The 44,623-nt window shown below is 67.4% G+C and carries 22 protein-coding genes (1 of these 22 running past the window's edge); 15 read left to right on the forward strand and 7 right to left on the reverse strand.

The genetic code is table 11. The features are described from left to right. Positions 1 to 155, reverse strand: partial view of an adenylyltransferase/cytidyltransferase family protein gene (locus KF833_15150; GenBank protein ID MBX3746644.1) — the 5' portion only. Its footprint begins 355 nt before the window's first position; the window shows 155 of its 510 coding nt (coding positions 1-155); it begins with the start codon at positions 153 to 155; the stop codon falls past the left edge of the window. Positions 156 to 319: 164 nt separating this feature from the next. On the opposite strand from KF833_15150, the gene KF833_15155 reads away from it, so the two are divergent. Further along, on the forward strand, positions 320 to 1,087 hold the full coding sequence (locus tag KF833_15155) for an SDR family oxidoreductase (GenBank protein MBX3746645.1): 768 nt from the start codon (positions 320 to 322) through the stop codon (positions 1,085 to 1,087). Between the two features lie 77 nt (positions 1,088 to 1,164). On the opposite strand, the gene KF833_15160 is transcribed toward KF833_15155, so the two are convergent. Beyond that, positions 1,165 to 1,722, reverse strand: a complete 558-nt coding sequence (locus tag KF833_15160) for a thioredoxin family protein (protein MBX3746646.1) — start codon at positions 1,720 to 1,722, stop codon at positions 1,165 to 1,167. Between the two features lie 325 nt (positions 1,723 to 2,047). Between KF833_15160 and KF833_15165 the strand changes: the two genes are divergently transcribed. The 4 genes from KF833_15165 to KF833_15180 all read left to right on the forward strand — a co-directional run bounded on the left by KF833_15165 (position 2,048) and on the right by KF833_15180 (position 14,941). After that, positions 2,048 to 3,628, forward strand: a complete 1,581-nt coding sequence (locus KF833_15165) for a VCBS repeat-containing protein (protein ID MBX3746647.1) — start codon at positions 2,048 to 2,050, stop codon at positions 3,626 to 3,628. Then, positions 3,625 to 7,302 carry a VCBS repeat-containing protein gene (locus KF833_15170; protein ID MBX3746648.1) on the forward strand — a complete coding sequence of 1,226 codons (3,678 nt, stop codon included), beginning with the start codon at positions 3,625 to 3,627 and terminating at the stop codon, positions 7,300 to 7,302. The genes KF833_15165 and KF833_15170 overlap by 4 nt, the downstream gene beginning before the upstream one ends. Before the next feature lie 533 nt (positions 7,303 to 7,835). Beyond that, positions 7,836 to 10,682: a hypothetical protein gene (locus KF833_15175; protein ID MBX3746649.1), complete on the forward strand. Its 2,847-nt coding sequence runs from the start codon at positions 7,836 to 7,838 to the stop codon at positions 10,680 to 10,682. Between the two features lie 632 nt (positions 10,683 to 11,314). Continuing rightward, positions 11,315 to 14,941, forward strand: coding sequence for a VCBS repeat-containing protein (locus KF833_15180; protein MBX3746650.1), 3,627 nt, complete (start codon positions 11,315 to 11,317; stop codon positions 14,939 to 14,941). 38 nt (positions 14,942 to 14,979) lie between these two features. Here KF833_15180 and KF833_15185 read toward each other — a convergent pair whose 3' ends face one another. After that, entirely contained in the window at positions 14,980 to 18,891 is a 3,912-nt protein-coding gene (locus tag KF833_15185; GenBank protein ID MBX3746651.1) for a HEAT repeat domain-containing protein, read from the reverse strand. Between the two features lie 302 nt (positions 18,892 to 19,193). Then, positions 19,194 to 20,309: an esterase gene (locus KF833_15190; GenBank protein MBX3746652.1), complete on the reverse strand. Its 1,116-nt coding sequence runs from the start codon at positions 20,307 to 20,309 to the stop codon at positions 19,194 to 19,196. A 506-nt stretch (positions 20,310 to 20,815) separates the two neighbouring features. On the opposite strand from KF833_15190, the gene KF833_15195 reads away from it, so the two are divergent. The 7 genes from KF833_15195 to KF833_15225 all read left to right on the forward strand — a co-directional run bounded on the left by KF833_15195 (position 20,816) and on the right by KF833_15225 (position 38,195). Then, on the forward strand, positions 20,816 to 23,347 hold the full coding sequence (locus KF833_15195; GenBank protein ID MBX3746653.1) for a PSD1 domain-containing protein: 2,532 nt from the start codon (positions 20,816 to 20,818) through the stop codon (positions 23,345 to 23,347). Then, entirely contained in the window at positions 23,344 to 24,837 is a 1,494-nt protein-coding gene (locus tag KF833_15200; GenBank protein ID MBX3746654.1) for a DUF1501 domain-containing protein, read from the forward strand. The genes KF833_15195 and KF833_15200 overlap by 4 nt, the downstream gene beginning before the upstream one ends. A gap of 767 nt (positions 24,838 to 25,604) precedes the next feature. Beyond that, positions 25,605 to 29,291 (forward strand): M4 family metallopeptidase, encoded by a 3,687-nt coding sequence (locus tag KF833_15205; protein ID MBX3746655.1) that lies wholly within the window; start codon positions 25,605 to 25,607, stop codon positions 29,289 to 29,291. Positions 29,292 to 29,343: 52 nt separating this feature from the next. Beyond that, positions 29,344 to 29,961: an RNA polymerase subunit sigma gene (locus KF833_15210; protein ID MBX3746656.1), complete on the forward strand. Its 618-nt coding sequence runs from the start codon at positions 29,344 to 29,346 to the stop codon at positions 29,959 to 29,961. 69 nt (positions 29,962 to 30,030) lie between these two features. Continuing rightward, the gene (locus KF833_15215) at positions 30,031 to 33,423 is read left to right on the forward strand and encodes a protein kinase (protein MBX3746657.1); all 3,393 of its coding nucleotides are present in this window, start codon (positions 30,031 to 30,033) and stop codon (positions 33,421 to 33,423) included. A 408-nt stretch (positions 33,424 to 33,831) separates the two neighbouring features. Next, positions 33,832 to 34,692, forward strand: coding sequence for a DUF1559 domain-containing protein (locus KF833_15220; GenBank protein ID MBX3746658.1), 861 nt, complete (start codon positions 33,832 to 33,834; stop codon positions 34,690 to 34,692). 635 nt (positions 34,693 to 35,327) lie between these two features. Further along, on the forward strand, positions 35,328 to 38,195 hold the full coding sequence (locus tag KF833_15225) for a hypothetical protein (protein ID MBX3746659.1): 2,868 nt from the start codon (positions 35,328 to 35,330) through the stop codon (positions 38,193 to 38,195). A 36-nt stretch (positions 38,196 to 38,231) separates the two neighbouring features. On the opposite strand, the gene KF833_15230 is transcribed toward KF833_15225, so the two are convergent. Next, positions 38,232 to 38,861, reverse strand: a complete 630-nt coding sequence (locus KF833_15230) for a hypothetical protein (protein MBX3746660.1) — start codon at positions 38,859 to 38,861, stop codon at positions 38,232 to 38,234. A 154-nt stretch (positions 38,862 to 39,015) separates the two neighbouring features. Next, positions 39,016 to 39,168 (reverse strand): hypothetical protein, encoded by a 153-nt coding sequence (locus KF833_15235; protein MBX3746661.1) that lies wholly within the window; start codon positions 39,166 to 39,168, stop codon positions 39,016 to 39,018. A 286-nt stretch (positions 39,169 to 39,454) separates the two neighbouring features. Between KF833_15235 and KF833_15240 the strand changes: the two genes are divergently transcribed. From KF833_15240 to KF833_15250, 3 genes are all read left to right on the forward strand, one after another. Further along, positions 39,455 to 42,421, forward strand: coding sequence for a serine/threonine protein kinase (locus KF833_15240; protein ID MBX3746662.1), 2,967 nt, complete (start codon positions 39,455 to 39,457; stop codon positions 42,419 to 42,421). Continuing rightward, positions 42,418 to 43,188, forward strand: a complete 771-nt coding sequence (locus KF833_15245) for a sigma-70 family RNA polymerase sigma factor (protein MBX3746663.1) — start codon at positions 42,418 to 42,420, stop codon at positions 43,186 to 43,188. Before KF833_15240 ends, KF833_15245 begins: the two co-directional genes overlap by 4 nt. A 180-nt stretch (positions 43,189 to 43,368) precedes the next feature. Further along, positions 43,369 to 43,911, forward strand: coding sequence for a hypothetical protein (locus tag KF833_15250; protein MBX3746664.1), 543 nt, complete (start codon positions 43,369 to 43,371; stop codon positions 43,909 to 43,911). 1 nt (position 43,912) lies between these two features. On the opposite strand, the gene KF833_15255 is transcribed toward KF833_15250, so the two are convergent. Further along, positions 43,913 to 44,437, reverse strand: coding sequence for a hypothetical protein (locus KF833_15255; protein ID MBX3746665.1), 525 nt, complete (start codon positions 44,435 to 44,437; stop codon positions 43,913 to 43,915). Positions 44,438 to 44,623: the final 186 nt, after the last annotated feature.

Here is a 44,623-nt window from a genome sequence, read left to right on the forward strand (position 1 = left end):
CCGAGGGCGCGGGCCTGTTCCAGGTAGCTCGCGTGACCGACGTGGAGGAGGTCGAAGCAGCCGTTGGTGACGACCACCCGGCGACCATGCCTTGCCTGAAGGGCCCGCCATGCTGGCAGGGCCTCCCAGGTCAGCCGTTTGTCGCGAAATCCCATGGGCATCGATTGCGGAGCAGGGCTCGTGTTTGGCGGGAGGCCGCCATGACGAACGCCTCCGGAAGCCGATTCGAGCAGGTTTCACGACGGGCTCCAAGCCGGGGACGAACCGGGTTGCGGGATTGAGTTTCCCGGGCGAGGGCGGACCGCGCAGAATGCCCTTCATGTTCAGCATGGATGAACGGAATGCCCTGGTGACCGGTGCGGGTTCGGGCATTGGCGCGGCCATCGCCGAGGCGTTGTCGAAGGCCGGGGCACAGGTGTGGGTCACGGATGTGAACGTCGCCGCGGCGGAGGCCGTGACGGACCGGCTCATCGCGAACGGCGGGTGTGCGACGGCGTTGGCCCTCGACGTGTCCGACGAGGCGGCGTGCGAGGCGGCGGCGCGGCGGGTGCACGGCGCGGACACGCGGTTGGACATCCTCGTGAACAACGCGGGAATCGGCCATGTCGGGACGCTGGTTCAGACGACCTCGACGGATCTCGAACGGCTGTGGTCGGTGAACGTGCGGGGGGCGTTTCAGGTCACCCGCGCCTTCCTGCCGGCGATGCGCGAGCGTCGTGCCGGAAACATCATCAATATCGCCTCGATTGCCGGCATTGTCGGTGTCCGGGACCGATTGGCCTACACCACCACCAAGTTCGCCGTCGTGGGCTTCACCAAGGCCCTCGCCCTCGACCACGCGCGGGAGGGCATCCGCTGCAATTGCGTTTGTCCGGGGCGGGTTGAGACCCCCTTCGTCACGGCAATGATCGCGCAGTACCCCGACCCGGCGAAGGCGCGGGCGGAAATGGAATCCACCCAGGCGATCGGACGCATGGCGCGGCCGGACGAAGTGGCGGCCGCGGTGCTTTACCTGGCGAGCGACGCATCCGCGGCGATGACCGGTTCGGCTCTGATTCTCGATGGAGGATGGAGTGCCGGGAAGTGACTTTGAATCCGGGCAGGGGTGAGGCGGGGCTGTGAGGTTTCCGTCGGTTTGCGGACTCGGCCGGAGATTCGGGCCGGTCAGTCTTTCCACTTGATGTTGCAGCCCATGCTGGGTTTTTGGGCGGGATCGGGGGTGCGCCCGTTCAGGACGGCGTCACAGGCGGCCCGCAGATCGGCGCCGGTCACCGGAACGCCATTGCCAGGCCGGCTGGCGTCGAACTGACCGCGGTACACGAGGCGGCGACTGGCATCGAACAGATACCAGTCCGGGGTGCAGGCGGCCCGGTAGGCCCGGGCCACCTCCTGGGAGGCGTCGTAGAGGTAGGGGAAGGTGTAGCCGGCGGCTTCGGCTTCGGCCTTCATTCGATCGGGGGCATCCTCGGGGTAGCCCGTGATGTCATTCGCGCTGATGCCCACCACGCCGACGCCGTGGGCCTGGTATTCGCGGGCGAAATCCGCGAGTCCGGCCCGGACGTGCTTCACGTACGGGCAGTGGTTGCACAGGAACACCACCACCAGGGCGAGGCGGTCGGAGAAGTCGTCGAGGCGGACGGTGCGGCCCGTCACGGTATCCGGCAGGGCGAAGGCGGGAGCCGGGGTGCCGAGGTCGAGCATGCTGGAGGGGGTCAGTGCCATGGTGTGGAATCGGGTCGATGGGTTAGAGGACGTACGAGGATGCCATGTTGGCGCACGGTTGACCACGCGGGGATCATCCGGACGTGCGGAGACCGCGGCCGAGTCACGAGTGGGATGAGGACCTGAGGACCTCATCCGGGGCGGGGGGGCGGCTACCGAGGGGGATGCTCCGGCGACGCCTCGATTTGCCTTCCCCGGTTTGGCGCGGCATCGGCAACCTGTCCGCCATGCCCGACCGCCATCCTTCCCGTTGCCGGCCCCGAACGACATGTCCCCGGTGAGCCTGTCCAGGTCGAAGCTTGGCCCCCGCGGGTGGCGACCTGGGATGGTGCCGCCGCGGGGCAGCACCCTGTCGGTCATCCTCGCGGTCGTCGTCGTGGCGTGCTCGGGTGCGGCCTTGCCGGAGGCGGAGGTTTCTGCGGCGGCGCCTGGCCGCCCATCGGGCGAGACGCTCGCGCGCCTGGTTTGCGCCGGTTGCCATCTGTTTCCCGGGCCCGAACTCCTCGACCGGGCCACCTGGCGGGATCAGGTCCTGCCCCGGATGGAGACGCGGCTGGGGGTGTCGCCGCCGGATTACTCGGTAAGCCCGGAAGGGGAGTTGTTGCGCGCCTTGGGGATCTACCCGGCGGAGCCGATGATTCCGCGCGAGGACTGGGAGGCGATCGTCGCGTACTACCTTGCAGCGGCCCCGGTCGCGCCGCTGCCTCAGGATCCGCGGCCGGAGATCCGGATCGGGCTGCCGCTTTTCGAATTTGAGGCGCCCGGCTTCCGGGTCCGGCCCGCGCTCACCACGCTGGTCCACCTGGGCGTGGAGACCCGGCGGCTTTTCGTTGGGGACGAGGGGGGGCAGCGGCTGCTGGTGTTCGGGGATACCCTGCGGGCGCCGCGGTCGATCCCGCTGGGCAACGTCCCGGTGGCCCTCGCCGAGTCGCCCGGTGGATTGCACGTGACGGCGATCGGAAGCTTCCTGCCCTCCGAACATCAGCGGGGCGCGCTGTTGTTTCTTCCCGAAGGGGAGAACGGGTTTGGAGCGGCGCGGACCCTCATCGGGGGGCTGCCGAGGGCGGTGCATGCCGAGTTCGCCGATTTCAACGGCGACGGACGCATGGATGTCGCGCTGTGTCTGTTTGGAAACCACCGGGGACGCTTCTCCTGGTTCGAGAATCTCGGCGGGGACCGCCATCGCGAACACGTCCTGAGCGAGCGGTCCGGCGCCATCCGGTCGCTGGCCCGCGATTTCGACGGGGATGGGTTCCCGGATCTGCTGGTGCTCACGGCGCAGGAATCCGAGACGGTGCAGGTGCTCTTCAACGACGGTCGGGGCGGGTTCCGGTTCGAGACCATCCTTCAGTTCCCGCCGTCCCACGGCCTCACCCATTTCGAACTGGCCGATTTCGACGGTGACGGGGTGGACGACCTGCTGCTGGTGAACGGGGACAACGGCGAGTTCGCGAGTCCGCCGAAGCGGTATCACGGTCTGCGCCTGTATCGCGGACTGGGGGCCGGGCGCTTCGAGACGGAACCGGCGTGGTTCTTTCCGCTCAACGGCGCCACCAAGGCCGTCGCGCGCGACTTCGATGAGGATGGCGATCTTGACATCGCCGCGATCGCCTACTTCCCGGACTACGAACGGTCCCCTCGGGAGAGCTTCGTGTACCTCGAGAATCGCGGCGGCGGGAACTTCGTTCCGGCGACCTTCGCGCAATGCATTGCCGGGCGGTGGCTGACGCTGGACGCCGGGGACCTCGACGGCGACGGGGACATCGATCTGGTCCTGGGTTCGTATGTGCGCGGGCCGACGCCCGTGCCCGCCTTCCTCCAGCGCACCTGGGATCGGGAGGGTCCGCCGTTCGTCATCCTGCGGAACACCCTTCGCCACCCGGCGCCAGCGCCCGTCCTGCCATGATACCGAACGCCCTGGCAGACGGAGGATTCGCCCGGCTGGCAGTCCTGCTCGCGGCAGGCCTCGCGGCGTGGATGCCGCGGATGAGTGCGGCAGAGCCTGTCACCTCGATCCCCCTGGTTGTTCCGGGCAGCGCGGGACCGGGCTTCACCTTGATGGGGCCGGAGCGGACCGGGGTGGCCTTCACCAACCGGATTTCCATCCGCACCGTCGCCACGAACCGCATCTTCGAGATCGGTTCGGGCGTGGCCCTCGGCGATGTGGATGGGGACGGTCGTTGCGACATCTACCTCTGCCGGCTCGACGGTCCGAACGCGCTCTACCGCAATCTCGGCGGCTGGCGGTTCGAGGAGATCGCCGAAGCCGCCGGCGTGGCCCTGCCGGAGCAGGCCTCCACCGGGGCGGTGTTGGCGGATGTGGACGGCGACGGGGATCTGGACCTCCTGGTCAACGCGCTGGGCGGCGGGACACGACTCTTCCTCAACTACGGACAGGGGCGGTTCACCGAGAAGACCGGTACCCGGCTTGTCCGGCGGTTCGGCAGCACTTCGCTGGCCCTGGCGGACATCGACGGCGACGGGGACCTCGACCTCTACGTGACCAACTACCGCACCGACACGTACCGGGATCGCCCGCCCGGTCTCCAGGTGGAGGCCCGCACCGTGGGGGACCGCATCGTGGTCACGCCCGAGAACCGGTTTCTTCCGATGATGGCGCACGGCGGCCAGGTGGAGGTGATCGAGCTGGGCGAGCGGGACTTCCTCTATATTAACGACGGCGCCGGGAACTTCGCTCCCGTCTCCTGGACCGCCGGATCGTTCCTCGACGAGGACGGACAACCCCTGGCCGGGCCTCCACTCGACTGGGGACTCGCGGTGCTCTTCCGCGATTTGAACCAGGACGGCACCCCGGACCTGTACGTCTGCAACGACTTCTTCCAATCCCCCGACCGGATCTGGATCAACGAGGACGGGCGCCGGTTCCGTGCCGCCGACCGGCTGGCCTTCCGCAACATGAGCCTCTCCTCCATGGCGGTGGACGTGGGGGACATCGACCGGAACGGCTTCGATGACATCCTCGTGGTGGACATGCTCGGACGCCGGCACCGGGACCGCCAGCGCCAGCGTCCCGAGATGATGCAGGGCCGCTACACGCCGCCCCTCGACCGGCCCGAGTTTCGGCCCGAGGTGCCCCGCAACACCCTCTTCCTCAACCGCGGCGACGGCACCTACGCGGAGATCGCCCAGCTCGCCGGACTCGACGCCACCGACTGGTCCTGGAACGTCGCTTTTCTCGACGTGGATCTCGACGGGTACGAAGACGTCCTGGTCGCCACCGGCAACCTTCACGACGTCCAGGACGCCGACGCCATCCGTGCGATCTCCCGCATCCGGGACCGTGAGTCTCCCGAAGCCCGACTGGCCCGCTTCCCGCCCCTTCACACGCCGAATCTTGCGTTCCGCAACCGGGGAGACCTGACCTTCGAGGACGTGAGCGAGCGGTGGGGTTTCGATCTGCGCGGGGTTTCCCAGGGCATGGCCCTGGCGGATCTCGACGGGGACGGCGACCTCGACGTCGTGCTCAACAACCTGAACCAGGGTGTGTCCCTGTACCGGAACGACGCCCCCGGGGCGCGGGTGGCGGTGCGGCTCCACGGCGTTCCTCCCAACACCCGGGCCATCGGCGCCCGCATCGCGGTGCTGGACGGTCCCGTGCCACGCCAGGAACAGGAGGTGGTCGCGGGAGGACGGTACGCTTCGGGCGATGACACCCTCCGGGTGTTCGCGGCGCGGGAGGATCGACCGGTGCGCATCGAGGTCACCTGGCGCAACGGTCGCCGCTCCGTGCTCGGGCCGTTGGCGCCCAACCGGCTTCACCAGATCCACGAAGCGCATGCGCCGTCGGCGCCGCGCCCCGCGCCTGCCAGGCCGGGACCCACCCTGTTCGAGGACGTCACGATCCGGCTCGACGGCCACGCGCATGCGGATCCCGACTTCGACGATCTGGCGCGCCAGCCGCTGCTCTCCCAGGTCTGGAGCCGGCCCGGACCCGGGATCGCGTGGATCGAGGATCCTCCCGGCGCGTCTCCGCACCTGGCCGTCGGCTCGGGGGCCCGCGGATTCCTGACGCTGTTCCGCAACCTCGGGAACGGAACCTTCGCCCGGACCAACCTCGCCTTCACCCTGCGTGATCAGGTCGGGCTCGCCGCCTGGACGGTGTCGCCGACCCGGACCGTCCTGCTGGCGGCCGAATCCAACTACGAGGACAGCGCGCCCCGCCCGTCCTCGGTCCGGGCCGTCGCCCCGTTTCCCGGTTCGGAACCCCTGCCCGAGTTCCCTGCCCTTGACGCCGCCGCAGGTCCGATTGCCCTGGCAGACATTCATGGCGAGGGCCGCCTCGATCTCTTCGTCGGGGGACGCGTTGCCGCGGGACGATATCCGGAACCGGTTGCGTCACGGATTTTCACCCACGGTGCGACCGGCTTTCGCCACGACCTCCGCCATGACGCCGTTCTCGACCGCATCGGCCTGGTTTCAGGAGCGGTGTTTGCGGACCTCGACGGCACGGGCCGGCCGGATCTCATTCTGGCCACCCGTTGGGGCCCCATCCGCGTCCTCCGCAACAAGGCCGGCACCCTCACCGACATCACGGCGGAACTCGGTCTCGATCGTTACCCGGGATGGTGGAACGGCGTGGTGGCCGGCGATTTCGATGGCGACGGACGCCTGGATCTGGCCGCCTCGAACTGGGGCCGCAACACCCGGTACCGCCAGGGTCTGGCCGGAGGGGTCCGCATCCACTACCGCGACCTCGACGGCGACGGGCGCCTTGCGGCGATCGAGTCCTTCGTCGATCCCGACACCGGGCTCCGGGTGCCGTACGCGGACTTCGACACCCTGGCCCGGGCGTTGCCCTACCTCCCCGCGGTCTTCCCGACCATCCGGGCTTTTTCCGAAGCGGGACTCGACGCCGTCCTCGATCCGTCCGGAGAGGTGTGGCCACACCTGGAGGCGCGGCATCTCGATTCCACCGTCTTCCTGCGGCGTGCGGGCGGCTTCGTGGCGGTGCCCCTGCCGGTGGAGGCCCAGTTCGCGCCGGCCTTCGGCATCGCCGTGGCCGACTTCGACGGCGACGGAAACGAGGATCTGTTCCTCGCCCAGAACTTCTTCGGCGTGACCGGCGAACGCTCGCGGTACGACGCCGGGTTGGGAATGGTGCTCCTGGGCCAAGGCGATGGCACGTTCACGGCGCAACCTCCGACCGCAAGCGGCATCCGTATCCCCGGGGAGCAGCGCGGCGCTGCGGTTGCGGACTTCGATGGCGATGGCCGGCCGGATCTCGCGATCGGTCAGAACCGGGGTCCCACCCGGCTGTTTCGAAACACCCAGGGCCGGCCGGGCCTTCGCGTGCGCCTCATCGGGCCGCCGGGCAATCCCGCGGGCATCGGCGCCATTCTGCGACTCGAATTCGCCGATCGGTTGGGGCCCGCACGGACGATTTCCGCGGGAGGGGGCTATGGGTCACAGGATACCCTGTCGCCCATCCTGGCCATGCCGGCGGTGCCGGTGGCGCTGCGTGTGCAGTGGCCAGGCGGGTTGACATCGCGCACGCCGATTCCACCCGGTTCACGCGAGGTCACGGTCCCCATACCCACCGCGGCCCCTTCGGCCCGGTGAAGCATCGGGCCCGGCGACGGAGGGCCGGGGGCGGGTGGCAATCCTCGGTGCATCCCCGAATTGGGGATGAGGAGGCAGCGAATCGGAGGGACGAATTCCGCGAGTCCACGACCCAGAGCACCCACCGTTGCGGTCTCGTGGAACCCGTCTCTCCGATGCCACACGTCGCGAAGCTCGCCCCTCTCCCCACAACTCCGGGATGCCTGGGTCAGGTATCATGGATGAGATTCATGCGTTTGTTGGGATGCAATTGCTTCGGCGGCTCCATCTCGCGTCTTAATCGTTGCCTTTTCGTTCCGAATCGGTCATCGCCTTCGGGTCCCGTGTCGTTCGGCCGTGAGGTCCGTTTTGGGCCTTGGGTCGCGCCTCCCGCATCCGTGGTGGGTCGAGGCCGACACAACGGCATTCGCCACGGGGCGATCGAGACGAGAACACCGACGTACCACTCCATGCACAACATCCATCGCCCTCCTGCGCGCCATCGGTGGCGCACACCCTCCTTACGCGGCCTTGCCGCGCTTCTGGCGACTCAGATGGGAATCTCCGCCCTGGCGACCTCGGGTGCCGTGGTGGTTCCCGCCAGCCTTGCGCTGCCCGCCGGTGCGGTGAACACCGCCCAGCGTGGGTTCACCTGGACGGTTCACCAGTCCGATTCGACCACGGCCCTCGAGGCTTCCAAGGCCCGTGCCAACAACCAGCTCGCCGGCCAGTACGGGCTCAATGTCGCCGACCCCGACGCCATCGGGGGTGCTTCCGGGCCCGCCACGGTTTCGACCTCGCCGGACGCGCCCATCTCCTTCCGGGTCACCGACGTCATCAATTTCAGCCAGTTCGAGGGCACCGAATTTGGAACCTTCGTTCCGGATCTGGGCATGCCGGGCATTCCCGGATTGTTGGGAGGCACGGACAGCATTGCCGTCTCGATCACCACGGCCATCGAGTTTCCCGCAGCCGGGACCTACACGATGATCGTGAACAGCGATGACGGGTTTGAAACCGCGGTGGGTGCCAATCCCAACGACATCCTTGCCCTCCGGCTCGGCGGCTTCGACGGCGGACGCGGGGCGGCAGACACGGAGTTCACGTTCGAGATCCAGGCCCCGGGCTTCTACGCCTTCCGCACCCTCTATTACGAGGGGGGCGGCGATGCCAGCATCGAGTGGTCCTCGGTGCTGCCGGACGGCACCCGGGCACTGATCAACGACACCGCCAATCATCCCAACGCCCTTCGGGCCTTCGTTCTGCCGACCAATCTCCCCGCCTTTGTGCAGCGTCTCGTCCCCGGCCCGGGGCAGGTTTCGATCCTCCAGGGCAGCACCGTCGAGGCAGTCCTCGTCGATGCCGGAACCCAGGTGAGCACCACCGGCATCACGCTCCTCCTCAACGGCAACCCCGTGCCTGTCGATGTCAGCAAGACCGGCGGGGAAACGCGCGTCTTCTACTCGGGCGGTCTGGTGGGCAGCACGGATTACACGGCCGAACTCAGTTTCTCGGACAGTGCGGGTCCCCGCACCGTGTCCTGGACCTTCAACAGCGGCATGGTCAACACCCCGATCTTCGTCATCGAGGCCGAGGACTTCGACTACGACGGGGGCCAGACCAATCCGCAGGCGGGTGTCGAAGGCCTCGATGTGAATGTGATGCCCTACCTGGGCGGCGCCTACGACGGCCTCTCAGCCGTCATCCGGGTGGACTTCGTCAACAATGACGGCCCCGACTCCGACCTGTACCGGGAGGAATACGGCGACGACGGACTGCACAAGGTGAACATTTCCGCCCGCAACAACCTGGCCGGCGGCAACGGCGCCGGCGGCAATCCCGGCATCAATTCGTCGGACCGCCTTACCTACACCACCACGGTCAATTACGGCATCGGCTGGGTGGCCGGAGGCGACTGGCAGAACTACACCCGCACCTTCCCCGCCAACGCCAGTGGCGGCTGGTGGAGGGTCTTCGCCGGCTTGTCCCACGGAGAGAGCAATCCCGGACAGCTCAGCGGCACCCTGGACCGGGTGGCGTCGGGCGTCGGGACCGAGGACCAGACCCTCGAACGGCTCGGCCAGTTCAGCGGCCCGGGCTCCGGCGGGTGGGGCAACAACAATCTCGTCCCCATGCGCACCGCCTCGGGCGATCTCGCCGCCGTGAAACTCACCGGCACCCAGACCGTTCGCTTCAATCTCAACAGCGGCGACTTCGACTTCCTCATCTTCAGCCCGGCGGCCTCCCCGCCCCCGGTCGTGGAGTCGGTTCCCCAGGACAGCGCCACCCGCACCAACGTCGTTCTCGACTGGGTCCTGCGTGACACCGACGCCCAGGTCAATGCGTCCAGTGTCCGCATCCAGTTCAACAGCCAGGATGTCTCCGATCGCGTTGTCGCCACCAAGACGGCAACCGGCGCCACCGTGCGCCTCGATCTCACCGACCGGACCTACGCTGCCGGGGAATACCCGTGGCGGCTCACCTTCACGGACAACAGCGCACCGCCCCAGACCGTCGAGGCGAACGGCATCTTTGTGGTGGTTCCTTATCCGGCCGAGCCCAACAGCATCTTCGTCATCGAGGCGGAGGACTTCAATTACTCCGACGATGGCGTGACCGGCGGCAAGACCAACCCGCAGCGGGGTGTCGAGGGCATGGACGTGGATGTCATGCCCTACCTCGGCGGGGCCTACGACGGACTCAGCGCGGTCATCAACGTGGACTTCGTCAACAATGACGGACCCGACGCCGACAATTACCGCACCGAGGTCGGCGAGGACGGACTCCACAAGGTCAATATCTCGCCCTCCAACGGCAACCGGTTCTCCAACGACCGCGGCTGGTTCGAGACCATCAACAACTACCGCATCGGCTGGGTCGCCAACGGCGAGTGGCAGAACTACACCCGCACCTTCCCCACCGGGGACTTCAACGTCTGGGCCGCCATGTCGTACGATGGGCGGTCTCCCGGACAGCTCAACGGTTCCCTCGACCTCGTCACCTCGAATCCCGCGCTGCCCAATCAAACGGTCGAACGCCTCGGCTCGTTCAGCGCGCCGGGGTCCGGCGGATGGGGCCGCAACGAACTCGTGCCCATGAAGAACACCGCGGGCGCCATCGCCACCGTCGCCATGGGCGGCGTCCAGACCGTCCGCTTCAACCTCGGCAGCGGCGACATCGATTACCTGCTGTTTGTCACGGCAAGCGCGCAGGTCGAACCGCCGCGAATCAGCCGCATTGCCCGCAATGCCGACGGCTCGGTCACGGTCGAGTGGACCGGCGGCGGCACCCTGCAGGCCGCGCCGGCCGTCACCGGTCCGTGGACCAATGTCCCCGAGGCCTCCAGCCCGCACACCGTCACGGCTGCTTCGGGCATGAGTTTCCTCCGCATCGCGCGCTGACCTCGACGCGATCGTCGCTCACGGGCCGGACCGGGAACCTTCCCGGTCCGGCCTTTTCGCTCTCCAGGGCGGTGCATCCCGGGATTGTGGGTGAGGAGGCAACGCATCGGAGGGACGAGCTCTGCGAGTCCTCAACCCAAAGCTCCATACCGTTGCGGCCTCATGGAACTCGGCCCTCCGAAGCGCCGCTTCGAGGAATTCGCACCTCGACCCGCACTTCCGGGATGCACGGTCTCCGGGGGGGCGGCTACCCTCTCTCTTGTCCTGCTCTGAAAATGCACCCCACCATGACCTGTAGGCGCGAACGTCAGGACGCGAGCCTTCCCATGCTCCACGACTCTGCACGCCTCCTCACGCCGGCGCCCGCGAGACAAGGGGAAGGTGAAGCCTCAGCGGACGGCTCGGAGCGCGGACAGCCCTGTCCGCGGGTCTCGCGACCAGGCCGGGGTCCGTGCGGACAAGGCTCCCGGCACTCCGAGCGAAGGGGGGCGCCTGCGGTTGTCCCCCCTGGCGGTGCACGTCGCTCCTGGGAACTCGCACGGGTCGCCCTCCTCCTCGGGATCGTCTTCTCCACCGCGGGCATCGCCGCCGCGAGCGAATGGCGGAATCACCCCGGGTACCGGTCGCGTCCCTTGTCCCCGGCTCCCGGCCCCGACGGTTTCCGACGTCTCGATGCCCTCGAACTCGGCATCGCCTTCACCAACCGCGTCTCCCGTGAGCGCACGGTTCTCAATCGGAATCTTCTCAACGGCTCGGGAGTCGCCGCGGGGGACATCGATGGCGACGGCCTTTGCGATCTCTACTTCTGCGGTCTCGAGTCCGACAACGTCCTCTACCGCAATCTCGGCGACGGACGGTTCGAGGACATCACCGCCTCCGCGGGGGTCGCCTGCGCCGGGCAGGACTCCACCGGCGCGGTTTTCGCCGACGTCAATGGCAACGGGCATCTGGACCTCCTGGTGGCCGCGCTCGACCGGGGCGTGCGCCTTTTTCTCAACGACGGCCGGGGGCGCTTCCGGGAAGCCACCGCCACATCCGGACTGCTCGACCGTCCCGGCGCCACCTCGCTGGCCCTTGCCGACGCCGACGGGGACGGCGACCTCGATCTCTACGTCGCCCACTACCGTCCCGACACCATCGCCGACCAGCCGTCCACCCGGTACCGGCTGCAGATCGTCGAGGGCTGGCCCGAGGTGGTGGAGGTCAACGGGCAGCCCGTCAGCCACCCCCGCTGGGCGGATCGCTTCACGGTCTCGCCCCTCGGGCAGATCATCGAGCACGGCCTGCCCGATGCCTTCTATCTCAACGACGGTACCGGGGTCTTCACCCACGTCCCCTTCACGGAAGGCGCCTTCCTCGACGAGGACGGCGTGCCGCTGCGCGAACCGCCGCGGGATTGGGGGCTTGCGGTGCAGTTCCGCGACTTCAACGGCGATGGCGCCCCCGACCTCTACATCTGCAACGACTTCGTCTCCCCGGACCGCTTCTGGATCAATGTCGGCTCCGGCCGTTTCCAGGCCCTGCCGGCCCGGGCCATGCCCACCATCTCGGCGTCCTCGATGGGCGTGGACGGCGCCGACCTCGATCGTAATGGCCACATCGACCTCTTCGTCGCCGACATGCTCAGTCCCGATCATCGCAACCGCCATGTGCAGCTTGGCGAACGCGCCGCAATTCGCCCCGCCCCGCCCGCCGGTCTCGTGGTGGACCGCCTCCAGGTCCCCCGCAACACGCTTCAGTGGAATCGCGGGGACGGCACGTTCGCGGAGATCGCCCAATTCGCCGGGATCGAGGCCTCGGACTGGTCCTGGCAACCTGTCTTCCTCGACGTGGATCTCGATGGCTTCGAGGACCTGTTGATCGGCAATGGCGTTCTCCGGGATTTCCAGAACGCCGACTGGGCCGACCGCATGGAGGCGGCCCGCGCCGGACGCTCCATGTCCCAGCGGGAGATCCTCGCCTGGATCGCCCGGTTCCCCGCCCTCGAAACCCCGAACCTGGCCTTCCGCAACCGCGGTGACCTGACCTTCGAGGATCGCAGTGCCGACTGGGGCTTCAACACCGCGGGGATTTCCCAGGGATTCGCCCTCGCCGATCTCGACAACGACGGGGACCTCGATCTCGTGCTCAACAACTTCCTCGAAGGCCCGGGCCTCTACCGCAATGTCGGGGCCCGTCCCCGGATCGCCGTGCGTCTGCGCGGACTCGCCCCCAACACGGCCGGCATCGGCGCCCGGATCGTCGTCCGGGGCGGTCCGGTCGGGCAGAGCCAGGAAATGATCTCCGGGGGACGTTACCTGTCCGGCGACCAGGCCCAGCGGACCTTTGCCGCGGGCACGAACGGGCACCCGCTCGAGGTCGAAGTCCAGTGGCGCAGTGGACGCCGCTCCGTGGTCACCGCCCCGCCCAACACTCTTCTCGAAATCCATGAACCCGATGGCCCGACAGACCGCCCGGTTCCCGCTGCTCCATCCGTCACGGCACCCGCCGCCGCCCGGCCCTGGTTCGTCGAGTTCAACGCCCTCCCCGAGGTGCCCCACGCCGAACCGCCCTTCGATGAAGCCCATCGCCAGCCGCTGATCCTTCGTCGCCTTGACCGCCTCGGGCCCGGGGTCACGTGGCACGACCTCGACCGCGACGGCTGGGACGACCTGGTGATCGCCAACGGCGCGGGTCATCTCCCGATAGTCCTGCGGAACCTTGGGGGAACGCGGTTCGAGCGCGTCGTCGATCCCCCCTTTCATCGCCCGCTCCTCTGTGACCAGACGACGGTCCTCGGCGTGGGCAGCCTTCTTCTGGCCGGCGCCTCCAACTATCGCGACGGCTCCACCAACGCCGGACTCGTCCGCCTCTACGATTTCGAACGACGCGCCGCCGGCGACAACTTCCCCGGTCACACCTTCGCCTGCGGACCGCTGGCGTTGGCCGACATCGACGGCGACGGCGACCTGGATCTCTTCGTCGGGGGGCGCGCGATTCCCGGTCGCTACCCGCATCCCCCCGAGTCGATTCTCTACCGCAACGACCAGGGTCGCTTCACCCCGGTGCAGCGGTGGGAAGGTCTGGCCAACATCAGTGCCGCCCTGTTCACCGATCTCGACGGCGACGGTTTTCCTGAACTCGTCCTGGCGGCGGACGCCTCGCCCCTGCGCGTCTTCCAACGACGGGACGGACAGTTCGAGGAGGTCACCGACGACTGGGGCTTCGGCAACCATCGCGGTTGGTGGGCCGGGGTGGCCTCCGGCGATCTCAATGGCGACGGTCAACTCGAACTCGTCGCCTCCAACTGGGGTCTCAACACCGCCTTTCGCGCCAGCCCGGACCGACCCCGCCGGTTGTACTACGGTGACTTCGACGGCAACGGAACCATCGATCTCCTCGAGGCCCGCTTCGATCCGGTCGTTGGCAGGGAGGTCCCCGATCTCACCCTCAACTGGGCCCGGAACGCCCTGCCGTCGCTCCAGCAACGGTTCCCGACCTACGCCTCCTATGCCGGAGCCGGCATCGGCGAAATCCTCGGCGACGCCGCCGCCCGCGCCGGTGTCCTCGAAGTGACCCACCTCGAGTCCACCGTCTTCCGCCGACGCGGTGGCCGGTTTGTCGCCGAACCTCTACCCGCCCAGGCCCAATGGGCGCCTGCCTTTGGCGTCACCATCGCCGACGTCACCGGCAACGGATTCGAGGATGTCTTCCTCGCCCAGAACACCTCCGCCCTGGCCCCCAGCGAGACACCCGCCGACGCGGGACTCGGACTCCTCCTCGTCAATGACGGTCGCGGCGGCCTGGATCCGGTCTCCGCCCGCGAAAGCGGCATCCGCATCGAAGGCGATCAGCGCGGTGCCGCGGTGGCCGATTTCGACGGCGACGGACGCCTGGACCTGGCGGTCGGCCGCAACCGGGACACCGTGCGGCTCTTTCGCAATGTGGCCGCCACGCCGGGATTGCGGGTCCGGTTGCGCGGTCCAGCCGGCAATCCCGATGGCATCGGTGCCCAGATCCGGCTTCAGGCCGGAACCCGGCGCGGTGCCGTCCGGGAGGTCCAGGCGGGAAGCGGGTTCCATTCGCAGAACAGCGCGGTCCAGGTCCTCGCCCTCCCCGATGGCACGCCTCCCGATGCCATCTGGATCCGCTGGCCCGGCGGCCGGATTGCCGAATCGCCCATTCCGCCTGCCGCCGTGGAGATCGCGGTCCGCTTCGATGGCGGCCTGGAAGTCACCCGTTCATCGAACCCGTCACCGCCGGTTTCGCGCCGACCCTGAGAGTGCCTGCCTGCCACCCGTTCGCCACGCCGCGGCGTTCACGGACAGGCCTCGAGCAGTTTGCGGCGGGTGGAGACTTCGGGGTAGTCGGCTGCCAGCAATCGAATCGCCGGGATACTCCCTGGGTCCGCAATCCGGCCCAGGGCTTCCGCGGCCGCGTAACGCGTATCGACGGCGTTGTCGAGATTGCCCACCACCGCCAGCAATGGGGAGACCGCCCGGGCATCGCCAATCCGCCCCAGCGCCCAGGCCGCCGCCGCGCGCCAGCACGGGGTGGCCTCCATCTGCAGAAGGTGGATGTTCGGCTCGGCCGGATCGGGCCGGCCGTGCCGTGCTTCGTTCAGTTCATGGCCCAGCGACCCCACCAGGGTTTCGATCGCCGAAGGATCCCCCAGATTCCCCAGCGCCCGGCCCAGATAAAGCAGCACCCAGTGACGATGCGGCAACCTGACTTGAAAGGTCTGGGGATGGTTCAAAGCCCGGACGAAGGTTTCCTCCGGTTTCGCCCGGTAACGGCGGTAGGTGTCCAGGATGGCCGGCACATAACGGCGATCGCGACAGACCGTCGCGAGCAGTTGCGCGGCGCGGTTCTCGGGACAGGGATGGCCCGCCCAGGCATTGAAGGTGGCGCCAAGGGCTTCCTGTAGGTCCGGGGACGCCGGCGAACCCGTTTCGCCCAACACCGCCAGACAGGTCCCCAGCAGTTCGTCACCGCGGCCGCTGCGCCGGATCACACGCCCGGCCAGCAACTCGTAGGTATCCGTCTCGAGAAAGAGGGCGCGGTCGGGATCGGTGGGAATCGACCGGAGGATCGCCGGCACAATGGGGCCGGCACGGGTGCTCCCGATCCGGTCCAGGGCCTCGATGACCCGCGCATGAATGGGCGAGGCATGACACGCATAGAGCGCCTCGTGATCGCTGTACCAGCCGACGTAGTTCACATAGGGCCCAAGCCGCGCAAAGGTGTCGATCAGGACCGCTTCGGCCTCGGGAGTGCCAATCCAGCCCAGGGCTTCCACCGCCGTCTCCGCCAGGAACAGATTGCCCGTCTCGGGTTGGATGTGCGTGTCGAGGATCTCGACCAACAACGGAATGGCCCCGGTGTCCCGCAGAAACCCGAGAGCCCGCGTGGCCGCCTGCAACGTCCGCGGATTCAGCGGCGATCGCGCATCGAACGTGAATTGATCCGTCCGGTTGTTTCCCGTGAAGCGCGGATAGGGATTGCGGTCCTTCTCCCGGGCCACATAGGCGCGCAGGGCCGAACGTGCCGCGTCGCCGCCAAGGTGCCCCAACGTCACGATCGCCCGTCGCTGTACCGCACGATCCGGGCTGTCGATCCGATCGATCAGGGCCTGCTCGCGCTCGGTCCAGGTGCCGGCGTCGAGCCAGGCGCGCCAGATGCCAGCCTGGTGCGCCCGCGCGTCCCGGGTGGCAGGAACCTCGACCGGCACCCGATGACCGGTGAGGTTCTCCAAGGCCACCTCGGCGGCCTGGGCCGCGTTGGGATCCGGGTCGCCCAGCAGCGCCAGCAGTGCGGACACGCTGTCCCGGGTGCCGCAGGCCGCCAATGCCATGGCGGCGGCCACGCGCAGTTCGCGAACGGGATCCCGCAGCGCAACAGCGAGGGCCGGCGCCGCCGAACGGTCACGGAACAGGCCAAGACGCTGGGCGGCGGAAATCCGCAGGGCCGGGTCGGAACCCTCCAGTTTCGCGATCCAGGCGGAAACCTCCTCGCGTCCGGATGCCGGCGTGTCCAGGCCATCCCGGTAGAGGTTGAGCGACGCGATCTCCCGGAAGCGTTCGAACTGCAGATCCATCATGCCGGAGGTGCCCGGGTTGTTGCCGCGGAACCGATGGGGTTCGCCCTGGTCAAGCAGCCTCAACGGGCGGGTGCGAAAGGCGTCCGGCAGACAGCGATCCATCGGCGGCGCCGTCCCTCGCGGTTCGTGACATCCCACGCAGGAGCGGATCTCGCCCGGCCGGACATACGTCCACGACATCTCGTTCAATTCCGACCGGCCTTCGGCATCGACCGCCTGCAGCGCGATCGGCACGTCGGCCGGCACTTCCACTGAGAACGACCCGTCGGGTCCGATCGGGACCGTGCCCAGTTCGATCACCTCCTTGCCCTGATGGACGAAATCCCAGTGGGAGGAACGCATGCTCACGCCCCGGGACCGGAGCACCCGGATGGCGCGGATCTGGTCCCAGTCGGCGTCGGTCTTCCGGGTGATGCGCACGTCCTGGGCGTAGAGGAAACCCGTGGCACCCGGCGCGCCGGCGCGGGCAGGGTTGACGCTCTCGGTCAGCACCGGCGGCCGTTGCCGCGCTCCCAGAGACACCGGGGAATGAATGGGTGTCTCCGGGGAGGTGTAGATCTCCGTGAGATGGTTGCCGGCCGGATCCAGTACCGCCAGCACCCGCGGACGCCGATCCGCGGCGTCATGATGCAGCAGGGTGGCCAGCAGCCGACCCTCCGGCAGCGGCGCCACCTCGCCCAGGCCGTCCGGCAGCCGGTGGAACGATGACTCCGGCTCACCGGGTTGACCCACGTAATTGCCGTGGTTGGAGAGAAACGCCATCCGTCCGTCAGGCAATGGCGCCGGACTCCCATAACCCAGCAGCCGCAACCGCACCCCGTACACCGCCCCCACATCCGCCCCGAACAAGGTCATGCCCGTCGTTCCATCGGGTCGGATGGCGTGAATCGTGGTCTCGACCTTGGCCCGACCGAAGAAATTGTCGCTCCGGACAAACGCGATGCGACCGTCGGCCATCACCCTCGGTTCGTTGTCGAAGATCGGGGTGTGGGTGATGGACCGGATCTGGCTTCCGTCGGCTTGCATGACGAACAGGGCGCGGGCTGGCGCCGCATGGTACTCCTCGAAGGTGCCGATCCGGGTCGAGGCAAAGACGATCCGGCCATCGGGCAGTTCCGCCGGATCGATGTCATGGAAGGGGCCATGGGTGAGCTGTTGCGGCGGCCCGCCATCCACCGGAACACGGTGGATGTGAAAGAAACGGGCGCCCTCAGGGGCCATGGCGAGCAGAATGGATCTCCCGTCATAACTGGCGCTGGGTGATCCGATGGCGCCCCGGCCGGCATCCGTCAGCACCCGCGGCCGCGCCCCCGGTCCGACCGGATCCAGCACACACAGCCGCCGCCCGATCTTCGAAGGACAGGGCAGATCGAACATCGTGTAGGCCCGCGTCCAGTCGCCGATCCGAAAGCATACTCCCCACGCATCCCCGTTGAGCGGCACATAGACGCTGCAATCGTCGGCCAGGAAGGCGATGGCCGAGGGCCAGGCAAAGTCCGACCCGGCCGGACGCGCCGCCCATCGGACCGGCAGAACTCCCAGGCGCCGGCCGCCGGTGGACCCCGCATACTCGAGTCTGCCCCACGGCGCCATCCCCATCGGACCCAGCACCGTGGCGGAGACCCAGGCATCGTCTTCCACGAAGTCCGGCTTCGAGTAAGCCCCGGGTTCGCCCTCGGAAGCGGTCCGCCAGTTCGAATCGGTCACCAACGCCAGGGGTTCCGCTCCATCCCGTTCCACCCGCAAGGCCGCGATGACGCCTCGGCTTCCCCCCAGGCGGATGCCGCGAATGCCCAGGACATTCCGCCCGGGAAGCAGATGCTCCCGGATATCCCACCGCTCGATGGAACTCCAGACTTCCGAGCCGGGCCCAATGTCGTAACCGACAAGTGCGCCGTTCACGTAGAGTTCGTATCCGTTGTCGGCCGTGATCAGCACTGTCCCGGCGGCGGGCAGGCGTTCGAGTCGGAAGGTGACGCGGAGCTGGCAAGAGTCCGTCTGTGAATCGCCCCAGATCCATGAGGCGCGGTCGATCGCCGGGAGCGGAATCTCAGCCGGCAACCCCACCGGAAGAAGAGCACTTACGGCCAAAGCCCATCGCAGCGTGGTCACCCGAAGAATGGTCTTCATGCGGGACCTTTATGGTTTCCTGGTGAACGGGTGGGAATGACCCGTCGAGTGCGGGCGAGCCTTTCGGATCGGTGGCCAATACTCAAGACAACTGCCGGCAACTGGCATGCCGGCGGTGCATCCCGAAATTGCGGGTAAGGAGGCAACGCATCGGAGGGACGAGCTCCGCGAGTCCTCAACCCAACGCTCCAGTCCATTGCGGCCTCATGGAACCCGGCCCTCCGAAGCGACGCTTCGCGAAGTTCGCACCTCTACCGACGACGCCGGGAGGCACTGCGGCCCTCCGGGGCGATGCTCCGCGCCTATCGGAACAGCCGCGGATACAACTCCGCGAGATACCGGCGCCAGACCGGCCAGCTATGGTTGCCTTCCGTCAGATGCCACTCATGGCGCACCCCCGCCGCCTTCAGCGCCTCGATGAGGGCTTCGTTGCGATCGAGGAGAAAATCGTCCTTGCCGCACCCGATCCACAGCAGCCGGATCGCCTCATTCGCCGCCTGCGGTTCCGACAGCGCCCGCCCGATGGATTCCTTCCCCGGTGCCGCTGAGCTGAAGCCCGCAATCCAGGCGAACTGATCGTACCGGTTCAATCCGATGCGCAACGATTGTTCCCCGCCCATGCTCAATCCCGCAATGGCCCGCCCCGCGGCGTCGGTCGCCACCCGGTACCGTTCCTCGACATAGGGCAGCGCGTCTTCGACCAGGTCCCGCTCGAACGCCGCCGAATTGGTCCCCCACGCCCCCGGCCGCACCACAGCGTGCCCGTCCAGCATGGCCACCACCATCGGGCGCGCCTTTTCTTCGGCCAGCAGGTTGTCGAGAATCCAGTGCGCCTTGCCATGGACCGTCCAGGTCGCCTGGGTGTCGCCGGACCCGTGGAACAAATACAGCACCGGGTATCGGCGGTTCGATTCCCTCTCGTACCCCGGCGGTGTGTACACCACCAGTTCCCGGGGGCGCCCCAGGGACTTCGACCAGTAGGTGTGGTGGTGCACCGTGCCATGCGGGACGTCCCGGAAGTCGTGGATCAAAGGCGGATTCCCCGGAAGGTGCAGAATGCTCGTCCGCGGTTGCCGCATTGGCTTGATCGCCGGGTTGGCCGGATCCAGTAAGGTCATCCCGTCCACCTGAAAACTGTACTCATGCACCCCGGGCACCACGGGCCCCACCGTGATGCTCCACACCCCGTTCTCCTCCCGGGTCAACGGCGTCCGCCCCGAGCCCCACGGACCCGTCGCTTCCACCTCCTGCGCCCGCGGTGCCAGCAACCGCAGCGTCACCCGCCCGTCGGCATGCACCTCCGGCGACACCACCACCGGCGGTCGGGAGGGTCGCGTTGGCCGCGGAGCATCCGCCCCCCACACCGTTTGTCCCAGTCCACACGCCACCATCACGCAGGCCCATCGGGAGAAGTCCATGTCCCCGTCCTTACCTTCTCAATCCAGACCCGTCAAAGCCTTCCCGCCCGGAGTGAAGCAGGGGGGCGCATCTCAGATTTTTGGAATTCGCCCGAGCCATCCCTCATGGGGACTCATACTCAGCCCGAAGGGCGGTACTCGTCCTCGATCCCGCAGGCACACCGTTTCGAGCGCCGCCATTGGACCGGCCCGATGGGTTCGATCCTGCCCGGACCTCCCATTCCGCACGGGAACCGCATCTCAGGTCTCAGATCTCAGGTCTCAGGTCTCAGGTCTCAGGTCTCAGGTCTCAGGTTTCAGGTCTCAGGTCTCAGGTCTCAGGCTTCAGGCCTCAGGTTTCAGGCTTCAGGCCTCAGGCTTCAGGCTTCAGGCTTCAGCTCCCTGCCCTCCGAGGCGACGCTTCGCGAAGTTCGCACCTCTACCCACAACTCCGGGATGACCGGCTCGCTCCACCAGCGGGGATTTGCGACCTGACAACCCCGGTCCCCGCGATATAAGTGTCGCCCATGTTCACCCGGCGTCGCCCCCTCCTCCCCAGGGCGCTCTTGTCCGTCAGCCTGGCCGGGGTTCTTGCCGGGGTTCTTGCCGGCGTTGCCGTCTGTGGCGCGGAGCCGGTCCCCATCGACTTCAATCGCGACATCCGGCCCATCCTGTCGGACCACTGCTTCACCTGCCATGGCCCCGACGAGAACGCCCGCAAGGGAAGGCTCCGCCTCGACACGCGGGAAGGTGCTCTCGACCGCGGACGAAGCCGCGAGTACGCCGTGGTTCCCGGCGACAGCGAAGGCAGCGAGATCATTCGCCGGCTCACCAGCGATGACCCCGATGAAGTCATGCCGCCGCCGCAGTCCCCGCGGAAGGTCACCCCCGGGCAGGTCGCGCTGCTCCGCCGCTGGATCGATGAAGGGGCCCCGTGGAGCCGGCATTGGGCCTTCGAGACGCCGCGCCGCCCGCCGCTGCCCCCCGCGACGCCCGCCGATCGCAATCCCATCGACGCCTTCCTCCAGCACCGCCTCGCCCGCGAAGGACTGAGCCCTTCGCCCGAGGCTCCCCGTGCCACGCTCATCCGGCGGGTCACCCTCGATCTCACCGGGCTGCCGCCCTCCCCGGAAGACATTGGATCCTTTGTCGCCGATCCCCATCCGAACGCCTACGAGCGCCTGGTGGATCGGCTGCTCGCCTCGCCCCGCTACGGCGAGCGCATGGCCTGGGAGTGGCTCGAAGCGGCCCGTTACGCCGATTCCAACGGGTACCAGGGCGACGCCGAACGCACCATGTGGCCCTGGCGCGACTGGGTGGTGGAGGCCTTCAACCGCAATCTCCCCTACGACACCTTCACGGTCTGGCAGATCGCCGGCGACCGCCTTCCCGATCCCACCCACGAACAGCGCCTCGCCACCGGCTTTCTCCGTAATCACATGATCAATGGCGAGGGAGGGCGCATCGCCGAGGAAAACCGCATCGAGTATCTCTTCGACCAGACCGAGACCGTGGCCACCGTCTGGCTGGGCGCCACCTTCAACTGCTCCCGGTGCCACGATCACAAGTACGACCCCTACTCCCAGCAGGATTATTTCAGCCTCTTTGCCTTCTTCGACCGGACCCGCGTGGACGGCAGTGGCGGCAGTCCCCAGACGCCGCCCGTGCTCGAGGTCCCCACCCCGGAACAGACGCGGCGCCTCGCCGCGGCCAACGCCCATCTGGCCGCCGTCGCCGCCACCGTCGCCGCCCTCGAATCGGAACGGTTCCCCCGCGACGCCGGTCAACCGGCCCACACCTCGCCCAAGGCGGAAGGTCTTCCCCGTGAAATCCTCGACATCCTCCGCAGCGCGCCTCCCGACCGCGACCCGGGACGCCTCGAGAAACTGGCCGGTCACTGGCGCACCGACGATCCGGACTACGCCGCCCAGCTCGAGGCCCTGCGCCAGGTGCGGCAGGAACGCGATGCCGCCTCGCGTTCGATCCCCCGCGTGATGGTCATGGAGGACCTGCCGGAGCCCCGCACCACCCACCTCCTCGATCGCGGCAGTTATCTGAGCCCCACCGTCGAAGTCCCCATGGCCTACCCCGCCACCCTGACCCGTGGCGACGAACCGCCTCCCTCCGACCGCCTCGACCTCGCCCGCTGGCTGGTTCATCCGGAGCATCCCCTCACCGCCCGGGTCACGGTGAACCGCTTCTGGCAGACGTTCTTCGGAATCGGCCTGGTTCGCACCTCCGAGGACTTCGGCGTCCAGGGGGAGCCGCCCGTTCACCCGGAGCTTCTCGACTGGCTGGCCACCGAGTTCGTGGCCAGCGGCTGGGATGTGAAACGCCTGGTCCGCCTCATGGTCACCAGCGCCGCCTACCGCCAGTCCTCGAAGGTCACCCCCGAACTCCATGAGCGGGATCCGGAAAACCGCCTTCTCGCCCGCGCCCCGCGCCACCGCCTGCCCTCTTGGATGATCCGCGACGCCGCCCTTGCCGCCGCCGGCCTGCTGGGCGACGCGGTCGGCGGTCCGCCCGTTCATCCCTACCAGCCGCCCGGCGTCTGGGAGGAGGTCACCTTCGGGAACAAGAAGTACCGCCAGGACCACGGCGCCGACCTCTACCGCCGCAGCCTCTACGTCTTCTGGCGCCGCATCGTCGCACCCACGATGTTCTTCGATGTCGCCAGCCGCCAGGTCTGCACCGTCAAGACCCCGCGCACCAATGTCCCCCTCCACGCGCTTCTGACCCTCAACGACATCGCCTACCTCGAAGCCGCCCGTGTGCTGGCCGGGAACGTCCTGCTCGCGGCGCACAGCGACCCCGACCGCATCGATCTCGCCTCACGGCGGGTCCTGGCCCGCGCCGCCCAGCCCTCCGAACGCGAGATCCTCCTCCGCGCCCTGCACCGGCACCGCCGCCATTACGCCGCCGATCCCGTCGCCGCCGCCGCCCTGCTCGACGTCGGCGAAGCCCCCCGCGATCCCGCCCTCGATCCGGTCGAACTCGCCGCCTGGACCCTCCTCTGCCATACCGTCCTCAACCTCGACGAAGCCCTGAACAAGGAATGAGCCTCCCCTCCCATCCCGTCGCCGAACACCACCGCCTCCTGGCGCGCCGCACCTTCCTCACCCGCTCGGCCACCGCCCTCGGCATGGCCTCCCTCGCCCGGCTCCTCGGTCGCGACCGGCTCCTCGCCGACCCGTCGCCCCGCCCCACGGACCCCGCCGGAAGGCCCATGCCGCTTCCCGGCCTCCCGCACCACGCCCCCCGCGCCCGCCGCGTCATCTACCTCTTCCAGAATGGCGCCCCCACCCACGTCGATCTCTTCGACTACAAGCCACGCCTTCGCGAACTCCATGGCCGGCCCGTCCCCGACGCCTATGTCGCCGGGAAACGGTTCAGCACCATGACCGGCAAGCCCGATGGCAAGCTCCTCCTCGCCCCTGTCGAACCCTTCCACCAGCACGGCCAGTGCGGCGCCTGGGTCAGCGAGTTCCTCCCCCACACGGCCCGCATCGTCGATGACCTCTGCTTCGTCAAGAGCCTCCACACCGATTCCGTCAACCACGCCCCGGGCATCTCCCTGCTCCTCAGCGGCGCCGAACTTCCCGGACGCCCCGCCCTCGGCGCCTGGCTCACCTACGGCCTCGGCAGCGACAACGAAAACCTCCCCGCCTACGTCGTCATGACGTCCGTCAGCAAAGGCACCACCTGCGGACAGATCTTCTACGACTTCTACTGGGGCTCCGGTTTCCTCCCCTCCCGCTATCAGGGCGTGAAGTTCCGCGGCAGCGGCGAACCCGTCCTTTACCTCGGCAACCCCGCCGGCCTCGACCCCGCCACCCGGCGCGCCATGCTTGATGACCTCGCCGAACTCAACCACCTCAAGCTCCGCGACCACGGCGACCCCGAAATCGCCACCCGCATCGCCCAGTACGAGATGGCGTTCCGCATGCAGACCAGCGTCCCGGAACTCACCGATCTCTCCGACGAGCCGCAATCCGTCCTCGACCTCTACGGCCCCGCCGTCCGCGAACAGGGCACCTACGCCTACAACTGCCTCATGGCCCGGCGCCTCATCGAACGCGGCGTCCGCTGTGTCCAGGTCATGCACGCCGGCTGGGACCAGCACAACAGCCTCACCACCGAGCTCTACACCCAGTGCCGTGACACCGACCAGCCGTCCGCCGGACTCGTCACCGACCTCAAACAGCGCGGTCTCCTCGACGACACCCTCGTCGTCTGGGGCGGCGAGTTCGGGCGCACCCCCTTCCTCCAGGGCAACCTTGACGACCGCCCCCGCTGGGGCCGCGATCATCACCCCTACGCCTTCACGTCCTGGCTCGCCGGCGGCGGGGTCAAACCCGGACACACCTACGGCGAAACCGACGACCTCGGCATGAACGTCGTCCGCGACCCCGTCCATGTGCACGACTTCCAGGCGACCCTCCTCCATCTCCTCGGCATCGACCACGAACGCCTCACCTACCGGTTTCAGGGACGCCACTTCCGCCTCACCGACGTCCACGGCCACGTGGTCACCTCCCTCCTGGTCTGAGACCCTTCACCCCGGCGGGACGGGAAGCGGGGCACAAGGTCAGCCGCCCTTCGTTGGGTGTGCACGCTCTAGCGTGTCGAGTGGATTGGGAGGCTCACGCTGAAGCGTGTACACCCAACCGTCCTGGTGGGACGGGAAGCGGGGTCACAGGGTCGGCCGCTCTGTGTTGGGTGTGCACGCTTTAGCGTGTCGGGTGGTTTGAGAGGCACACGCTGAAGCGTGTACACCCAACCGTTCTGGCAGGATGGGAAGCGGGGTCACAGGGTCGGCCGCCCTGTGTTGGGTGTACACGCTTTAGCGTGTCGGGTGGTTTGAGAGGCACACGCTGAAGCGTGTACACCCAACCGTCCTGGTGGGACGGGAAGCGGGGGCACAGAGTCAGCCGCCCTTCGTTGGGTGTGCACGCTTTAGCGTGTCGGGGTGGTTTGAGAGGCACACGCTGAAGCGTGTACACCCAACCGTTACAGGAGGGTCGAGCTCCGCGAGTCCTCAACCCAGCGCTCCACATCGTTGCGGCCTCGCAGAGCTCGGCCCTCCGATTCCACACATCGCGAAGCTCGCACCTCTCCCCGCAACTCCCGGATGCACCTCTCTGCAAGGTCACTCCAGGATTCGTCTTGGCGCAGGCCCCTCACGGCCTAGCATGAGGAAGCATGCCCGCGGGAACGCATCGGACTTCTTCGGAACCGGATCCAACGTCAGCTCCAATACCATCGCCCCTGCGGCCAGGTTCCGCCCCGTCGTGGTCGCGACGTCTGCTGCGTGGCGTGCTGCTCGCCGGACTGGTGTTTCTCAACGGGCCGGATCGCCTGCAACCGGCTCACGATGCCGGCCTCGACCCGGGCCGATTCCAAAGCGTCCCCGGCGGATCGCCCGCCGGCCCGAACCTGGCGTGGATGGGTGGCACCGCGTTGACGAACGGCAGCCCGCTGACGGGGCCCGGCGGCGTCCCGGCGCGGACCGCACCGGACCCGCACGCCCAGGTCCTCGCCCGACGGCTCGCGGCGGCCTTCGCTGACAGGGATCGCGCGGATTTGGATCCCGCGCCCGCATTGCCGCCGGTTCCGAATCCCGACCACCCGCGCCCGGATCTGGTGCCGCCTCCCGCCCGGTTCACCGAAGCCCAGCTCGCACGCCTCGCCGAACTCCGCTGGCGCAGCGGCAAACAGTTGGAGGTGCGCGGCAACGCGCGGAACAACACCCTCCGCCTCCTCGAAGGCCTTTCGCTGGAACCCCCCGCCGGGCGGCCGGATCCGGGCCAATCCCTGGCGGCGACCACCGCCTCGAGGTTTCTCGAACGCAACCGCGATCTGCTGTTGGTCGCCGATCCCATCGTGGAACTCGCGGCCGTGCGGGAGGTTCGGGACGACCTGGGTTACACGCAGATCCGGTACGAACAGCAGTACCAGGGCCTCAGAGTCTGGCCCGCCAGTCTTACCGTGCAGGTCGATCCCGCCGGGCACGCGCACTGGGTCGCCGGCGCCTATGTTCCGACCCCGGAACAGGTGACACTCGAGCCCGGCATCGATCCGGGTCTCGCCGCCGATCTGGCGCGCCGCAGCCTTGGCCTCGATCCGGTGGCCCCGATCGAAAGTCAGGAACTCATCCTTCACGCCCCCGCCGAAGGTCCCATCCAACTCGCCTACAAAGTTGATCTCCATGCCTCGCCCCTGGCCCACTGGCAGGTGGTGGTGGACGCCACTTCGGGCGCCATCCTCGACTCGATGAACCAGGTCTGCACCGCCGTGGTCCAGGGCAGCGGCATCGACATGGGCGGACAGGTGCGGCCCCTGAACCTCTGGTCACGGGACAACCGGTTTCACCTGGTCGATGCCACCAAGCCGATGTTCGACGCCGCCCGTTCAACCCCCCCCAGCCCGGGCACCACCTTCGGCGGCATCGTCATCCTCGATGCCAGGGGCGTGGATCCGGCCCAGAACCCCGATGCCTACGCGCCCGAGGTGGTCGCCTCCGCCAGCGCGACCGGCGGGTTCCCCGCGGCGGGCGTCAGTGCCGCCTTCAACCTCTCCATCGTGCACGACTACTTTCTCCAGCGGCACCAGCGCAATTCCATCGACGGCCAGGGCGGCACCATCATCGGCATCGTGAACGTGCCGGTGGACAACGCCTTCTGGCACCAGGGCGTCATCACCCTGGGCAGCGGCGATGCCTGGGCCGATTCGCTGGATTTCGTCGGGCACGAAATGGCGCACGGCGTGACCGAGCGCACCGCCGGGCTCATCTACCGCGATCAATCCGGCGCCATGAACGAGGCCTTCTCCGACATCCTCGGCGAATCGGCCGAGGCCTTTCACCGCGGCCAGACCGACTGGCAGCTCGGCTCGCAGATGTCCCGCCGCATTCGCAACATGCGTGACCCGCAGTCCTTCATCATCGCCGACGGACGGCGCTTCCCCGCCCGGATGAGTCAGTTCATCACCCCCAACGATCCGTTCCTCGACCGCTTTCCGGGACGCAACAACGGCGGAGTGCACTTCAACAGCAGCATCATCAACCACGCCTACTACCAGCTTGCCGAAGGACTCCCCGACGCGATCGGCATCGCCCGCGCGGAACGCATCTTCTACCGCGCCCTCACCACCAAGCTCCAGCAGCAGTCCCAGTTCATCGATTGCCGCTGGGCCTGCGTTCAATCCGCCATCGAACTCTTCGGACCCGGCTCCCCCGAGGCCATCCGCACCGGCGAGGCCTTCAACGCCGTCGAGATCTTCGACCAGTCGCCCACTCCGGGCCCCACCCCGATCCCCACCATCCAGGGACCGGACGCCCTTGTGTTCACCTATGTCGATGCCTTGAACGGCCTCACCTTTCTCGCCCGGCGCGAGGCCGCCCTGGGCGATCCCGTCAGCGGGGTCGTGTTGTCCCCCGGCGTCGCCATGGCCCCCGGAAAGCGACCCGCGCTCATGGGCGACGGCTCTGCCGTCATGGTGGTCACCGCCAACAACGACATCGCCCTCGTCAACACCCAGACCGGCCAGGGCCAAAGCCTCGGCTTCGTGGGCCAGGTCTGGTCCGTCGGCATGTCCTCCGATGGCCAGTGGGCTGCCATCATCCTGCGCGATGCCTTTGGCCAGCCACGGAACCAGATCAATGTCATCCGGCTCGGCACCTCCCACGTCGAAACCTACAACCTCCTCGCGCCCACCCTCGACGGCGGTTCCCTGGCCACGGTCCTCTACGGCGATTCCCTCGACTTCTCGATCGACGGCAACTTCCTCTACTACGATGCCCTCAACCGCCTCCGCTTCAGCGACGGCAGCGTGTTCGACAACTGGAGCATCTACGTCATCGACCGCACCACCGGCCTTGAATTCGAGGTGGTCCGCCCCATCCCGGGCCTCAACATCGGCAATCCCGCCCTCGGCCACATTCACAACCACCGCCTGGTCTTCGAAGCCCAGAACCCCGCCAACGCCACCTCCACCCTCTACGGCATGGACGTCGTCAGCGGTCGCATCGGGGCGCTGTTCACGGTCAACAGCACCCTCGGAGTCGGCTATCCCCGGCTGAACGGCGACGACTCCGTCCTCTATTTCACCGACTACTTCTTCAATGGCGCCTTCTTCAGCCATGCCATCATCGGCACCATCGGAGTCACCCCGGACGGCCTGTCCTTCAGCGGTGATGCCAGCCCGACCCTCACCGGCAACGCGGCCGGCCCCCTGATCGGTGCCGTGTATCGACGCGGCACCTTCGCCGGCCTCCCCGAAGTCCGCGTGGCCGCCACCATTCCCGTCACCGCCCCGGGCAGCAGCACCCTGGGACGGTTCACCCTCACCCGCACGGGCAGCGCGGACCGGTCCCTGCCGGTGTCGTTCCTCCTCACCGGCACCGCGCGCAACGGGGTCGATTACTTCGGCGTGCCGCTGACCGCCACCTTCCCCGCCGGGGCCGCCACCACCACCGTGAGCATCCTGGCCTTCGCCAACACCGGGCGCGTCGGCGACGCCACCGCGATCCTCACCCTCTCCCCCGCCTCCCACTACCTCGTCGGCAGTCCCGATGCCGCCACCGTCACCCTCCAGGGCGGGGACACCCCCGGCAACGCCTTCGAACAATGGGCCCGCGAGCAGGGCGTCACCGGGGAACACAACGACGACGATCGCGACGGCTATTCGAACCTCATGGAGTTCGCGCTCGGCACCGACCCCCGCATCCCCGATCCGCCAAACCTCATTCGCGGCACCCTGCTGACCGTCGGCGCCGACCGGCACCTCGCCCTCAGCGTCGAACGCCGCGCCCGCAATCCCGCCATCCAGTACGGGGTCGAGGTCGCCGACGATCTCGCGGGTCCCTGGATGTCCGGGCCCCCGCACACCCTCGGCATCGAGGACTCGCCGACCCGCCTCACCGTGCGCGACACCACCGCCCTCGCAGCGCGCCCCAAACGCTTCATGCGCCTGAAAGTGTCGCTGCTTGACCCGCCGCCGTAATCGACGCGATTGGAGGCTTGCGGAGGAGATCTCGGGCAATACGGTGCCTTCCATGTCGAACGTGGACGGGCGGTCGTCGGACGTTTCTGGCGATGCCCCGGAGACCCATGTCGTGACCCGGCTGATCGAGGCGATGGGACGGGGCGACGAGGAGGCCGGGGAGCGATTGATCGGGCTGGTGTACGAGGAGTTGAAGCGGATGGCGGCGTCGAAAATGGCGCGGGAGGACGCGGACCACACGTTGCAGCCGACGGCGCTGGTGCATGAGGCCTGGCTGCGGATTTCGGGTGCCGGTGGCGTGGAGTTCGAGAGCCGGGTTCACTTCTTCTCGGTGGCGGCGGAGGCGATGCGACGGATCCTGATCGAATCGGCCCGGCGCAAACTGGCCGCGAAGCGCGGGAGCCGGGCCGGGCGGGAGATCCTGCGCGAGGACCATTGGGTGACGGCGGCGCCCGCCGAGGAGGTGCTCGCGGTGCATGAGGCGCTGGGCCTGCTGGCGATCGAGGATCGGGCCCTCGCCGAATTGGTGAGCCTTCGGTATTTCGCCGGGATGACCATGGACGAGGCGGCCGAGACGCTGGGCCTGACGGTGCGAACGGCGGAGCGGATGTGGACCTACGGGAGGGCGTGGCTGAGAAAGGCGATCGGGGATCGGTTGCCACGGGGTTGAGGGCGGATGGAAGGCGCCCTGGCGGAATCCACCACGGTTTCACGCCTGCTCCAGAGTGAACGGTTTCGAATGAAGGACGATGCCACGAATCCCGGCGCACGGGAACGCGAGGTGTTCCTGGTGGCACTGGAATGCGCCTCGTTGGAGGAACGGCAGGCGTACCTGGACCGGGCGTGCGGGGTGGATGGGCGGTTGCGGGCGGCGGTGGAGGAATTGATTCGGGGGCATGGGGATGAGGCGTTCATGCGATCGCCTGCCATCGGGCAACCGGGAACCCCGGCCAGGGAGTCCGGGAACCGTCCGCCGGTATGGGATCGACCCGGCGACCGGATCGGTCCGTACCGACTGGACCGGGTGGTGGGGGAGGGGGGCTGCGGGACGGTGTACGAGGCGCATCAGGAGGAACCCATCCGCCGCCGGGTAGCCTTGAAGATCCTCCGTCCGGGCATGGACACGCGGTCCGTGATCGCCCGTTTCGAGGCGGAGCGACAGGCCCTGGCATGGATGGATCATCCGCACATTGCGCGGGTCCTGGACGCGGGGGCGTCGGCGGGCGGGCGACCCTACTTCGTGATGGAGTTCGTCGAGGGACTCCGGATCACCGGGCATTGCGAGCGGGCGGGCCTGACGTTGCCGGAACGCCTGGGATTGTTCCTCGGCGTCTGTCAGGCGATCCAGCATGCCCATCAGAAGGGCGTCATCCATCGGGACCTGAAACCCTCGAATGTGCTGGTGGCGACGAGCGAGGGCGTGGCGGTCCCCAAGGTCATCGACTTCGGAATCGCCAAGGCCCTGGACGCGGGCCGATCCGGATCGCCGCAGGCCACCTCGATCGCGACAATCCTGGGAACGCCGGCGTACATGAGTCCGGAACAGGCGGGTTTTGGGGGAGGCGACGCAGACACCCGGACGGACGTGTACGGACTGGGCGCGCTTCTCTACGAGATGCTCACCGGCCGGCCTCCCTTCGATCCGAAACGCCTGGCAGGGCTGGATGTGGTCGAGCTGAAGCGCGTGGTGCAGGAGGAAGTGCCGCCCCGGCCGTCCCAATGCCGGGAGGGGTTGTCCGGTCTCCGAGGGGAGCTGGATTGGGTCGTGATGAAGTGTCTCGAGAAGGATCGGTCCCGGCGCTACGCCACCGTGAACGAACTCGAGCTGGAGGTGCGGCGTTACCTGGCGGGGGAACCGGTCCTGGCGAGGCCTCCCAGCGCCGGGTACCGGGCCAGGAAGTTCGTCGCACGCCATCGGGTGGGCATGCTGGCGGCGACGTTGCTGGCCCTCTCGGTGCTGGCGGGCTCGGGGGTGGCCATCTGGCAGGGGCTCGAACAGCGGCGGTTGGCGGAGGCGGCCGATGCAGCGCGACGTGATCAGGAACGGCTGCGCGAGCGTGCTGAGGCGATGGCTGGCGCGGCGCGGTATCAGGCGTATGTGGCGGACATGAATCTCGCGTCCATGGCCGTCAAGGACCGCAATTTCGGCCGGGCCCGCCAGATCCTCGACGCGCATGTGCCGGCGCACCCGGAGTTGGACTTGAGGGGCTGGGAGTGGTGGCACCTCCGTCAGGCGTGCGAGAGCGAGGTGTGGTACACCCTCGGCCAATGGCCGGACGCCGTGGTGGTTCTCGAGCCTTCCCCGGACGGCGGTTGGCTGGCCGTCGGGGGGCTGGAAGGCGGGGTGGGGGTATGGGAGATGGAGGAACGACGCGAACGGGGGCGCTGGAGCACCGGCGATCTGCCGGCGGTGCTGGCGGTGTCACCGGCCAGCGGTGCCCTGGCCTTCAGGGTGCAGGACCACGATGGGGCTTGGGTTCGGGTGTGGGATGTGGATGCATGGGCGTTGGTCTTCGAACGCCGCCTGAACGCGACTGTCTCGCTCCTGGCCTACGATCGCTCCGGAGAGTCACTGCTGGCCGTGACGACCGCCGGCGACTGGGTGAAATGGGCGGCTGCCGATGGGTCCGAATGGGAACGCGGCACGTTGCCCATGGCGGCGGATGCGGAACATCTGGCGGTGACGACGGACCTGCGTCGGGTCGCGGTGCTGAGTGCGGAGGGTGTTGTGCGCATGGTGGAGTTGTCCACCGGTCGGGAGGAGTGGGCGCAGCCGCCTCAATTCGTTCGGTACGTCGGGGTGGCGTTTTCACCGGACGGTCATTTCCTGGTCTGCTGGGGGTCTTCGGGGGGTACGGTGCACTTCCGCCTGGTGGAAACCGGCCGGTCCTCGGGAGGTGGCATGCCTCTCACCGCCCGGGTCAACGCCATCCGATTCGCACCGGACGGCCAGCGGATGGCATCGGCCGGCATAGACCAGAGGGTCGCCATCTCAGGCCTCAACATCTATCGGGCGCCAGAGCCGCCGCCCCTCCTTCGTGGGCGGTCCGGTTCGGCGGCGCCACGACCGCCCAGGCAGGAATGGTTAAGCCTGCCTCCAGCCTTCGCGCACCGGCCCCAGATCTTGCTCCGAGGCCACGAGAGCGATGTTCTGGCCCTCGCCTGGCTGCCGGATCAGCGGACGCTGCTGAGCGCGGGACGGGACGGGCGGATCCTTGCCTGGGACACCCATAACGTGGGCAGGGATCCAGCGGCTCCACAGATCATTCCCGATGCCGCCCGGGCCTGGGGATGGGCCGCGGACTCCGAGGGGAGCGGGTCGGTGCTGACCGTGGATGAAGAGGGAGCCGTCCGGCATTGGTCCCCGGCGCAGGAGACGCCGGGAGAACCTTTGTTCAACCTGGGATCGAAGGATGGCGCCGTCCTGATTGCGGCGCAGGGCGACGTGTTGGCGGAGGTGGGTCCGGACGGCGAAGTGGCGGTTTGGGAGGTCACGAACACCACCCGCCGATGGGAGGTCCGGCCGGGCCGCCAGCCCATCGAACTCCTGGCGCTTCACCCGGACCTGGGACGCCTGGTGGTCCGCGACGGCGAAGGTCGGTTCCACGCCTGGGACTATCGCCATGGCCGGGAAGTGCACGGGTGGGAAGGACCCGATCCCTCGCAGAATGCCCCGGCCGGATTCTCACTCGACGGACGCTGGGGCGTCTTTGTGGCGGCGGACGGGACGGCCACCGCGGTCGAGATCGGAACAGGAGCGAAATCGACATTCGCATTGGGAGTCCGCAGGGCGCACCGCGTGGTCCTGGATCCCCATGGACGGTGGATCCTGGTCCTGGACCGGGCGGGTGCAGCCAGTGTCTGGGATCGAATCACAGGTTCCCGGGTCGCGACGCTGGAGGGGTTCCAGGAACCGATCCGTACGGCCGCCTTTTCGCCGGACGGCAGCCGGCTGGTCGCAGCCGGCGAGAGCCTGGGGGACCTCAGAATCTACGAGACGGCAGGGTTTCGGGAGGTCCTGAGAATCGAGGGCGGCCCGACCCCCGTGGATTCGGTCTCGTTTTCCCCGGACGGCCATGGATTGGCCGTGGGGAGTCCTCTGCGGAACGTCACCATTTGGCGCACGAGGTAAGGTGGCCGGGATCCGGGTGACCTCACGCCTTCTCCGGATGGAAGCGGGCCACATGAGTCATCACCACAATCGTTGTCCGTGAACTGCAGAATCCTATGTGAATCCCCTTGACGGTACGGTCCGCCGCAAGATAGACGTGCGGACAATAAGTCAGCAGAAAGACACGTGAGGCGACGCCATGCTTTGCGGAGAATCATCCCAATCGATGTCTTCAAGGCTCCAGGGACACCCAGATCCACGACGATTCCAAACGCCTGGTTCTCATCCGGCCCGGGAGAAGTGCCAGTGAATCTGATGGGCTGGGCGCAGTGGGGCATGTCGTGGTCAGGTTCGGGAGCTGTCGCCTCCTTTGCGAGCATCTCGTAACGACTTGACGAAAGGGAGGCAATAGGCGCCAGTAGTACTCTCATGAGCCATGGATCTGCCAAAGTTCGCCATCGGATCCGATGGGGCAGGCACCCCGGGCCAGTCATTTCCCATAATCGTGGAAGGAGTTCATGCCAGGCGTTTACGCTGATTGAATTGCTGGTAGTGATCGCCATCGTTGCGATTCTGGCGTCACTGCTGCTGCCGGCACTCTCGCGGGCGAAAGGGGCGGCACACTCGGCGGGTTGCAAGAGCAATTTGAGGCAGATCGGCCTGGCGACGGCGATGTATGTCGGAGATTACGGTCGCTATCCGATATGGGGGGAATTCCTGGCTGCGGACACCGATGGTCGGAGACGGGGGGAATTCTGGCCCGTGAAGCTGGAGCCGTACCTGTCTGCGACGTGGAGGGATCCGGTATATCGATGTCCGGGGGTGCGCGGCATGACGAACAGGGGACTGACAGAGTTCATGGACTCGAGAGACGCCCCCATCGGAAGCTACGACATGAACACACACGGAGTAGGGCTTCTGAGTGCACTGGGGGTGCTGCAGATTGATGGGCTCGGACCACTTACACAATTCCCAACGCGAGGGATTGCCGAGTCGGATATTACTGCGCCTAGTCGCCTGATCGCCTACGGGGATGCTGTGCTTGGAGATTGGTCCTTGTCGTTCGGTCTTGTCACCCCAGCCGTCCACCGTCTTGTTCTAACAGAGGGTCTGGGGAGGGGTGCCGGCGCACACCATGAGCACCGCAGGAGACATCATGGGCACTGGAACATGGGGTTTGCGGACGGGCATGTGGTGAGTTTCAAGGAGCGGGAGTTGTACGACATGGGAAACGACAGGATGCGACGGATGTGGAATCGGGACCACCAGCCTCATTGGGATGCGCGATAGCCAGTCGAGTCTGGCCGTGAAGGAGCAGCCTCTGTTGATTCCTGCCTTGAGCCGTTCGGGACAGAGGCCGGTGTGAAGGAGGGATCCGTTGAATCCCACGGAGTCAGGCGGGGAGATGTTTGGGTTGACTGGTTGAAGCGTCCATCGCGCGGGGACGGGGCCACCGGCACACCTTCGGCGTGCCTTGCGGGGTGGGGACGTCGTTCCCAGGGCGACGCCCGCTGGCGCGGGCTTGCCCTGGGCTGGATTACCCGCACGCCATTGGCGTGCCCTGGCTTCACCAACCTGGGGCCTTGTGGAACTCCGCCCTCCGAGTGCGCCCCACCGCTGCACTCCGGAGGGACGAGATCCGTGAGACCTCGTCGCATCGCTCCACACTCGTTCGGCCTCGTCGAACTTGGCTTTCCGAGATCTATGAGAACGTAGGGTTTCGCGAGGTCTTGAGGATCGAGGGGGCCCGAGCCCCGTGAATTCCGTGCAGTTTTCCCCGGACGGCCATGGGTTGGCCGTGGGGAGTCCCCTGGGGGCGGTGATGATTTGGCGCGCGAGGTAAGGTGGCGGAGATCCGGTTGCTCTCACGCCTGTAAGCGGTAGAACGGAAAACCATGAGTCATCATCAAGTAACGAGGAGAGGTGTGCCCGGTGGGCTTGTGCGCTGCGTGGCGTGGTGCGGAGCCGTGTGGGGATTCCAGGCGTTGGTCTGGGCGGCGACGGGGCCGGGATCGTTCGACCCTTCATTTCGGCCGGAGATCGCCCTGGGCCCCGGCGAGGCGGTGCGGGCCGTGGTCCGCGACTCGGACGGAGGCTGGTGGTTGGCCAAGGGCAACGGCGTGGTGCGGTTGCAGTCGGAGGGTCGGTTGGATCCGGCATTCGTCCCAGGCCCGGGTGCGGACGACGAAGTGCGGGCCCTGGCGTTGGCGGGGGATGGGCGGCTTTACGTCGGGGGTGCCTTTGCGGAATTCGGAGGCCGGCAATCCCCGGCCTTGGTGCGCCTTGAGCCTTCGGGGGCCACGGACCCAACCTTCCCCGCACCCGATGTTCAGGGGTACCGTCGGTCGGTCGAAGGCTTGCTCGTGCAACCGGACGGACACGTGGTGGTGACCGGGAACTTCGACCGATGGAACGGTCAGCGAGCGCCCTCGATCACGCGACTGGATGCGGACGGAGTGGTGGATGTGGACTTCACGGAGAACCTGCGGCCGATCTTCGGGGGAGCGACCGTCACCACCATCACGACCACGAACGTCAACGGAACGCTGCAAGCCGTGACCAACGTGACGGTGAGCTACGAGACCTTGTCGCGCTACGGGACGATGGCCGCCACGGCGAGGCGTCCAGACGGACGCATTCTCGTCAGCGGCGTCGTGTTCGCCGAACTCGAGGCGGATGGACATCCGAACGGGGAGTCCTCAGAAGGTGCGTTTGCAGCATGGGTGGCCTTGCCGAATGGGGAGGTCCTGGTGGCAAGCACGACGGTCATGAGCGGCGGAGGGAGAGAAGTCCAAGTGCGCCGAATGCGATCCGGAGGAGACTGGCCGACGCTCTGGGAGGTGACACTCGCCTGCGATGACCGGGTGACCGCGGTGGCCGTGCAAGAGGACGGCGCGATTCTCCTGGGCGGTTCGTTCACGCATCTGAACGGCCACCGGCACGAGGGGCTGGCGCGGTTGAAGGCGGACGGGACGATCGACGCCGGGTTCGTGGCCCGGCTGGGGATCGACGGCGGCTCCTCGTGGGAACAACCCGCTCGATGGGACGACCGGGTCTGGGTGGCCGGGATCCAGGTCGAGCCGGACGGTGCCATCATGGTGCACGGGCGGTTCCACCATGCCGACGGGCAGCCGGTTCCGGGCTTCGTCCGCCTGCATGGAGGCGATCGCGATCCGGAGCCTCCCGCGTTTGGGCGAGGGGCGACGGACCTTGCGGCATTGGAAGGCCAACGGACCCGAATCGGCTTCGAACTCGCCAGCGCGACGGACGTTCGGGCGGGATGGTACCGGGATGGTCAAAGGCTCGAGGGGCAGAACTCGCCGGTGCTCGATTTCGGGTCCATTCGACTGGGCCATTCCGGCACATACCAGCTTCGAGCCACCAACGACGCCGGGGTGGCGGAGAGTCCGTTGGTCCGGGTCGCGGTGGATCTGGGTCCCACGCACCCGGGCTCGCCGGACGCCACCTTCCATACCGCGCTGGTGGGGTTGAGCGAATCGACTCCGAGCGCGCGGGTGTGGCTGGCGGGCATCGCGCCCGCGGGGGAGACGTTCCATGTCTTCGGCGGGTTCGAGTCGTACGATGGCCATCCGACGCGGCACGTGGCTCGAGTCCATGCCGATGGGCAGGTGGACCCGGGGTTCGTCATGCTCCGCGACGATCCGAGGGCGGCGTCCATCGTTTATGTAACGAAGTGGGTGCCGCTCAGCGACGGGCGGCATGTTGCCGAGGTGGAGTATCCGTTTTCCATGGTGCCCGAGTTTGGGCGGCGGACCGAACTGATCGCGGTGCGGGAGGATGGGTCGGTGGACCCAGGGTTTGTGCCGGCGATGCGACCCTACACGGCCACGTCCCGGTACGGGGCTTTGGCGGCGACGGCAGCCGGCGGGCTGCTTGCCGCCGGGTCCCTCGTGGAGTCGTCCGGCCCGCCGGACCGGTTGAACCTGGTCCGGCTCCGTGCGGACGGTTCTCTCGATCCGGAGTTTCGAGCCCAGGTCCATCCAACGAAATCGGTGCACGACATCGTCGTGCTGGGCGACGGGCGGATTGTCGTGTGGTGGGTTGGAGGCACCTCGGACCCGGGGGTCGAAGTGGTGCGGCTTATGCCGGATGGAACGGAGGATGCCTCTTTTCGAACCGTCGCAACCGAAGGCTGGACCGGGGTGAACTCGGTGGTCCTGGACGCGGCGGGGCGTCTTGTCGTGGTTCCACGCCGGGTTCGGGGGGCGGCGGTGCCCCCGCTGGTGAGGATATTGCCGGATGGATCGGTGGATCCGCTCTTCCAACTTGCCTTGGGTCATCCATGGCCTTCGACCCTCCAGGTCCACACCATGGCCCTCCAGTCGGACGGGCGCATGGTGCTGTTTGTGGGTTCCGACGAACCCGTGACCGAAGAATTCCAGAACCTGGTCCGAATCGAATCGGACGGCGCATGGGACGGGAGCTTCCAACTGTCGGAGCCCGGGCCATTGTTGACACTCAGCTCCATTCTGGTGGCGCCGCTCGTGTTACCGAATGACCGCGGTTTGGTGATGGCCAGTTCCGACAGGGTCCTGATCGCCCTTAACACGCATGATGAGCGCCGCCTGGAATCGCCGGCTTGGCGGGGGGACCGCTTCGAGGCGACGCTTCGAACCCGACCCGGCCGGAGGTACTTCGTCGAAGCGGCCTCCGATCCGGTGGGAGCGGATTGGATTGAAATCGGTGACGTGGAGGGCGATGGCACGGCGCAAGGGTTCTCGCACGTCTCCGGTGACCGCCGATTCTATCGGGTACGCATCACCGACCGCTGATCATGGCCGTGCGGGTCCGGTCGTGCCTCCTTCCATTCAGGGTTCGATCCGGAGCGAGTCGAACCATTGTTTGGCCTGGAGGAGGGCGAGGGCGGCGCAGAAGGAGTGGTTGGCCAGGGGAAAGGGGTCCACGGCGGTGACCTGGGTGGCGCCGGCAGCCTGGAAGTGGGCGAGGGCGACCTGGGTGTTGAGCGGGAGAACATCGCGGTCGCCCGCACAATGGTACAGGCGTGTCGGGACCGCGGGCACCCAACCGGTGTGCAGGTCATTGTCGCGCAGGGCGAGGCGGATCGGATGGTCCGGGTCGGCCCGGAGCGCCGCGACGACGTCCGGACGAAGGGCATCGACCACGGCGGTGGCTTGCGAGCCGGCATGGTGGTAGGGATGCCGCCCCGGGGAATCACCCAGGCCGAGGTAATCCGGCATGACGACCAGGTATCGTGCCGCGGCGAGGATCAAGCCGAGGTCGGCCTCGTCGTTCAGGCGGGACGGTACGTCGGCGCGGCGGGTGACAGTCCCGTGCTGATAGCTGACGAGCGGAACGGCCCCCTCGCCGACCTCGGGTGTGACCACCAGGGCCGATGCCTGGGTCGGAAAACCGAAAGGATCCACGGTGGCGTACACCAACCGCCATGCCGTCACCGGAACCGGGGTGATGCCGGGCACACCATACGAGGCGATCAGGGCGGCGAGTTCCGTCGCGGTGTAGTCCCTGAGGCGGGTGACCGACAGGGTGTCGCCGCGCTCGGGTGCGGGGGGATCGACCCGGAGCCGAAAGTAGGCGCTCGGCCCGGCCGGACGTGGACCGCTCCACGAGGTTTCAATCGAAGGCCTGGCGAGGCTTGAGGATCTTCACGTGCCCGTCGCCGAAAAGAAGATTCCAGAGGCCACGATGGCGCCTGGGATACAACTGCCCCGCGACGTCCGGATTGAGCCTGACCAGCGCATCCATCTGGATGCCCGCGGAGAGCATCTTCTCAATCCCGAAGGGATTCCAGGCCGGAAGAATGGCCTATCGCAAGGCCATAGGCATGGTCACCGAAGGCAGTTGGATCCGGGCCGTGCCTCCCCAAACCGCCGGTGGGCCTTCTGGATAGGGGTAGGGGTGGCGCCGAAGCGCCACCCCTACCCCTATCCAAACCGAACATGGGATTCACCCGGATCACGATCGCCCGTAATGTCCGCCCCCGGATTCCTCAGGAAGCGGGTGTATGGAGACGCGTGCGACATCCGGAACATGCCCCAGGTGCGGTGCGACGGTGCCCCATAATGCCGCCGAGGGACTGTGCCCCGCCTGCCTGCTGGCCGCGGCGTCCCTCCCCACGGAGGCGGGCCCGACAACCCGACGGCGCCAGACCTCGGTGCCGGACATGGAACAGGTGTCGGCCGCCTTTCCCCAGTGGGAGATGGTCGAGTGCATCGGTGCGGGCGGCATGGGCGCGGTGTTCAAGGCCCGCCAACCGAAGCTCGACCGCTGGGTGGCTCTCAAGCTGCTCCCCGAGGCGCTGGCCGAGGACCCGGAGTTCACCGAACGCTTCGAGCGCGAGGCCCGCACCCTCGCCCGCCTCGGACATCCCGGAATCGTCACGGTTCACGACTTCGGCAAGGCCGGCGGGTTCCATTACCTCGTGATGGAATACGTGGACGGCGTGAACCTGCGCCAGGCCATGCGGACTGGCCGCTTCACCCCCGCTCAGGCGCTTGGGATGGTCCCCCGGATCTGCGAGGCCCTCCAGTACGCTCACGACGCCGGGGTGACGCACCGCGACATCAAGCCGGAGAACATCCTCCTCGACGCCCGCGGCCGGGTGAAGATCGCCGACTTCGGCATTGCCAAACTGCTGGGGGAACCGGATGTCGAGGGCACCCTCACCGCCACCGGCTCCGCCCTCGGCACCCCGCAGTACATGGCCCCGGAACAGATCGAGCACCCCTCGGAGGTCGATCACCGGGCGGACATCTATTCGCTCGGGGTGGTCTTCTACGAACTGCTGACCGGCGAACTGCCGCTGGGCCGCTTTGCCCCGCCCTCCGAAAAGGTCGATCTGGACGCCCGCGTCGATGCCATCGTCCTCCGGGCCCTGGCCAAGGAACGCGAACTACGTCAGCAGACGGCGGGGGAGATGCAAACCGAGGTGGAACGAGTGACAACGGCCCGGCGGCAATCCGTCGGCGGCGATGCCTCGCACCTCGCGGCACCGCCGCCTGCGGGCCGGCCCTGGAACCTGCCCCTCCCTTGGAAATGGGCGCTGCTGATCGTCTGGGGCCTGCTGCTTGGGATCGAGAGTTTCCAGCAGGCCGCCGCCTGGCGCTGGAGTTGGCAGCTCGTCGTGCCCGGCTTGTGGAATCCGGCCAACTGGACCTCGAACGGATTTCCGATTGGGTCATGGATCGTCTACGCCGCGGCGCTCGCGGGCGTGGCGACCTTGGGGTGGTGGGCCATTTGGTCCAAGCGGGCGGTTTGGCTGGGCGCGTTTCCGAAACGGTTGCCGGACGCAGGTGCCGGGAAAGCGAACCGCGAGATCGACGCATGGTTGAGGCGAGCGATGATGGCAACCGTTGCCTTCGTGGTCGCGTCCCTGGTGTGGTTGTTACTGATCGAATCCATCTACGTGCCTTCAAGCCCGGTCTGGGTGCATGGCGGCTCGTGGCATTCGATCGGCCGTCTCCTGCTCACGACGGTCTCCTTGTGGGGAATCCTCCTTCCGCTGGCGTTCCTCGTGTGGCGCGAGAACAGGCGCCTCAATGTCCAGGCCGCGAAGCCGATCCCACTCCGGGCCCATCGCGTGGCGGTCGGAATGCTCGTCTTCGCGGCGCTTGGCGCCCTCCCATTGCTGACCACGCATTCCGACGGGGCGCGTCTCGTCGTGATGGGCAACTCGTCCTGGGCGGCGCTCATCGCTGTGGCTCTGTGGACTCGAAGCCGCCTCTGGCGGGCGATGGCACTCCCTTTGAACGCATCGGCGCTCGCCTACTCCATCGTAAACCTCGTGTTCTTGGCCAGGAGGACCTTGGACGGGGGTATGGGGTTGTCGGCCTTCCCGGACTCCTGGCCCCCGCCCTTCGTGGCGACCCACCCCGGTGCCCTCCTCGTACTGTCCGCCGCCGCGATCTTGGGACCCCTGGCAGGCTGCCTCACCTTGCTGTCTCCCGGCGTCCGTCCGGCGTTCGGGTTGCCGCCCCGTGGACATCCCGCGGCCGATTCGAACCCTGCCCCGACAGGCCCTTCACCTTTGGCTAAGAGCCCGGCGCGCGAATCCCAGCCGACACCTCCACCCCATACAACCACCGGCCCCTCCGGCATTCCTGAGTCGATGAAACCGCTCGTCTTGATGGGGCTCCTCGCACTGCTGGTGTTGCTGGCGCCGGGTACCCTGCGGATCACGCTCGTGGGCATGGGTGGACTGATCCCTGTCTTGCTGGGAGGCGGGATCATGAGCCCGATTGCCGCCGGAGTGCTCGTCGTGTCGATCGGGCTTCCCCTCGCGGCGTGGTCCTATCGGGAACGCCTGTTGGAGCCGTTCGACCTCCAGATCCGCCGTGGGGCCGATGGCGGCGAAGCCCCGATGGCGGCGGTGGATCGCTGGCTGCGCGGGGCGATGCTCGGCGTGATGGCGAGTCTGGTAATCTGGATGGCCACGTATGTGCCTTTGGGGCTGGGGCTGGCGGTTCACCTGGACAACGCCCGCTCACCCGGGTCGCGGTTGTCCTTGGCCTGGTGGACGGCCGTCCTGATGAGCGTCGGCTTGAGCGTCCTGCTCGCCTGGAAGCGAGGCTATCGGCGAGCCGCCGGACCGGGGCCGCGGTGGATGCGGCGCTTCGGCATCGAACTCGCTGTCGCGGGGCTGGTCTGCATCGTGGCGGAGAAGGGTCTGCTCCACGAAAGCCCCTACGCCCAGGTCTCCTCCAACACCGCCGTTTTCCTGTTTCTTCCCGCCACCGCCCTCCTGACCCGCAGCCCGTACTGGCGCGCGGTGGCGTTGCCGGTGGGGTTGGTGCTGGTCTCGATGCACCTGATCTTCCTCGGGTGGATCGGCCTCCAGGACGATGCGGCAAGGCTCCTCCCCACCACGCTGCAAAGCGCCCTCGCCTGGATCGCTATCCTCCTTCAACTGGCGGGCACGGTGGCCCTGGTGCTCCCCAGTGCCCAAGCGGCCTTCGGAATTCCGCGGCCGTCCCGCGCCCCCCGATCCCCGCATCTCCCGCATCCGGCGGGAGCGGCGTGAATCCTTTGGGCATCACCCCCGGCGCTGGTGGGACATTCGCCACCACGCGCTGGACGCAGGTGCTCCGCGCACGGGGAAAATCCGACGAGGCACGCGTGGCCCTCGGCGAACTCTGCCAGGCCTATTGGGAACCCGTCTTCCAGTTCATCCGCCGGACCGGGCAATCGGAGGATGCCGCGCGCGACCTGACCCAGGAGTTCTTCGCCCGTCTCCTGGCCCGACAGGGACTCGACACGGTCCAACCGGGTTGGGGCCGTTTCCGATCGTTCCTGCTCGGGGCCGTGAAGCACTTCCTCTCCGACATGCGTGACCGGGCCCAGGCCGCCCGGCGCGGCGGAGGTTGGACCCGCGTCCCCATGGGCGATGGCACGTTGGACCCAGCCACACCGGCCTCCCCTGACCGCGGCGCCGGCGGGGTAGTCGAACCGCCTCCGGACGCCATGTTCGACCGTGCCTGGGCCACAAGCCTCGTGAACCGCGCCGTCGAGGGCCTCGCGATTGAAATGGCTCGCGGGGGACGCGCCGAGGTCTTCGCAGTCCTCAAGCCCTGGCTGCTCGGCGAGGTGGACGACCGGACCCAGGGGGAGGCGGCCACCCGCCTCGGCTGGACCGAGAACGCGGTACGCGTGGCCGTCCATCGCCTGCGCCGGCGCTTCCGCGAACGCGTGCAGTCCGAAATCGCCGACACCATCGAGGATCCCGGTCGGGTTCGGGAGGAAATGCGCTACCTCCTCGAGGCCTTGCTGGAACCGGGATCCCAAGTCTGAATGGTGCGGTCTTGCGCCGTTCCCGAAGCCCCGGGGTCAGATCTCTGATTTTGACATTCGGCTCCCTCTCAGGCGCCACGACTTGATTTGTCAAATTCACAGATCTGACCCCCGGGGGTTGATCTGCTCGTTGGCCGGCCTGCGGAGCCTGAACTTCGATGAGATCACCGTGAGGAAAACATGAGCACCATCGCCCCCGGACGCCTCTTCAACGTCACCGACGCCGCCAGCTTTGTCGCGCTGTCCCAACAGAATTGGGTAATCGCCAGCGAGGAACTGTTCTCCAGAGTCCCCACCTATCAGAATGGCAGCCCCAACACCCTGAACGGCCCGCCGACCTCCGGCGCGTGGAATGTGGGCGACTTCTGGCGGGACCAGAACGGCGCGGAGTTCATCTGCACCGTCGCAGGAACCCCGGGCACCTGGCGGCAGACAGCGCCGGCCAGCGTCACCGCAGATCCGGTTAGCGGGACGTTCCCTCCCGGATACCTGATCCTGAACGTCGCGGATGGCGGCCTGAAGCGTCATGCGGGAGGACTGTCGTGGAATGCACAGGTCGGCGCTTTCGAATCCTCGAAGATCGGCTTCCACTGCACGACGCCCACCGCCCAACGGGCCAGCGCCGATCAGGTCGCGGCTTCAGACCTCGGCAGCGTCATCATCCTCGCAATCGAACTGCGGACAGCCCTGGTCGAGAAGGGGCTCATCAAAGGCGCTCCATAAGCTACTTCACAGGACTGCCGAGTATCGCGTCAATGTCCGCTATTTTTTCCTTGTCTAAGTACAACGCGCCTTCCTTTGGAAAGCGCTTATGCGCGACGCCTTGGAGTTCCTTGAACGCCGAACTGTTTACCGCGATGGCGTGATCCACGGCGTCATAAACCGCATTCGTCACGGATATCAACATTATCATGGTCCGAGCGCCACCTGAGATTCTGCAGACACCCTTCGCTAGATCTGGTGCATCTACCAAACTGCACTCACGGTAAATGACTTGCAATAAGTCATTGAGATTCTGGATGTGGTCTAGAACGGCGTGATACGACTGTTGAGCTATTGCGCTGTTGGGTATTGCATTCGCGTCTTCAGTCGTCAGCAAGAAGGCCAGATCCTCGCAGTTGAGTTGCAGCGTGCTTCGCGTGGCCGGAGTCACGGGTATCCGGGTCGCGCGATCGCTTTGATCGCGAACGGGGTTGAGAATATTGATCCGAAATGCACACAGGAAATTCAAGTGCATGATGACGGCCAACTGAGCCCTCATCATTGCCCCATGATGTTGTCTCGAGGTCTTTCGATTCTCGAGATACTTCTGTAACCAATAGCTAACGAGGCGCTGCCTCAGACCGACGAGGCATGTGGGTTGTTCTGACGTCAGGGGGCCTCGTCGGCCTGAGGCAGCGCCTCGTTAGGAGATAACCTTCGGTTCGCTGGAGCC

The sequence above is a fragment of the Verrucomicrobiia bacterium genome (genome assembly GCA_019634625.1).
Taxonomy (GTDB): Bacteria; Verrucomicrobiota; Verrucomicrobiia; order Limisphaerales; family CAIMTB01; genus CAIMTB01.

Bases quoted from the DNA above. Each gene is read 5' to 3' on its own strand.
- KF833_15175 (MBX3746649.1), top strand. From the start codon at position 7,836: ATGGGAATCTCCGCCCTGGCGACCTCGGGTGCCGTGGTGGTTCCCGCC.
- KF833_15215 (MBX3746657.1), top strand. From the start codon at position 30,031: ATGAAGGACGATGCCACGAATCCCGGCGCACGGGAACGCGAGGTGTTC.
- KF833_15190 (MBX3746652.1), bottom strand. From the start codon at position 20,309: ATGGACTTCTCCCGATGGGCCTGCGTGATGGTGGCGTGTGGACTGGGA.
- KF833_15155 (MBX3746645.1), top strand. From the start codon at position 320: ATGTTCAGCATGGATGAACGGAATGCCCTGGTGACCGGTGCGGGTTCG.
- KF833_15170 (MBX3746648.1), top strand. From the start codon at position 3,625: ATGATACCGAACGCCCTGGCAGACGGAGGATTCGCCCGGCTGGCAGTC.
- KF833_15195 (MBX3746653.1), top strand. From the start codon at position 20,816: ATGTTCACCCGGCGTCGCCCCCTCCTCCCCAGGGCGCTCTTGTCCGTC.
- KF833_15220 (MBX3746658.1), top strand. From the start codon at position 33,832: ATGAGCCATGGATCTGCCAAAGTTCGCCATCGGATCCGATGGGGCAGG.
- KF833_15250 (MBX3746664.1), top strand. From the start codon at position 43,369: ATGAGCACCATCGCCCCCGGACGCCTCTTCAACGTCACCGACGCCGCC.
- KF833_15160 (MBX3746646.1), bottom strand. From the start codon at position 1,722: ATGGCACTGACCCCCTCCAGCATGCTCGACCTCGGCACCCCGGCTCCC.
- KF833_15200 (MBX3746654.1), top strand. From the start codon at position 23,344: ATGAGCCTCCCCTCCCATCCCGTCGCCGAACACCACCGCCTCCTGGCG.
- KF833_15185 (MBX3746651.1), bottom strand. From the start codon at position 18,891: ATGAAGACCATTCTTCGGGTGACCACGCTGCGATGGGCTTTGGCCGTA.
- KF833_15210 (MBX3746656.1), top strand. From the start codon at position 29,344: ATGTCGAACGTGGACGGGCGGTCGTCGGACGTTTCTGGCGATGCCCCG.
- KF833_15165 (MBX3746647.1), top strand. From the start codon at position 2,048: ATGGTGCCGCCGCGGGGCAGCACCCTGTCGGTCATCCTCGCGGTCGTC.
- KF833_15235 (MBX3746661.1), bottom strand. From the start codon at position 39,168: ATGCTCTCCGCGGGCATCCAGATGGATGCGCTGGTCAGGCTCAATCCG.